This is a genomic window from Christensenella intestinihominis (assembly GCF_001678845.1).
Classification (GTDB): Bacteria; Bacillota; Clostridia; order Christensenellales; family Christensenellaceae; genus Christensenella; species Christensenella intestinihominis.
Genome location: NZ_MAIQ01000001.1, coordinates 426,846 through 484,516 on the forward strand (window position 1 = coordinate 426,846; position 57,671 = coordinate 484,516).

Consider the following 57,671-nt stretch of genomic DNA (forward strand, 5'->3'; position numbering starts at 1 on the left):
AGACGTCATTATCGATTTTTCGCGGCCCGACGCCCTGCACGGCCTGCTTGATTTCGCACAGGAAAAAAACAGCGCCGTCGTCCTTGCGACAACGGGCTATTCGGCAAACGATAAAATGATGATCGTGAAATATTCCGGGCATATTCCGGTATTTTTCTCCGCCAATATGTCCCTTGGCGTCAACCTGCAAATGGAGCTCTGCAAAACCGCTTCTGAATTTTTGGGCGATAAATTTGATATTGAAATTATTGAAAAGCACCATAACCAAAAGGTGGATGCCCCGAGCGGCACCGCCCTCGCAATTGCGGATAAAATCAACGAGGTGTTTTCAGGAGATAAGGAATATGTCTACGGCCGTACTCCCAAGGTGCGCGCAAAACGGCAGCAAAAGGAAATTGGTATTCATGCGGTGCGCGGCGGGACGGTCGTGGGCGACCATGACGTCCTCTTCCTCGGGAACGACGAAATCATAGAGGTGCATCACCGCGCCCTCTCCAGGCAGATTTTTGCCGAAGGCGCCGTACGTGCGGCCCAGTTCGTTGCGGGCCGTTCCGCAGGCCTCTATTCTATGGAGGATATTATTTCCGGCAAAAAGATCGTGAGCAGCATCTATGTGGAAGAGGAAAACAACGCGATTGTTACCCTCATCAATATGCCGCACGACCCCGTATATATTGCAGATGTGTTCGACCATATCGCAAAAAACAGCGTCAACATTGCGACGATCAGCCAGGCCTATCCCCAGGATGGCACGGTCGATATCACCTTCTCCGTCGCATCTTCCGACCTTGATACGGTCAGGGCGGCGCTTGACGGCGTGGAAAACCTCGTCTATAAGTGCGTTTCCAATATCACGAAACTCACAATCGAGGGCGAGGGAATGGCCCGGCAATACGGCGTGGTATCCAAACTGTTTTCCGCCCTGGCGGCAGACTGCATCAAAACATATATCGTTACAGATTCCGAAACAAAGATTTCTTTCTGCCTGAAAACCAAGGATGCGACGAAGGCCATCAAGGCTGTCACGCAGGCGTTCAGCCTGTAATTTTTTCTAATCGAGGTAACCATAAATTGAAAAAATATGATGTTGCAATCATCGGGGGCGGTATCAGCGGAATCATGTGCGCATACCGCCTGACCGAATCAAACTCTGCCCTTTCGGTCGCATTGATCGAAAAAGGCCACGCAATTACCGGCCGGATTTGCCCGATCATTAAAAAAACCGCGGATCACTGCGTAAAATGCTCTTCCTGCGCCATTATGGAAGGCATGGCGGGCGCGGGCGCTTTTTCCGATGGAAAGTACGTAATTTCCACGGAATATGGCGGCTGGCTGACAGATTTCCTGGAGCCGGGAACCGTCATTGATTATATCGAACAGGCCGACCGGCTGCTCGTTTCCTTCGGGGCGACCACCGAGCGTTTTATGCCCAACAACGATCTCAAGGCGGAATGCCTCAAATACGACCTGCATATGTCGCAGGCGCAGCTCAAGCATCTGGGTACGGATGAAAATTTCGATACGATGCGCAGGATGATCGAGCATATCTCGGAAAAATGCGATATCTATACGGATACCGACGTAACCGATGTGGATGCGGCGGCGCATACCATTTTTGCGCAGGCAAAATCCGGGAAGCTGGAATTCCAGGCAAAGGATATCATCTTTGCCGTGGGGCGCGCCGGCAGCCAGTTCTTTACGAAGTGGTGTAAAAAGAACGGCGTTGGCCTGACCAACAACCAGGTCGATATCGGCGTCCGCGTAGAGCTTCCTTCCAGTGTGTGGGAGCATTTTTCAAAACAGATTTACGAACCGAAAATCTGGTACCGCAGCAAAGCATACGGCGACACGACGCGGATGTTTTGTTTCAACGAAAGAGGAAATGTCGTAACGGAAAATACGAACGGAGTCCTGACGGTAAACGGCCATTCCTACCGCGACCAGTCCCGGAAGACGGAAAATTCAAATTTCGCCCTCCTTACGACGATCCGTTTTACGGAGCCGTTCAAGGAACCGATTGAATATGCGCGCCATGTGGCCAGCCTCGCAAACCTGATCAGCGGGGACAGCGTACTCGTCCAGCGGTTCGGCGACCTCCTGGCAGGACGGCGTACGGATGCGAAACGGCTTGCGCAATCCACAACCCGCCCCACCCTGCATGCGGTTCCCGGCGATCTGAGCCTCTGCCTGCCAAAGCGCCAGCTTGACAATATCATCGAGACTTTATACGCGTTGGATAAAATTGCGCCCGGTACGGCAAATTATGACACTTTGCTCTATGGAATCGAATGCAAATACTATTCCGCACGTCCCCTCGCGCATGATTTCGAGCTTAACGATTTCGAGCGCATCTATGCAACCGGGGATGGCGCCGGCTTTACCCGTTCCCTGTCCCAGGCGGCTGCCAACGGGCTGTATGTTGCGGATAAAATCCTGAAACAGGCTTAGTTTTCAAAACGGCATTAAAAAACGGCCGCATCCTGCGGCCGTTTTTTTGTCCGTCACTTTATTCCAATATCTTTCCTGTAGTGCGCGCCTTCAAACTTGATTTTTTCGACATTCCGGTAAGCAATTTCCCGCGCCTGCGGAATATCCCTGCCCACAGCCGTCACTCCCAGCACGCGGCCGCCGTTCGTATAGAGCCTCCCATTCTCGAGCTTTGTCCCCGCGTGGAACACCACAACTCCGCCTTCCACATCGTCGAGCCCTTCAATCGGTTTCCCGTTCTCGTATTTCTGCGGATAGCCGCCCGACGCCATCACCACGCACACCGCGTTGCCGTCCTTCCATTGGAAGGATACCTGATCGAGGGTGCCGTCAATCACCGCGTCGATTACCTCCATGAGGTCTGTCTCCAGCAGCATGAATACCGACTGCGCTTCGGGGTCCCCGAGGCGCGCGTTATATTCCAGCACCTTGAGCCCGTCCGGCGTAATCATCAGGCCGAAAAAGATCACGCCTTTGAATTCCCTGCCTTCCGCATTCAGCGCCGCTACCGTCTTTTCAAAAATTGCCTCCCGGGCGTACTCCTGTAATTCCGGCGTAAACTTCGGGGATGGGGCGAAGGTTCCCATGCCGCCCGTATTCAGCCCTTCGTCGCCGTCGTACGCTCTTTTGTGGTCCTGTGCGGATACCATTGGCAAAATCGTCTTTCCGTCGCAGAACGCAAGCACAGAGACCTCAGGGCCTGTCATGAATTCTTCTATCACGACCTGCGCTCCTGCCGCGCCGAACTTTTTATCCAGCATAATTTCCCGCACGGCCTGCTCCGCCTGCTCAAAGGTATCACAGATAAGCACGCCTTTCCCGAGCGCAAGTCCGTCCGCCTTTACAACAATCGGATATTTCGCCCCGGAAAGATACCGGAGCGCCTTGTCCGCATCGTCAAACACTTCAAAATCAGCGGTAGGAATCCCGTACTTTTTCATCAGCCATTTGGAATAAGATTTCGACCATTCAATTTCCGCCGCCGCCTTCGTGGGGCCAAAAGCCCGAATCCCGGCTTTTTGCAGCGCATCCACCATTCCCAATGCCAGCGGATCGTCCGGCGCCACAAATACAAGGTCCATTTCATTTTCCACGGACCATGCAACGATTCCTTCAACGTCGTCTGCCTTGACCGGCACGCAGGTTGCAAGCTGTGCAATTCCGCCGTTTCCCGGCGCGCAGAAAAGCTCCAGTTCTTCCTTTCCCTGTTTCAGCTTCCACAGGATTGCATGCTCCCGGCCGCCGCCGCCGACTACCAATACTTTCTTCATGCCCTACTCTCCCGTCTCTTAATGCCTGAAATGGCGAATCCCGGTAAACACCATCGCAATTCCGTTTTCATCGCATTTCTTGATCGAATCTTCATCGCGGATCGAACCGCCCGGCTGGATAATTGCGGTAATGCCCGCCTTGGCGGCAGCCTCCACGCAATCGTCAAACGGGAAGAACGCATCCGAAGCCATCACGGCCCCCCTTGCTTCCTCTCCGCTCCGCTCGAGCGCCATTTCCGCCGCCCAGATACGGTTTGTCTGCCCCGGTCCGATTCCAAGCGTACCCATATCCTTGGCGATCGCAATCCCGTTCGATTTGACATATTTCACAACCTTGAAAGCAAACTCGAGGTTTTCCATTTCCTCATCCGTCGGTTTGCGTTTTGTCACAACCTTGAATTCGCCGTCGAACATCCTGTCGTTAAGTCCCTGTACCAGCAGCCCGCCCAGTACCTTTTTGGTATCAAGACCGTCCTTCGGAAGCGGCGCCGATATTTCAGGCAGGCGCAGCACGCGCAGGTTCTTTTTCTGGCAGAGAATGTCGAGGGCTTCCTTTGTATAGGAAGGAGCGACCACGATTTCCAGGAATATTTTGCTCATCTGCGCCGCGGTTTTTTCGTCAATTTCGCGGTTGCACGCAACGATCCCGCCAAAAATCGAAACCGGGTCGCACTCATATGCTTTCATATAGGCATCATAAACCGTCTCCGCGCTTCCCACGCCGCACGGATTGGCATGCTTTACCCCCACGACTGTGGTTTCTTCAAATTCACGCAGGCAATCGAGCGCGCCCGCCGTATCGTTAATATTGTTAAAGGAAAGCTCCTTGCCGTTGAGCTGCTCCGCGTTTGCGAGGCTGCCCGGCACATAAAGCGGCTCCCGGTAGAACGCCGCTTTCTGGTGCGGATTTTCGCCATAGCGCATTCCCTGCTGCTTCTCATACGTGAGCGTCAGCTTTTCAGGGAGTTCTTCCGTTGCAAGCTGCTTGCGCAGGTATTGGCTGATGAGCGCGTCATACGCCGACGTCGTTTCAAACACCTTGGCGCACAGCCGGAATTTTGTTTCACGCGTTACTTCCCCATTTTCCTCCAGTTCTTTCAGCACCGTCACATAATCGGCGCTGTCCACAATCGACGCGACATCCTGCCAGTTCTTGGCAGCCGCGCGCAGCATGGTCGGCCCGCCGATGTCAATATTTTCGATTGCATCCTCGAGGGCCACATCCGGCTTCGATATTGTCTGCTTAAACGGATAGAGATTGACGGCAACAATGTCAATCGTATCCACCCCCAACTCCCGAAGCTGCTTCATATGCTCTTCATTTCCCCGCATCGCGAGGATTCCCGCATGGATTTTGGGATGCAGCGTTTTCACGCGCCCGTCGAGGCATTCCGGAAAGCCCGTAATATCCGAAACATTCGTAACCTTGACCCCGGCATTTTCCAGCTCGCGCTGCGTTCCCCCCGTAGAAAGAATCTCAAAGCCAAGTTTCTCAAGCCCTTTTGCGAAATCTACCACTCCGCTTTTGTCGAATACGCTCAAAAAAGCCCTTTTCGCCATATCATTGTCCTCCAACCTATTTTAAAATTTTTACAATCCGTCCTTCAACCCGGAGCCTGCCGTCCGCCATTAGCGCAACGGCCCGCGGCAAAAGCCGGTGTTCCGTTTCCAGCACCCGCGCCGCAAGCGTTTCCGGGGTATCGTCTTCCAGTACCGGAACCACTTCCTGCATAATAATCGGCCCCGCATCCGCTTCCTCATTTACAAAGTGAACCGTCGCGCCGGAATATTTCGCCCCGTACGCAATGACCGCTTCATGCACATGGCTGCCGTACATCCCCATCCCGCAAAAGCTTGGAATCAACGCCGGATGGATATTAATGATCTTATTTTCATAAGCGCCGATGGTCTGCGGTCCTACAATATTGAGATAGCCCGCGAGGACGACGAAATCCGCCGAATACTTTTTCAATGTGGCAAGGATTGCTTTATCAAATGTCTCCAGGCTGTCAAACTCCTTTTTCCGTACCACTTCGACGGGAATCCCCGCATTTTTTGCACGCTCGATTGCATAAATATCCGGTTTGCTCGCAACCAGGCAGCAAATTTCCGCACGGACCTGCCCGGTCTCCACCGCGTCGATCAATGACTGGAAATCCGTCCCGCCGCCCGACGCCATCACCGCAAATTTCAGCATAGCTCAATGCCTCCGTTGCCGGGAACAATCCCGCCAATCGTAAACGCCTTTTCGCCGGAAGCCGTAAGCGCCGCAAGCGCGGTTTGCTCCTCCTCCGGTTTTACCACGACAATCATGCCGATTCCCATGTTAAACGTATTATACGCATCCCTCTGCGAAAGCTGGGCGTCCCGCACCAGCATATCAAATACATAGGGCATTTCCCACGACCCGAGGTTAATTTTCGCATCCACCGTTTTTGGCAGAACGCGCGGGATATTTTCGTAAAAGCCGCCGCCCGTAATGTGAGCTATCCCTTTTACATCCACCTTTTCGATCAATCCGAGAATCGATTTCACGTAAATCCTGGTAGGCTCCAAAAGCAGTTCGCCCAGTGTCTTTCCCGCCTCTTCCACCATCCTGGTGTTCAGGGTTCCATCCATTGCATACAGCTTACGCACCAGCGAAAATCCATTGGAATGAATGCCCGTCGATCCAAGGCCGATGATTTTATCCCCGGGCTCGATTGCCGATCCGTTAATGATATCCTTTTTGTTGACAATCCCCACGCTGAACCCCGCAAGGTCATATTCCCCTTCCGGATAAAAGCCGGGCATTTCAGCCGTTTCCCCGCCAATCAGCGCACAGCCCGCCTGCACACATCCGTCTGCAATGCCGCTTACGATATCTGCCGCAACGCCGGGCACAAGCGCTCCTGTCGCAATATAATCCAGGAAAAACAGCGGCCGCGCGCCGTGGCACACAACGTCGTTCACACACATCGCCACGCAGTCGATTCCAACTGTGTCATTTTTTTCCATCGCGAACGCGGCCATGAGCTTCGTGCCCACTCCGTCCGTTCCCGATACAAGCACCTGCCCGTTCCCGATATCATACATCCCGCCGAACGTACCAAGGTCCGTAATCACATTCCCGTCAAAGGTTTTTTTGACGTGCTCCTTCATGAGCTTTACAGCTTCATATCCGCGCTCCACATCCACGCCGGCATCTTTATAAGTTACTGACATATTTTTTTACTCCCTGTTTTATTCAATCGTCGCAAGGTCGAGCGCTTCCGTCTCTTTCAGCGCTTTTTTTATATCGACGGGATAATTTCCGTTAAAGCATCCCGCGCAAAAATTGCAGCCCGCGCCTTCCACCGTTTTCAAAAGGTCCTCAATCGAAAGATAATTCAGCGTATCCGCGCCGATGATCCTGCGGATTTCTTCCACCGAATTTTTGGAACCGATCAACTGGTCATGCGATGGCGTATCGATTCCGAAAAAGCACGGGCAGATAACCGGCGGCGAACTAATCATCATATGTACCTCGCGCGCGCCCGCAAGCCGAAGCATTTCGACAATTTTTCGGCTCGTCGTCCCCCGTACGATGGAATCGTCAATCAGGATCAGGCGTTTCCCATGCACGTTGCGCTTCATTGCATTCAGTTTCAGTTTCACGCCCCGTTCCCGCAGCGCCTGTGACGGCTGGATGAAGGTGCGCCCCACATAACGGTTTTTGGCAAGCGCCTTCGCATAAGGAATCCCGCTTTCGGCGGCATATCCGGATGCGGCGGGCGTTGCCGAATCCGGCACGTCGCTCACAAGGTCTGCGTCAATCGGAAATGCCTGCGCAAGCCTCGTTCCCATGTTTTCACGCGAACGGTATACGCTGATCCCGTCGATATCGGAATCCGGCCGCGCAAAGTATACGTACTCAAACACACACAATGCCGTTTCCATAGAGGACTGCGCCTGATAAGACTTGAGCCCGTCCTTATTAATTACAATAATCTCTCCCGGACGTACATCGCGGACAAACTCCGCATCAATTGCGTCAAAGGCGCACGACTCGGAAGCAATCACATAGCTGTTATCGAGTTTTCCCAGCGCAAGGGGCCGTATTCCCAGGGGATCGCGCACGGCGATCAGTTCTTCCCCGGTCATCATCACGAGGGCATAAGAGCCGCGAACCACCTTCATCATCCCGGTAATCGCTTTCAGTATCCCTTGCTTTGACTGCCGCGCAATCAGGTTTGCCATAACCTCCGTATCAAGCGTCGTCTGGAAGACCGAGCCCTCGTCCTCCAGCTTTTCCCGCAAAATGCTGCTGTTAATCAGGTTCCCATTGTGGGCAAGGGCGAGCTTGCCGCCGCGATAAGACATTACCAGCGGCTGGGCATTGTCTGCCTTGCTGTCCCCCGTCGTGGAATACCTCACATGCCCGATTCCGATATGTCCGCCCAAAATTTTGCCAAGGCTGTCTTTAAACACTTCAGAGCACAGCCCCATTCCTTTATGGAACTTGGCCTCTTTCCCGTCCGTGACGGCAATCCCGGCACTTTCCTGACCCCTGTGCTGCAACGCATAGAGCCCCAAATAGGTTGCCTCCGCAGGATCATAGCGGTGATCGTCCATAAAAATGCCGAACACACCGCATTCCTCTGCCATCACATCATCTTTCGGCTTCCAACGTTCATAGTTATAATGTCGATCCGGCCGAATGAACATATAGCTTATTCTCCCATCAATCTTTTAAGAATTTCCTGGTATGCGTCCTCCACATTTCCAAGGTCCTGGCGGAAGCGGTCTTTGTCCAGCTTTTCACCTGTCTTGGAATCCCAGAAACGGCATGTATCCGGTGAAATTTCATCCGCGAGGATAATTTCCCCATTGCAACGGCCGTATTCCAATTTGAAGTCAATCAGCTCGATTCCGAACTGCTTCAGGTAGTCCGTCATTATTTCATTTACCTTGAAGGAATATTCCGCAATTTTCTTCATTTCCTCCGGCGTTGCAAGTCCCATTGCATAAACGTGATAATCATTAATCATCGGATCGCCGAGGTCGTCGTCCTTATAGCTGTATTCAAGAACCGTAGACTTGAGTTTGGTTCCTTCCGGAATTCCAAGGCGCTTGGAAAGGCTGCCCGCCGCAATATTCCGCACGATTACCTCGACCGGAACAATGGAAACGCTCTTCACGACCGTTTCACGATCGGAAAGCTCTTCAACATAGTGCGTCGGAATCCCATGCTTTTCCAGCATCTTGAACATATGGTTTGAAACTTTATTATTTACAACGCCCTTGCCTACAATCGTGCCTTTTTTCAGGCCGTTGAACGCGGTCGCATCGTCCTTGTAGTCAACGATCACATAATTTGGATCGTCGGTCTTGAATACTTTTTTTGCTTTTCCTTCATACAGTTGCTCTGTTTTTTTCATTTTGATAACTCCTCCCTGAGTTCAGCGTCCGCAGCCACCACTTTGAGCTGCATGTCCTCTTTAAACTTATATAATAAATCGCTTAACGTATCATATTTCAATGCGAGAATCTGCACTGCCAAAAGTGCGGCATTCTTGCCGCCGTTGATTGCCACCGTCGCAACCGGAATGCCCTCGGGCATTTGCACGGTGGAAAGCAGGGAATCCAGTCCGTCCATCGTCGAAGACTTGATCGGCAGGCCGATCACCGGCAGGATCGTATGCCCCGCGATCACACCGGCCAGATGGGCGGCTTTTCCAGCCGCTGCAATGATCACTTCCACACCCTTATCCTTTGCATTCTTTGCAAAGTCGGCCGCAAGCTCCGGCGTTCTGTGCGCCGACATAATATGTGCTTCCACTTCGATTCCAAAATCCTTCAGCGTATCAATTGCCGGTTTCAAAACCGGAAGGTCGCTTTTTGATCCCATAATCACTGCAACTTTCATTTTTTATCTCCTTTAAGTTTTAAAAGCCGGCCCGGCGTTTCCCGCCGGAGCCGGCTTTTATCAATTTGTCAGCCGATAACAATGGCCCTCATGATGTAGTAAATAATAAAGATGATGACGATACCCCACATGATCCCGCCAACCTCTTTTGCTTTCTTGGTAAAGATTTTGCAAATGGCATATGTGATAAAGCCAAACGCGATACCGTCTGTAATGGAACTCATGAAGCCCATGCACAGAACCGTCATGAATGCCGGAGCAGCTTCTGCGAAGTCGTCCCACTTGATCTTCATCAGCGGTCCCATCATCAGGATACCGACAACGATCAGCGCCGGGGCTGTCGCCGAACTCGGAATAATTCCCGCGATCGGTGCAAACAGGAGCGCGAGTACAAACAGGATTGCGACAACAACCGAGGTGAGGCCTGTACGGCCGCCTTCATTTACGCCGGAAACGCTTTCCACAAACGTTGTAACCGTAGACGTACCAAGCACGGCGCCTGTCGCCGTTGCGATTGCATCCGCCATCATTGCCTGGTTCGCTTTCGGAAGGTTTCCGTCTTTATCCAGATAACCCGCTTTCTCGGCAGTACCGATAATCGTTCCCATTGTATCGAACATATCGATCATCAGGAATGCAAGAATAACCGTTACAAAAGAAATGACCTGCACAAAGAGCGTTGGTCCCACAAACATCTTGCTGAAGTCCATCTTCATGAACGTCTGGTCAAGCGAAATAGAAGAATCGCCTGTTGCAAGGTTTGCAATCAGCAAAACTACGGTTGCAGCAAGGCATATCCCGGCAATGGTTCCCATGCCCTTTTTCTTCGTCACGCCCCAGATGATAACAAACAGCACCATAAGCGCAAACGCAATGAACCCGGCAAGTGCAAGCGGGCTTACTTCCACACCCGCAAGGGATGTAATCGTGCCGCCTTCGCCATTCGGCATGAAAAGCCCTACGATTGTCGTGAGCACGATGCCAATCAAAATAGCGCCTTTTACTTTAAGCACCATCAGGATGATCGTGAGCACAAGGCCAATGATCGTGAGCAGCATCATGGGATTTGCAAGGCTCCCAATAAAGAAACCGTCCGCAGACAGCGCAAGCATCGCGCCGTTTTTAAGGCCGAGGGATGCGATAAACAGGCCAATACCTGCGCCAATCGCATATTTAAGGCTTCTCGGAACCGCGTTCAGGATTTTGCCGCGCGCGCCGGACAGTGTGATAATAACAAAAATAATACCTGAAATGAACACTGCCGCAAGGGCGCCTTCCCACTCCCATGCCATCGCGCCGCATACCGTATAAACAAAAAATGCGTTAAGGCCCATACCAGGCGCCTGCGCGAACGGATAGTTGGACATCAGACCAATCAACAGCGTACCAATCGCTGCCGCCAGACACGTAGCAACCGTTACGCTGCCATGGTCCATTCCCGCGCCGGATAAAATGTTCGGGTTAACGAAGATGATGTAGGCCATCGTAAAAAACGTTACAAACCCGGCAATTACCTCAGTACGGAAATTGGTCTTGTTGTCCGTCAGCTTGAAAAACTTTTCCATATGATACCTCCTATAATATGATATGGTAAGCATGAAGCTTACGTAATTTATAATACTTGAAATGAGTGATTCCCGCAATATATTATCGAATTATAACTTTTTATTTATACATATAATTCGTATCATTGCGAACTATATTTCCACGTAACCGTAACATATATGATAACCGCGCACTTTTTTGTTTTTTTATGCTTATGACTCAAAACTCCTGATTTCTTGTTTTCCATATGGAAAGACACCTCCAAAAATAAAAAATAGGCGGTCATGATTGCCACCTATCTTTTGAATTTTGATGCGATTCCCACTCAAACGCCGTCTGGCTCAAACCCGTATGGTTAAGCCAAAAACCTTACTCCCACTCGATTGTGGCGGGCGGCTTGCTCGTGATGTCGTACACAATCCTGTTGATATGCCCCACCTCGTTGATAATGCGGTTACTAACGGTTCCCAGCACATCGTACGGGATGCGCGCCCAGTCCGCCGTCATCGCGTCCACGCTGGTCACGCCCCTGAGGGCGACCGTATAGTCGTAGGTCCGTTCGTCGCCCATCACACCCACGGAGCGCATATCCGTCAGCACCGCAAAATACTGCCAGATTTTCTCGTCCAGCCCCGCCTTTGCAATTTCGTCACGGAAGATGAAATCCACGTCGCGCAAAAGGTCGAGCTTCTCTTTCGTAATTTCACCAATCACGCGGATCGCAAGCCCCGGACCGGGGAACGGCTGCCGCCATACCATATGGCGCGGGAGGCCGAGTTCTTCTCCCAGTTCGCGCACCTCATCCTTGAACAGTTCGCGCAGCGGCTCGATAATCTCGTCAAAATCCACATGATCCGGCAAACCGCCTACATTATGATGGCTCTTGATCAGCGCCGCGTCTCCTACGCCGCTCTCCACAACATCCGGATAAATCGTTCCCTGGGCAAGAAAATGTACCTTTCCGATCTTCTTCGCCTCTTCCTCAAATACGCGGATAAATTCTTCGCCAATAATTTTTCGTTTCTTTTCAGGCTCCGTCACGCCTGCCAGCTTTTCAAGGAAACGTTTTTCCGCTTTCACATGGACAAGATTCATATCAAACTGCTTTTTGAAAACCTCTTCCACTTCTTCCGGCTCATATTTCCGCATCATCCCGGTGTCAACAAACACACATGTCAGGTTTTTCCCGATCGCCTTGTGCAGCAGCACCGCGCAAACGGAGCTGTCCACTCCGCCCGACAGCGCCAAAAGCACTTTTTTGTCCCCTACTTTTTCGCGAATTTCTTCAATTGACTGTTTTGCATAATCATTCATATCCCAATCCCCTTTTGCTCCGCATATATCGAACAAAAAATGCTCCAATACGCTTTGCCCTTTAACCGTATGCTGAACCTCCGGGTGAAATTGTACCCCGAAGATTTTTTTCTCACGGCTTCCAAACGCCGCCACCGGGCAGGAATTTGTTGTTGCCAGAATGTCAAACCCCTTCGGCGCCCGATCAATATAGTCCATATGGCTCATCCAGCATACCGATTCACGATCCATATCCTGCAGTAAAACGCTCGACGTGTCATATTGGATTTCCGTCTTTCCATACTCCCCCGCCGGCGCGGAAGCGACGTGCCCGCCAAGCTTCATACTGATAAGCTGGCTTCCATAACAAATACCGAGAATCGGAACTCCAAGCCCGAGTATCCTTTCATCACAGACCGGCGCTCCTTCCTCATATACGCTTTTGGGGCCTCCTGTGAATATAATTCCAATCGGATTTTTTTCCTGGATACGGCGGACGTCCGTGTTATACGGTACCAGCTCCGCATATACGTGGGCTTCCCGTACGCGGCGCGCAATCAGCTGATTATACTGCCCGCCAAAATCCACCACAATAATTGTTTCCCTCATGAATGTAATTTCTCTCCAATCTCCTCCGAAAAAGCAAACCTGATATCCTTTGCGCCGCCTTTCTGGAGCTCGGCGCAAATGCTTTCCCGATCCGGTTTCGATATATCTTTTTTAGTATATACTACAATATTCCAATTTGCAAAATGCACAAAACGTTCCTTGCCAGCAAACCTTCGCACCGTTTTCTCCGCCTGTTCGACAAAATCGAGTTTTTCTGCCGTCAACGGCTCGCCGGGCGCAAAGCGGTTCGCCAGGCAGGCGGCAGGTTCGTGGATATAATAGCCCCTGCCAATCGCCGATAGCATATCGCAAATATCCTCCCGCCCGAAGCCAAGCTCTGCAAAAGGGCTTTTGCACGCAAGTCCGGCAACGCCCTGCCTGCTATCCACACATCCGGGGGCGCCGCCGCACCGGCCGTCCAGCAGCACTTCTGCGCCCAGATTCTTGGCAGCCCTTGCCAGCCCTTCCGATAAAAGCCGTCGGCATGCCTCGCAACGGCCGGCCCCATTCCGTTCGATTTCCGCTTCCTGCAATATATAGACCGGAATCCGTGCATCGTTCAGCTTATAATCGTCCAATACCTCATGGACGCGGTAGAGCTCTTCCTGCGTAAAAAATGCGGCGTTTGCGGTAAGCGCCCAGACGTTTTTCCCATGCGCTTCCTGTGCCGCACAAAGCAGCAGTGACGAATTCGTTCCTCCCGAAAACGCCACCGCCACATCGTTGCATTCATAAATGAACCGGACCAGCCTGCTGAATTTCTCCTGTGCCGTCATCGGTTATTTTGCGCTGTAATTCGGCGCTTCCTTGGTAATATTGATATCATGCGGATGACTTTCCAAAAGACCGGCGCTTGTAATCTTAACAAATTCCGCATTCTCCTGGAGCTGTTCGATTGTCGCAGCGCCGCAATAACCCATACCGGATTTCAGGCCGCCCACCATTTGAAACGTCGTATCTGCAAGGGGCCCTTTATACGGGACGCGTCCTTCCACACCCTCGGGCACCAGCTTTTGCGTGCTTTCCTGGAAATACCGGTCCGCGCTGCCCTTTTGCATCGCCGGGATCGAACCCATTCCGCGGTATACCTTAAAGCTGCGGCCCTGGTAGATTTCCATGTCCCCGGGGCTCTCTTTCGTTCCCGCAAACAGGCTGCCGATCATAACGGCCGCCGCACCGCCCGCAAGAGCCTTGGTAATATCCCCGCTGTATTTAATCCCGCCGTCCGCAATTACTTTGACGCCAAATTTCGCCGCCTCTTCCGCGCAATCCATAACCGCGGTAAGCTGGGGCACGCCAATTCCGGCAACAACGCGCGTCGTACAAATGGAACCGGGCCCAATACCGACTTTCACACAGCTCGCCCCTGCGGAAATCAGGTCATGCGCCGCTTCTTTCGTGGCGCAGTTCCCGACAATAATGTCGAGATCAGGAAATTCGGAGCGAACCTTTTCCAGCACCTTAAGCACATAAACGGAATGCCCGTGCGCCGTATCGATTACGATTGCGTCCACCTTTGCCTGCACAAGCGCCGCCACCCGTTCAAGCGTCCCGTTGCCCGTGCCGACAGCAGCGCCGACAAGCAGCCGCCCGCCGCTGTCTTTTGCAGACATCGGATACTGGATGGATTTCTCGATATCCTTGATCGTAATAAGGCCCATCAGCTTGCCGTTTTTATCGACGAGCGGAAGTTTTTCAATTTTATACTTGCGTAAAATCTGCTGCGCTTCAGCCAGCGTCGTGCCAATCGGCGCGGTAATCAGGTGATCGCTTGTCATTACTTCGCTGACCTTACGCGAATAATCCGTCTCGAAACGCATATCGCGGTTCGTAATGATTCCGATCAGCTTGCCGTCTTTCTCCACAATCGGCACGCCAGAAATTTTATACCGGCCCATCAGCTGGTCCGCATCGCTCACCGTATGGTCGGGCGACAGGGAAAACGGATCGGTGATAACCCCGTGCTCGCTTCGTTTGACCTTATCCACATTGTCCGCCTGCTGCTCGATCGACATATTCTTGTGGATAATGCCCATGCCTCCCTCCCGCGCAATGGCGATTGCAAGCCCGCTTTCCGTAACCGTATCCATCGCGGCGCTCATAATCGGTATATTAAGCTTGATATTCGGCGTAATATGAGTAGAGACGTCAACTTCATTCGGCGTGACAAGGCTCCTGTGCGGCTTCAGCAGAACATCATCAAATGTAAGACCTTCCGTAATTTTCATGTACGTTTCTTCCTTTCCTATCATTCATAAAATTATTTTTGCACCATGCAGGGGCATGGTGTAACGTACGATTTTACCGGCAACAAAAAAACGCGCGCTGCCCTACGGCTGCGGCGTATTTTCCCCGTCTTCCGGTTGCTCCTTCTTTTCTTCTTCCTCGAGCGCATGCTGGTGCTCCCTTTTGAGAACCATCCAATTAATCGATCCGACAACAAAAGCCAATACCAGCACAAGGATCGCGCCCGTAAATTCACGCTCCGCAAAAAGAACGGCCGAAATTGCAAGGAGCGCGGATATCGCATACAAAAGGGTAACGGACTGTTTCTGGTTAAGCCCCATGTCAACCAGCCTGTGATGCAGGTGCTTCCTGTCCGCATGGAACGGATGCTGCCCCTTCAAAAGGCGGCGCAGGATGGCAAACGCCGTATCCACAATCGGCAGGCCAAGCACAAGGAACGGAATGCCAAAGGATACGACGGCATTGACCTTGAAGAAACCTTGAATTGAAATGGCCGACAGCACAAAGCCGAGGAACATCGCGCCCGCATCCCCCATAAAGATTTTAGCGGGGTTCAGGTTGTACGGCAAAAAACCAAGGCACGCGCCCGCGAGTACGGCCGCCACAATCGTAACCGTCGGATTCCCGGCAGACAGCAGGGATACCGCAAGCAAGGCAAAAGATGAAATCGCGACGATACCGCAGGCAAGGCCATCCAGTCCGTCGATCAGGTTGATCGTATTGGTAATTGCAACAATCCACAGCACCGTAATCGGGATTGCCCAATTCCCGAAATAAATAATCTGGTCAAATAATGTCACGCGGGTAATCAGCACGCCGGAAAAACACACCACCAGCGCCGCGCAAACCTGCCCCAAAAGCTTAATATACGGCTTCAGGTCATAGATATCGTCCAGTATCCCGAGGATAATAATCATCAGCGCGCCGATAAGGAGCCCTATGAAGGAAGAATCCATATCCACAAACGCAAGCATTCCAAAAGCAAAAGCGACAAATATAGCAAGCCCCCCCATGGTTGGAATCGGCTTGCTATGCATACGTCTTTCATCTTTGGGGACATCAACCGCCCCCACCTTAATCGCAAGTTTACGGACAAGCGGCGTCGTCGTATACGTCACGAAAAACGTAAACAACAATGCGATAACAATCAAAATGCCCGAACGTACATCCATAATAGAACGTTTCCTCTTTTCGACCCGTAAACTATGAGCAAATATCACAAGAGCGGCAAATTATCTTTGCCGCACTTGCGCTTTGCTACATTATATCAATTTTCCTTTTTAAATGCAACATCTCCGTTTTCTACAAACATTTTGACTTTATCGCCAATGTTGATCTTTCCTGCGAGTATTTCCTCGGAAAGCTTGTCTTCCACGGTCTGCTGGATCATCCTGCGCAGCGGACGCGCGCCATACTGGTCGCTCATGCCGTCCTTTGCCATCAGTCTCGCCGCATCCTTGGTGTACGTAAGGTCGATTTCCCTGTCATGCAGCCTCCTGATAACGCTGTTCAGCATCAATTCGGCAATCTGCTGCGTATCTTTTTCCGTCAGCTTGTGGAACACGATAATGTCGTCGATCCTGTTGATGAACTCGGGACGGAAGGTGTTTTTCAGAGCTTCCATCATACGTTCCTTCATCTCATCGTATTCTTTGAGCTGTTCCATATCGCCTTCGTTTTCCTTGCCGAAGCCGATTTTGTTCGCCGCGATTTCATGCGCGCCCACGTTGGACGTCATAATAATAATCGTGTTTTTGAAGTCCACCGTGCGGCCCTTGGAATCCGTAAGGCGTCCGTCCTCCAGAACCTGGAGCAGGATATTGAACACATCCGGATGCGCCTTCTCGATTTCGTCGAACAGAATGACCGAGTACGGCTTGGTACGGACGGCCTGCGTCAGCTGGCCGCCTTCGTCATAGCCAACATATCCCGGAGGTGAACCAACCAGCTTCGATACGGAGTGTTTCTCCATATATTCCGACATATCGAGGCGGATCATCGCGTTTTCGTCGCCGAACATTGCGGCGGCAAGCGCCTTGGTCAGCTCGGTTTTGCCTACGCCCGTGGGTCCGAGGAAGATGAACGAGCCAATCGGCCTCGCCGGGTCCTTCAGCCCTGCCCTTGCGCGGCGGATTGCCTTTGCAACGGCGGATACCGCTTCATCCTGGCCAATCACACGCTCGTGCAGCATATCTTCCAGCGCCAAGAGTTTTTTACTCTCGTCCTCCGTCAGCTTGCTGACCGGAACATGCGTCCAGCTTGAAATAATTTGCGCAATATCTTCCTCCGTTACAACGCCTTTTTCCTTCGCGACAGCCTTGCGCCATTCCTCCGAGCAATGCTCGATATCGCGTTTGATATCCGCTTCCTGGTCTCTCAGCTTCGCAGCTTTTTCAAAGTCTTCATGCGCGATTGCGCTCTCCTTCTCCTTGCCGATTCCTTCCAGCTTCTCTTCCAGCTCCCGCAGGTCCGGCGGAGAGGTAAACATCGAAATCCTTACCTTGGAAGCCGCCTCGTCAATCAGGTCGATTGCCTTATCCGGCAGGAACCTGTCCATAATATACCTCGTGGAAAGGTCGACAGCCGCTTTAAGCGCTTCGTCTGTAATCGTCACCTTGTGATGCGCTTCATACCTGTCACGCAGCCCCTCCAGAATCTGCAATGCTTCCTCCGGGGTCGGTTCGCCGACATTCACCGGCTGGAACCGCCGCTCAAGGGCCGCATCCTTTTCAATATGCTTCCGGTATTCGTCAATTGTGGTTGCGCCGATCACCTGGATTTCGCCGCGTGCAAGCATCGGCTTCAGGATGTTCGCCGCATCCATCGCGCCTTCCGCCGCGCCGGCGCCAATCAGCGTGTGGAGCTCGTCGATGAACAGGATAACGTCCCCCGCCTTCTTAAGCTCGTCAAGCGCATCCTTCAGGCGTTCTTCAAATTCGCCGCGGAACTTGGAACCCGCCAGCATTCCCGCAAGGTCAAGCATCACAACACGCTTGTTTTTCAGCATATCAGGAATGTTGCCTTCCACAATCTTCTCGGCCAGGCCTTCCGCAATGGCAGATTTGCCAACGCCCGGCTCGCCGATCAAAACAGGATTGTTTTTCGTACGGCGGCTTAATATCTGGATAATCCGTTCGATTTCTTCCGAGCGTCCGATCACGGGATCAAGCTCCCCGTTCTTAGCCGCAAGCGTAAGGTCGCGGCCAAATTTATCGAGCTTCGGCGTGGATGATTTCGGGTTTTCGTCGCCGCTCACCGGCGCGCCCTGGGCAACGGCAAGGATTTCCTGCTGCATTGCCGCCATATCCGCTCCGAGGTCATGCAGCATACGGAATCCCATGCTCTCGCGTTCGTTGATAATTGCGAGCAGCATATGCTCCGTCCCGATAAAATTCTGTCCGAGCTGCCGTGAAAATGCTACGCTCATCTCAATTATTTTTTTGGTCCTCGGCGTGTAACCGATTACCTGCGGATTCCCGTATCCTCCATCGGTTGAAACAGAGCGGATGTATTCAGCCGCCTTGTCCGCGTTAATGTCCTGCTTTCCCAAAATTTCCGAAGCGGTTCCACCCTCCAGAATCAGGCCGAGAAGCAGGTGTTCCGTTCCCACATAATTTTCACCCATGCTGGCGGCAAACTGCGCCGCCTGGTTGACGGCCTCCTGCGCACCCGCAGTAAATCTTGACATATTGTCCATATTGTCCTCCCTTTAACCTTCACATATAAGCCTGTAAAGGCTGCCGCTGTTCCGGCGAGCGGCGCGCCCATTCTTTCTTTTACTAACGGCTTCTCTTGGCTATAATGTAACCGTGATTTTCTTTGCTAAAACAACTTAAGCCGTTTCATTGCCTTTCTCTTTTTCCTTTTTTATCAAGTCGCGTATTTCCGCGGCTTTTTCATAATTTTCATCTTTGATTGCCTGGTTAAGCTGCGCTTTCAGGTCTCCTTTTTCCTCCGCCTTTTCCCGCGGCTCCTGTTTTTGTGGGGCCACATTGATTTTCGGAAGTTCGATCCCGCTTTCAAACGGTTGGTCAACGCCCATAAATTCTGCGCTATAGCGGTCATTTCCGGTATTCGGAAGCTGCGGGGCCACATCAAACATATTTCCTATCCGCCTCGAACCACGCTTAAGCAGGCTGGTCGCAAACAGGTCATTGAAAAAATTATCCATGGAGAAGGCGTTCATCAAGCCTTCCTCTTCCCGTGCGCAGGCCTCGCATAAATTCCTTTCCGTGGTTACGCCATTAATACTCTGTTTGATATGAACATTTGCTTCCCTCTGTTTACATTTATCACATAACATATTATTCGTCCTCCTTTAATAGAACAGAAGTCAAAATCTCTCTTAAGATCGAACTCCTCAGTTCATCCCTTTGTTCCGGCGCGGCAAGAAGCGCCCTGTCTGAAATCGCCGCAAGCAGCACATTTTTCATTCCGTTTCCAATGAAACCGGTCTGTACAAGTCCTTCAATCAACTCTGCCGCCTGCCGCATATTGATTCCATGCTTCAGGTTTTGCTCGATCACCTGTGAAACATAATCACATTTATCAATGTTCAAACGTATCACCCGGATATATCCGCCCCCGCCCCTTCGGGATTGGGTGATATATCCCCGGTTTGGGGAAAACCTTGTCGTCAGCACATAATTGATTTGCGATGGCGCACAATTGAATTTCTGGGCCAGTTCATTTCGCTGAAGCTCCGCCATGCCGTCCGCTTCCGTCATCATGTCCTTGATGAAATCTTCAATATGGTCGCTTAAAATCGACATCCCTCGGCCTCCTATCTTTGACTTTCTTTGACCTTCATTTTAATTATAACCGAAAACAAATTGAAGTAAACAGTTTTTTCAAATAATTTTTGATAATTCTTCGGGAATTTGACCTTTGATTTTCGTTTGGTCATAATCTTTTCGCAGGGCTGCAAAAAATGCTTCCTGCACGGTCGCCGTTAAATATTTTTTCGCATATTCAATCAAGGCGACAAACTGATTTTTCGCGCTTAACGGGCGCGATGCATAGTCTTCCTGCTCGCAAAAAGCGTACAGGCGTTCGTAAAGCTCAAACGGTTCCAAAATTTGATTTTTTGTCAGGTAATCGAGGCCATGCCTTGCCCTGCCCGTATTGTAATATCGGTTCAGGAGGCCTTCGACACCCTTTAAAAACAGCAATTCTTCCGCCGAAATATCATTCGTGCGAATGACTTCGTAGGGTGCATAACTCCTGTAAATAATCCCGTATTTTTCCGCCTTCCGCCGCAGGCCGGTTCCCGGAAGCAGCTTTAAAAAGCCAAGCTGCAGCGCATCCGGATAAAGTTCATATATATCGTTGAATGAAGTCCTGAAACTGTTTAGGCCTTCATAAGGCAGCCCCGCAATCAAATCAAGATGAAGATGGATATTTCCCTGCTCCAGAATCGCGCGTGCATTCCTTTTTAGTTTTTCCAGGTCCATCCGGCGCATAACCGCCTCAAGCGTACGTGTATTTGTTGTCTGTACTCCTGCCTCAAGCTGGATTTTTCCTTCCGGCGCACAGCGCAGCAGGGAAAGCATCTCTTCATCCATCAGGTCCAGGGCGACTTCAAAATGGAAACATGTATTTCCCGTTTTCTTCAGGACAAACCGTACGATCTCCCTGGCCCGCGCCCGGTTTGCGTTAAAGGTACGGTCCGTGAACTTAACAAGCTTTACATCCCGCTCCACAAACTCGTTGATTTCACGTTTAACCTGGTCAAGCGGTTTTTCGCGCACGGTCCCTCCCAGGCTTCCGGACATACAATAGGCGCAGGAAAACGGGCAGCCCCGGGACGACTCGTAATAATAAATTTTGTTCCCGTCATACCGGTCCCCCGCCGAAAACGGGCCGGGCAGCAACTGCATATTATTTACAAGCCGGTATTCCCCATTTCCGGCAAGCTGGCCGGCCTCCCGATACAGCACTCCCCGTATATTGCCGGCGTTCCCCCGTTCGATCCCGCCGAGCAGTTCTTTCAGGCTTTCCTCCGCTTCACCGCACACCACGTAGTCTGCATACCGGCTTTCCAGCATATCTTCCGCGCAAAAGGAAGCTTCCGGCCCTCCCATGATCACAATCACTCCGGGGCGGGACTTTTTAAGGTCTTCCGCAATACGGAGCACATGCCCTATATTCCAAATGTAGCAGGAAAAGGCGACAATCTCCGCTTGATATGAAAGGATGCTGCGTAAAATGTCGTGGCTGTCCTGGTTGATATTAAATTCCATAAAGGGCACGGCGCTTGCCGCCGAAAGGGATCGAACTGCCGGATTGGTATGCACATAACTCGAATTTACGGCGACCAGGAGCGCTCTCATCTTTTTCCTCCAATTTATTTCCATATCCTGTTTAACCGGCATAATAAAAAAAGCCGCCCGTTATGCCCTTCCCTGCGGGAGAAACAAAATTTCGCGGCTTTTCCATTTACTTTTCGGTCTGGACATAGGTCACATAAAAGCTGTCTTCATTCTGGCTATAGTAATTGATGATATAAATCTCTCCCGCATTCAGGCCCGGCATAATCCGCTCTGTCTTCGAATATTCAAGCAAGGACAGCTCGGCGGTTGAAATCGTATATTTCAAAATCGCAACCTGGTATTCCGGCGTCGCGCCCTCATAGGAATACATCGTAAAATAGAGGATATCACTGCCGGCGTCGAAGCCAAGACTGGGGCTTTCGCCTTCCCCGATTCCCTGAATCACCTCTGTCTGTTCTTTGGTGGAAAGGTTTGTGATTACGATATTAAACGTTACGTCTTCGCTGCCTTCCCCTTCTTCCACAACCGGAACGACCGCCGCAATATTGTTTCCGTCAGGCGCCACCGCAAAATCGATGCCCTGCGCCACCACTTCCCGGCTTTCCGTAGCGATATCTACCGAATATATTTCCTGCGTGCCTTTATCCACAAAATAAATTTTCCCGCCGACCAGCGTAATCTTGCTGTCCGCGCCGGGCATTTCCCCGCCGATCGCGTCTACGCGGCTGCCCGCTTCTTTTGAAAAATCATATTTCACAAGCTGGAGCGCATTTGCCCCCTGCGACGTTCCCAGCCCGGACATCGCATAAACAACGGGTTTTTCCGCATCCCATGCGAAGGAGGTTGTAATCGTACCCAGTCCTTCCTCGCCAAGGTTATGCAAAATATTATCCTGCATGTCATAAACATACAGTACTTTGTTTTCAATTCCGGAATCCAGGATGCCAATATACCTGCCGTCAGCCGACACCGCCGCTTTTTCTACGCTGTAAAAATCCGGGAGCTCAAGCTGTGTCTTTTTGCCGTTGGTTTCGATCATCCACAGCTTTTCTTTCAGCACCTGTTCCACGTCCTCCCCGCTGTTCGGGACATAGGAACGCGCGTAGATAATATTTCCCTGGCCGGTTGTGCAAAGATAACGTCCGTTCTCAACCAGGACCGGCAGCGCGCTTGGCGTTCCATCCTTCATCACAACGGGTTCTTCCTTGACAGACTCCGTATCCGCATCCTTGTTATAGGGCGGCAGGGCATTTGTGTCCATTGTAAACGAATACGCCTTTTTGGCCGGCACCGCATTGGCAATTTTAAGGCCGATTTCCTCCGCAAGCTTTTTCGCGGAAGCTTCATCCTTAAGCGGTGCGGAAATCAGCATAATATCGGCAAGGCCGTCGCACATTGTGGGGGTAAGGCCCGTATCTTCCGGGATCAGATTCTGTTCATAGGCTTCATAAGCGTTCAGCCCTACGAAATAAGCCTCCTGACCCGTCCGCGGCTCGGGCGCAAGGGTAATAACAAGCTTGTCGCTGTCTTCCTTCACTGTCGCTTCTACATTCTCGTTCAACTGGAAAAACACGGAAATTTTGCCCTGGCTTCCCGAATGGATCGTGCTGAACACCCCATACAATACGCTGTTATTATAGGTTTCATTATTTTCGGCATAATCCCAATAACTCACGGAAAGGTCGACCTGCATCCGAAACGGCGCGGAAAGCATTTGCACGCTGTACTCCGGAACCGCAGATATTTTGGATTCGCTTTCGCCCGCAACACGCGAACCGTTCAGGAAATACATTGTGATAACCGTATTTTCTCCCTGCTGTTCCACATTAATATCTTTCAAATTTACGGCGTCTCCAAGCGAGGCGTCTCCGCCCGTAACAATCCCTTTCACCTGCTTTTCTTCCTCATCCGGTATGGAAGGGACCCCCTCCTGCGCACAGGAAACCAGCAGCAGGACCGCCGCCAGGACTAAAACCAGGATAACGCTGAATTTTTTCCGCATAATTTGTACCTTTAAATCTTTTTCATTATTTCTGCGTATTCCGCGAGCCTTGCCCTTACTTCTCCAAGGTCCGCGAATGCAAATTTCCCGTTTTCATAGATAATATCCCCGCCGACCATGGTCATGCACACATCCGCGTCGCTGCCCGCATATACAATCAGGGAAATATCGTCATAATCCGGCGCATACCGGATTCCCTCCGTATTTACCATGATAATATCGGCATCTTTTCCAGCTTCAACTATCCCGCCGCCGAGCCCCAGCGCTTCCGCGCCATAGCGCGTCGCAAGCTTCAGTGTTTGGGCGGCGGGCATGGCCTTCGGATCATAGGTTGTACCTTTTTGCAGGAAGGAAGCATAGGTCATTTCCTCCCACATGGAAAGCTTGTTGTTGGAAGCGGCGCCATCGGTTCCAAGCGTCACCCGAACGCCTTTCCGCGCCATTTTTTCCAGCGGCGCTATCCCGCTCGCCAGCTTCAGGTTGCTTTTCGGGCATGAAAGCACGGTCACGCCGTGTTCCGCCATCAATTCCATATCATGCTCGCTCACCCATACGCAATGCGCGGCATAAAACGGCACGTCGAGCAAGCCCACTTTTTTGCAAAGCTCAACCGGCGTCATGCCCTGTTCTTTGATGCAGGTTTCATGTTCGCCGCGCGTTTCGGACACATGCATATGCACGCCGGTGCCAAGTTCCGCCGCCGCCTGCGCAATTTCCCCAAGCATTTCGGTATTGACCGTATATTGGGCGTGAGGCGATAGGAATACCTTCAGCCGTCCCCTGCCGTTATATTTTTCAAACAGCTCCCTGCTTTCTGCAAGCATCCGTTCCCCGACGCCGGGCGCCGGCGTTACCACCGCGCGGGAAAGAATTCCGTGCAGCCCGCTTTCCTGCGCGGCCTTTGCAATGGAATCGATAAAGAAATACATCTCGTTGAAAGCAACCGTCCCTGCGGCGGCAAGTTCGCACATCGCGGCCATACTGGCCCAATAAGCGCTTTCCTCCGTAAGCTTGTCCTCGGCGGGAAAAATCCGCGTGTTCAGCCAGGACATAAGGTCAAGGTCATCCGCATAGGAACGGAAGAGGTTCATCGGAACGTGGGTATGCATATTGACAAAACCCGGCATTACGATATTCCCGTGCGCGTCGATTACGCGCTCCGCGGAAAATGCGGGCGCAGTCTTTCCCGGCCCGGCATAGGCAATTTTTCCGTCCTTAATCTGTATTGTCGCATCCCGGATCACTTCATCCCGGTCATTATTGGTAATCAGCGCCGCATGGCGTATTTCTATCATAATTTCAGTCTCCATACAAATATTTGTGCTGCTCCGGTGTTAGTACGTCTACCGCGCCGCCCATCGCTTCCAGCTTCCTTACGGCTACGCTGTAATCAATATCACGGGGCAGGTTCATCAGTCCCGGCTTCATGGAAGCGTGGTTCTCCCGGATATATTTCTGTGCGAGAAATTGCAGCGCAAAGCTCATATCCATAATCTCCGCCGGATGCCCGTCGCCGGACGCCAGGTTCACCAGGCGGCCTCCCGCAATCACATTCAGCACCCTTCCGTCTTTTTGCACGTAGCCTTCCACGTTATTCCTCATCTCAACAACTTTTTCACTCATTTCCGCAAGTTCGGAAACCTTTACCTCGCAGTCGAAATGCCCGGCATTCGCGAGAAGCACGCCATCCTTCATCTTGTCAAAGTGGCGGCCTGTAATAACATCCTCACAGCCTGTTACGGTAATAAAAATGTCTCCAAGCGCCGCCGCATCGTTCATACTCATCACATCAAACCCGTCCATCAGGGCTTCCGTCGCTTTGATATGGTCTACCTCCGTTACGATTACCCGCGCCCCCAACGCAGCCGCACGTTTTGCGACGCCTTTTCCGCACCAGCCATATCCCGCGACCACCACGCGTTTCCCGGCGACAATCAGATTCGTCGTGCGCATGATCCCATCCCATACGGACTGGCCCGTTCCATAGCGGTTGTCAAACATATACTTGCATTGCGCGTCATTGACGGGAATCACGGGAATTTTCAACTCCCCTGCTTTTTCCATCGCCTTGAGGCGCAGCACGCCCGTCGTCGTCTCCTCGCTCGCGCCGATTACATTTTCCAGAAGTCCGGGGAATTCCTTATGCAGCATGGTAATCACGTCGCCGCCGTCGTCCACGATCAGGTTCGGTTTTGTTTTAAGCGCGCTCCTGATATGCGATTCATACTGTTCCATCGTCTCTCCATGAATCGCATACACGTCCGCGCCCCCTTCGGCAAGGGCCGCAACCACATCGTCCTGTGTAGAAAGCGGATTGGACGCACACGCCGCTACCTGCGCGCCGCATGCCTGGATCACCTGGATCAGGTACGCCGTTTTGGCTTCAAGATGGCAGCATACGCACATCCGATAGCCGTCAAAAGGCTTTTGCGGCGCAAATTCCTCTTCAAAGCTTTTTAAAACGGGCATATACCGCTTAACCCATTCGATTTTTTGCCTGCCCGAAGGAGCAAGCCTGATATCCCTGATATCGCTCATTTTATTTCTCCTGCCAATTGTTTCAAATAGCGTGCAAAATCTTCCCTGAGGTCGTCCCTGTCGAGTGCAAACTCGCAGGTCGCCTTCAGGAACCCAAGCTTATCGCCCACATCATAGCGTTTCCCTTCAAACTCATAGGCATAAACCGCTTCCGTTTCCTGTAATCTCCTGATTGCATCCGTAAGCTGGATTTCGCCTCCTTTTCCGGGCGGCGTATTTTCAATCGCCTCAAAAATTCCCGGGGTAAGCACATAACGTCCCAGGATTGCAATGTCGGACGGCGCATTTTCCGGGCCCGGTTTTTCAACAAGGTCGGAAACCTTGTGCAGCCTCCCGTCCGGCTCGTCCGTGGCAATCACGCCGTATTTATCGGTATCTTTGATGTCGACCCGCTGGACGCCGAGCACAGTGGAGCCGCACTTTCCATAAGCATCCATCAGCTGCCCAAGCGCAGGTTTATCGCCCTTCACCACATCGTCCCCTAAAATGACCCCAAAGGGTTCGTTCCCAATAAAATCTTTCGCGGTAAGGATTGCATGTCCAAGCCCAAGCGGCTCCTTCTGGCGCACATACATCACATTTACCATGCTGGCAATATCTTCCACAAGCTGCAGGAGCTCGCACTTATTCTTTTTTGTCAATTCAAGTTCAAGCTCGATGGATTTATCGAAATGGTCCTCGATCGCCCGTTTACTCCTGCCCGTGATGATTACAACACTCTCAATCCCGCTTGCGACCGCTTCTTCGACAATATATTGAATGGTCGGCTTATCTACAATCGGAAGCATTTCCTTTGGCTGGGCCTTTGTCGCCGGCAAAAAACGCGTCCCGAGCCCTGCCGCGGGAATAACCACTTTCCTGATTTTCATTTTTCGAGTCCTCCGTAATATTCATCCAGCATTTCCTGCATTTTTTCTTTTACATACCGGCACATCAGAACCGTCTGTTTTGGTTGCTTGAGGCCCTCCGCGCCCGGGACGTCTTTTAAATACACCGGTTTTCCCACAATCAATTTCACCTTTTTGGGTTTGGGAAAAACAAACACCATCGGAAGCACCGGAACATTATTTTTTACCGCAAAATGGAACGCGCCGTTCTTAAACTTCCGCAATTCCCTTGAATACGGCGCAATCTCCCCTTCCGGATACATATGCACCTTGCGTGTCGTATGCTGGAGCACGTCATTCATCTGTTCGGAAAAATGTTCGAAATTTTTCAAATCAGAAGGCAGCGGAACCCCGCGCAGCACGCGTACAAGCCCACCGATAATGAACGCTTCAAAATTATGCTTCAACGCCACAAAATAAGGCGCACTCGGATAAAACACATAGGTAAGCATCGGCGAATCCATATTATGCACATGGTTTGCCACCGTAATTGCCGCTGTCTTTTTAACGAGCTTGGCGTTCTTTTTGTTAATTACGCCAAAACCCCAGCGAATCTTAAAAAACAGGTACCCGAAGGGCATCCCCACGAACATTGCAAAATAATATAAAAAACGCAATCCCCAGTTTTTCGTCACATACTGGTAATCTTCGTCAAGGTGCAGCTTGATCGGCGCCCACATGCGTTCCGCCGGACCTTTCCTGCGCGCTTTATCCCTTTCCCGCAGCTTTTCCAGTTCGGGTTTTTGTTCGCCATCCTCCGGCTTTTGAAGCTCTTCTTCCGTTGGTTTCAAGAGGTCATTCTCCTATTATCTTAATAAGCACGCGCTTTTTGCGCTTTCCGTCAAATTCCCCGTAAAAAATTTGTTCCCATGTGCCGAAATCAAGGCGCCCGCCTGTGACCGCCACAACAACCTCGCGCCCCATCACTGTGCGCTTCATATGGGCGTCCGCGTTGTCTTCATAACCGTTATGGGCATATTGGCTGTATGGTTTTTCCGGCGCAAGGCGTTCCAGCCATTTTTCAAAATCGGCATGCAGGCCGCTTTCATCGTCATTAATAAAAACGCTTGCCGTTATATTCATGGCATTCACAAGGCATAATCCCTCCTGTATGCCGCTCATCCCGAGCGCTTTTTCCACCTGGGGTGTAATATTCAGGAACTGCCTGCGCTGGGGAACTTCAAATTCCAGCACTTCACGATAACTTTTCATTTGCTTTCCCTCCTGCCTCTACAGATATTATATTATACCATAGCGCGCCTGTATTTCCAAGTCAAGACCACCAGCTTAGCTGGTGGCTTGCACTGACCCTATAAGGGTCTTTTGCTAGCCGCGCCTGATGGCGCATTGAATATTCTGCCTTATGCTTAACTGCACTGCCGCCGTTGAAACGGCAAAGCCGTTCCCCTATGGCTTTAGTGTTCTTTCTCTCTTTCCTTATTAACACGACAGGCAAAGGTCTTACAGCTAAAGCAAAGGACACTCTCACCCCCGGCATAGCCGGGGGATTTATCTCGCTAAAGCAACAGAAAAAACGCCCATGGGCCTGCCCACGGGCGTCTGTTGCATATACCGCTGTTTATACTTATTTTCCCTCGGTATCTTCCTCAATAACAACCTCGGTTTCCACAATTACCGTCTCTGCGGCTTCCGGCGTTTTCTCCGCCTCTCCTGCCGCTTCCTGAACCTGTCCGTTGGTTTTTTCGTCGATTTGCTTTTCCGCTTCGATGATCGCTTCCCCTTCCGTGGCCAATTCTTCCACTTCGTCCGCAATTTCATCTACGCGTGCTTCAATGCGCTCTACGATTTCCGCCTCTTCATCCGTCATGCCGATCATGTGGCAGTCAAACTTCCTGCGGCTGAGCGTCACGTAGAAATAGAATGCGCACATAAGCGTGCACACGAGCGCGGTCGCAATCATAAAGATATACTGGTAAACATATACCGTCTGCATCGTGCCCAGCATATCCAGCATCGATTTCATCTGTGCCATGACATTCGAGATCAGCAGGATCGTCATCACGATAGAAACCAGCGTGCATACCAGCGAGATTTTGTTCACTTTTTTACGGGTGCTGTCGTCCCACTGTACAATCAGGGCAACCGAAGCCACTACAAGCGCCACATACGGCACATAGGTGGCAAAATATGCAATTCCCTGGTCCGCGGACGTAAAGCTCGAAAGCTGCGCCAGGTTTCCAAAAAATCCGGCGCTCCCGAGCATGGCAAGAAGCAGCGTGCCCCATGCAAACAGTTTCGCAAAAAACTCCCGCTTGTTCTTCAGGGCCATGACCACAATCATCAGTACGGCAATGCAGGCAACCATCATGCCGCCGTACAGGTACAGATAGTAAAGTACCATCTGGAAATTCAGAGACAACCCGGAGGCTGCCGCCGCATCGTTGAGATAGCCGCCAAAGCCTACAAAATAGGCCGCGCATATTACGAGTATAATAATTGCTAAAATGATAAATGGTGCTTTTTTTGTTTGATTTGTTTTCGCTTCCATTTCTTTTCCCTTTCCTGAAATACCTTATTTCTTTTTCTGATCCTTTTCACGAAGCTCCACCCTGCGGATTTTCCCGCTGATGGTCTTCGGCAGTCCCTTTACAAATTCAATTTCACGCGGATATTTATACGGCGCCGTCGTCTTTTTCACATGATCCTGCAGCTCTTTTTTCAGCTCGTCCGTGGGTTCATAGCCGTCTGCGAGAACGATCGTGGCCTTTACAATCTGCCCGCGTTCCGGGTGCGGAACACCCGTAATTGCCGTTTCAAGGACAGCCGGATGCTCCATCAGGGCGCTTTCCACTTCAAACGGCCCGATGCGGTATCCCGAAGATTTAATCACATCGTCCGCCCGTCCAACATACCAGAAATAGCCGTCCTCATCCTTCCACGCGACGTCCCCCGTATGATATACGCCGTAATTCCATACGCTTTGCGTACGCTCGTCGTCACGGTAATATCCCATGAACATCCCCGTAGGAACTTCCTTGTCCGTATAAACCACAATTTCCCCGGTCTCCCCCGGCGCACAGGAATCGCCGTTCTCATCCACGATATCAAGGTCATACATGGCGTTCGGCTTTCCCATGGAGCCCGGCCGCGGCTCCATCCAGATAAAGTTGCCGATCGTTACGGTGAGCTCCGTCTGGCCGTAAATCTCCATCAGTTTCAGCCCCGTCGCTTCCAAAAATTGATAATAAACCTCCGGATTCAGCGGTTCCCCCGCAATTGTTGCATATTTCAGTGAAGAAAGATCGTACTTGCTGAGGTCTTCCTTGATAAAATAGCGGTAAATCGTCGGAGGCGCGCAGAAGGTCGTCACCTTGTACTTTTCAATCTTTTTCAAAAGCTTATCCGGGACAAATTTATCCATGTCATAGACAAAAATGCACGTTTCCGCCAGCCACTGGCCATAGAGCTTACCCCATGCGCTCTTCGCCCAGCCCGTATCCGCCACCGTGAGGTGCAGCCCTTCGGGATCGGCATTGTGCCAATACACAGCCGTTACAATATGCCCCAGCGGATACACAAAATTATGCGCCACCATCTTGGGCATTCCAGTGGTTCCCGAGGTGAAATACAGCAGCATTATGTCGTCATTATGCGTCGCTTCCTCTCCCTGCGGGCGCGGAAAATCCGGTCCGTACTTTTCCATTTCCGTCCAGAACTCAAGCCAGCCTTCCCTTTTTTCCCCTACAATAACTTTCGTTTCAAGCGTGGGTGATTCCGCTTCCGAATCTTCCACATGCTCCTTTAATTCCCCGTCCTTGGTGCAGACGATCATCTTGACGTCCGCGGCATTATTGCGGTAAACAATATCCTTTTTCGTCAGGAGATGGGTCGCTGGAATGGCAATCGCCCCCAGCTTATGCAGGCCGATAACAGCAATCCAGAATTCATAGTGGCGTTTCAGGATCAGCATGACCTTATCGCCCTTTTTAATCCCGGCGCCTTTAAAAAAGTTTGCCGCCTGGCCCGACAGTTTGCTGATGTCGTCAAAGGTAAGCGTTTTTTCCTCGTCCGCATCGTTGGTCCACAGCAGCGCACGCTTTTCCGGCTTTTCCTTCGCCAGCTCGTCTACTACGTCAAACCCGAAATTGAAATTTTCCGGTACAAATGTTTTAAAATTTTCCGCAAAATCCTCATAGCTTGTAAAGCCTGTCGTGCTGAATTTCTCGTATATCCTCATGTCCGTCCTCACTTTGAAATAATCGCCAAAAATTTGCAGGGCTTTCCGTCTTCCGCACGCATCGCATGAGGCGTTGACGCATCAAAATATACGGTATCCCCTTCATTTAAGCGTATCTCTGCGTCATGAATAAAAATCGTCATACTTCCTTCCACGACATAGTTGAGCTCCTGGCCTTCATGCGCATTCTTTTTGACGGCATCCGTATCCTTCGGCTCCACCGTTACGAGGAACGGTTCCATGGCCCGGTTCTTGAAGATCGGCGCGAGATGCTGGTATTTATAGGCTTTGCGGCGCTCCATCTTAAGCCCCTCGCCCTTCCTTACCAGGGTGAAGGTTTTCAGCTTGGCATTATCGCCCGTCAGAAGCTCCGTAATATCAACCCCGAAACGGTTCGCCAGCGTATATAAAAAACTGAAAGAAAAATCCTTCCCGCCGGCTTCATATTCCTTATATTCCTCTACGGTTTTTCCGGTAAGCTGCGCCATTTCTTCAATGCCGATCTCTTCGATCTCACGCAAAACGCTGATTCTCTGCGCTATTTCTTTAATTTCATTCATTGTTTCCAGCTCCTATCCCCACAAGGAAAGCAACGCCCGCCTCTCATGAATCGCAGGCGTCATCCCAGCCGCCGTGCAGCCCGTTATTTTATCTTTACCGCTTCGCTTTGGAATACGACAATAATTCCGTTTTTGTCCCAAATCAGGTCGTCCCCCACGAGGTTCTGGAATTTTTTCCCGTACGCCTGCTTCACTTCGTCCGGCTGGCCGTCGGATTTGGAAGTATCAAACATTATGAACCCATAAACCGTTTCCGGCCAATCCTCCGTCACGGTAAATTCCGCCTTCAGGTTGTCCCCTTCCTTGGTTATCTTCTGTTGTTCAATCCGCGTGCCGTCGGAATTCAGAACACTGATGATGCCGTTCATGCCGTCCATCAGGTTGGTTTCCCCGGAAACGACCAGCTTTCCGTCGGAAAGCTCCGCCGTACAGGACCCCGTCACCGTGAAGGTCGTTCCATCCGACTCCGGCCGCTTGATCTCCTGTGCGCCGCCGCATCCTGCCAAAACAGCCACCGCCGCAATCACGATGGCAAGTAATACGATCAATTTCCTCTTCATGCCCTTTGAAATGCCCCTTTCGCCAATCACGTCTTATGTCAGGCCATAAGTCCGTATTTTATAAGTATATTAAAAACCTACCCGGATGTAAAGTGCTTTCCTGCTTACTTCCGCCCAAAGCCCCAACATTCGCGGCTACTTCAGGCACCTCTTCGCAACCCGCAGCATTCCGCCCCGCCAAAACTTCCCGGTATCCCACGCCGCGGCGAAATCAAACGAGCACTTCCTTCCCCATGTCGCAAAGGTGGTTTCCATTTTCCTGCCGCACGTTTTATAGCCCGTCAGGTTGAACCAATGCCATTCATATTCGTCGAACGCAATATCGGCATGCTTCAGCATCAGGTACATCACGGGAACTCCGTCCCCGATTGCACGCCTGACAAATTCTTCCGCCTGTAACGCCCCGGCATGCCCGTCAAGCTTTTCAAACGCAAGTTCCACTCCCGCATACTGCGCATACCGCAGGAACATCCGTTCAAATTTGTCAATGCTGGTGAGGCCGCCGATCCCCGGGTAAATATAGCGGAACATCAGCTCAAAAAACTTCAGGAAATCTTCTTTCGTCACGTGAAGCGGATCGTACGGGTACAGCTTGGCCAGCGACGGGAATGACCGCGCCAGTACAATGCATTGTTCGCACGCACATACGGCCGAGCAGCCGCCAAGCTTCATCATGTGGTGAGTGTGCCAGTTTTGGTCTCCCCCATAATAGGTATCGTCAATTTTAAAAAATTCCAGTTCCTGTTCCATGCCTATTATTATAACACACATTGACAAACATATGCAGATGAACGAAAATAGAAGCAATAGCCAAATTATCACAGGGGTGACATCTATGAATAATGATTTGAAAATCGCGAACTCCGTAACGGCCGAACCCATTACGAAGATTGCAGAAAAGCTTTCTATTCCCGGCGATGTGCTGATTCCTTATGGAAAAGATATTGCAAAGGTGCAGCTTTCCTACCTGAAACAGCTGGAAAAGGCCGGTAAGCCCGGCCGGTTGATTCTCGTGACCGCCATCAATCCAACTCCGGCGGGCGAAGGAAAAACCACCGTTTCCATCGGCCTTGCCGACGCGCTTTCCCGCAGGGGGCGGAAAACCTGTCTTGCCCTGCGCGAGCCTTCCCTCGGCCCGGTATTCGGCATCAAGGGCGGGGCAACGGGCGGCGGATATGCACAGGCAATTCCAATGGAAGACATTAACCTGCATTTTACCGGCGATATTTATGCCGTAACAACGGCCAATAATTTGCTGTGCGCAATGATCGACAACCATATTTACCACGGAAACGAACTGCGCATCGATGTGAAAAACATCACCTTTAAGCGCTGTATGGATATGAACGACCGCGCCCTTCGCAATATTATCTGCGGCCTTGGCGAACGGACGGACGGCGTTCCCCGCCAGGATGGCTTCGATATTTCGGCCGCTTCCGAGATCATGGCGGTGCTGTGCCTTGCTTCTGATCCGGATGATCTCAGGAGACGGCTCGACCGGATCACCATCGGCTATAATCTGGACGGAGAACCGGTGCTCGCAAAAGACCTCGGCGCGGGCGGCGCAATGTCCGTGATCCTCAAGGAGGCGCTCAAGCCGAACCTTGTCCAGACCCTGGAGCATACTCCGGTCCTCATGCACGGCGGGCCTTTCGCCAATATCGCGCATGGATGCAACAGCATCATCGCCACCAGGATGGCAAATCACCTTGCTGATTATACTGTGACAGAGGCTGGTTTCGGGGCCGACCTTGGCGCGGAAAAATTCCTTGACATCAAATGCCGCGCGGCAGACCTGTGGCCGGATGCGGTTGTCCTTGTCGCCACCGTCCGGGCATTGAAATACCACGGCGGTGTTCCAAAAGACCAGTTGGAAACAGAAAATGTAGCCGCCGTGCAGAAAGGGATCGTTAATCTCCAGCGCCATCTCCACACGCTGAAAAATATTTACGGCCTGCCCGTTGTCGTTGCCATCAACCATTTTGCAACCGATACACAGGCGGAGCTTGACGAGGTGCGCAAGCAGGTGGAAGCGCTGGGAACAAAGGCTGCCCTGTGCGACGTCTGGGCCAAGGGCGGCGAAGGCGCGCTTGAACTTGCGGACGCTGTTACGGATTCCATATTGAATCATTCCTCCCCCAGCCACCCCTACGATTACGCCGCGCCAATTATGCAGAAAATAAACGATATTGCTACCCGGGTCTATGGCGCGGCGCGTGTCGATTTCTCCAAGACGGCAAAGCAGAAAATCAGGATGTACGAGGACCAGGGGTATTCAAACATTCCTGTCTGTATTGCCAAAACGCAATATTCCTTTTCGGATGATCCGAAAAAGCTGGGAGCGCCGGAGGATTTTACGATGGATGTCCGCGACGTATCGCTAAGTTCGGGCGCAGGTTTTATCGTCGTATTGTGCGGAACGATCATGCGTATGCCCGGCCTTCCCAAAAAGCCGGCCGCAATGAACATTACGCTGGATGAAAACGGAGAGACCGCCGGTTTATTTTAGGTTTTTGTCTTCAAATAAAAACGGAGCAGGCTGCTGCTCCGTTTTTGCTTGAAGATAAATCATTTTCGTTCCGTAATCCGTTTATACATCAGGGTTTCTATCACCGCGATCATTCCGCACCGGGATGTAATATCTATTCCATCGATTGAAATATCATCCGCAAACATATAAAAATTCAAATCGCTCATATTTTGTATAATATTGTTGTCCGCCCGCGTAATCGATATGATGGTTGGCGTCGCCACCGTAACAATTTGCTCGATATACCGCGCAAGTTTCTGGTTATTCCCGGAATAAGAGAGCACCATCAGAACGTCTTCCCGTTTGATCCGCTTCAGCACGGAATTGATCTCGTACTCTTCCACCGGCGTTTCCGCATGATAACCGAGCACCGTAAGAATCCGCCGCAGATATTGCGCGACATCGGCGCTGAGCCCCAGGCCAAGGATATACACCACCGGATACCGGTCCATAATCCTGTTAAAAAGTTCAATCTTGTCGTTGCTGATTACCTTTACCGCCTCGATAACATTTTTCAGGTAATCCTCCTGGTAATCCTTCTTGCTGATTACATTCGGGATCGCAATATTTTTGGAGGTCCGCTCCGTCAGCCGGATCATTGCCGTAAACTCGGAGTAACCCGAAAAGCCCAGCTTTTTAACAAAACGAAATAATGTGGTCGTGGAGACAAAGCAGGCGGCCGCCAAATCGCGAATGCTCATATCCTTCACAACATGCATGTTCCTGACCACAAAATTAAAAATCTGTTTTTCCGTACTGGAAAGACCGCTTATTTTTGTACTTGTAAAGTCATAGAAATCTTCCGCCATTGCTCCACCCTCTTCACTGACAGTTGATAGTCCTATTTTATATTAGAATCGCAGAGAATACTACTTTTTTTTCGAATTTACAAAAAAACACCGCCACAGGCGGTGTTTCAGGCTTTTAGAGCAGCTTTTCAATCGCGGGAGCTATTTTTTCCGGAGTGGTGGTCGGCTCGAACCGTTCTATGACGGCGCCGTCCCTGTCAATCAGGAATTTGGTAAAGTTCCACTTGATATCGCTGTTTTGTGCGTAGTTCTCATCCTCGCCGCGAAGGATTTCGTCGAGTTTCGGACCAATCGGATGCTCCATATCAAAGCCTTCGAATCCTTTTTGTGACTCCAGATACCTGTAAAGCGGATCGGCATCCTTCCCATTGACGTCGATTTTCGCCATCATCGGAAATGTCACTCCATAATTAAGGGAACAAAATTCCTTGATTTCCTCATTCGTGCCCGGGTCCTGTCCGGCAAACTGATTACACGGGAACCCAAGGATCACGAGTCCTTTTTCCTTATATGCCTGGTATAGTTTTTCGAGTCCTTCAAATTGGGGGGTGAATCCGCATTTGCTTGCCGTGTTAACGATAAGCAAAACCTTTCCCTCGTAGTCCCGCAGCGCCTGCGTTTCCCCGTTCATCTTTTTTACACTGAAATCATAAACATTCATGAGCTTACTCCCATTTTTCATTTTACTTATTTATAACGGCGGAGTAAGCCGCCGAAACAAGTATTTCGGGTCAGCCGAAGATCGAAACGCCCGCGCTCCCCATCATCGCCATATAGAAGATGCAGGCAATGAGGGAAAGCACGATCCCGATCACAGAAAAAAGATGCAGGGTCTTTAACGTAGCAGAGCCGACTATAACTCCGGCGATTGCCAGGACCAGGCCGGCCCAGAAGAAGCCCGGAACAAATATCAGGAAGGAAAGCGCCCCGAATAGGATGACCAATACCGACAAAATTTTATTACGCACGCCGTTCTCCTTTGGGTTCAAATTGTTCAAATACCAGGGAATCGACATAGGATTGTACGGAAGCTTGCTCTTCTTCCGACCGCACCGTCCATGCGAATACGGGTATTCCCCTTTTACGAAGCCGCTTCACGACAGGCTGCCGCACCCCGTTCATTTCATAATTAATAAAATTGGGGCGGCACATCACATTGGTGATTAAATGCCGCAAGCCCCATCGCTGCCATGCGGGAATTGCTTCCGCCCCCTCTTCAAAGGTCGCGGACAACTGCCCGCGCAGGATTTCCGGCGCATTTTTATAATACCAGCGAACGGAATATGGTGAAAACGACTGTATTGCGAAGCGGCCGCCGTAAGTCCTCAGCCGCTCGTAAAGACTGATCTCCAGTTTCCCGGCGCGGCCCGTATTTTTCAGTTCGATCAGTAAGGGCGTTTCCCCGTTGACAACCGCCAGCACCTCGTCAAAGGTCGGGATGCCTTCTTCTGTTCCGGCAAGGCGGAGCGCTTTCAGTTCGTCCAGCGTCATATCCTCGATCCTGCCCCGGACTCCCGTCATGCGGGCGAGGTCGTCGTCGTGGAACACCATCAGCACGCCGTCCCTGGAACGGTGCACATCCAGTTCGATTGCATATCCCTCCCGGACAGCGCGCTCAAACGCGGGAATGGAATTTTCCGGAGCCGTCGCCGAATGCAGCCCCCTGTGCGCATAGTTGAAATCCTTCAGCCATGAAGGCACGGGCGAGCCCGCCGTTGCAAAAAAATAAAGAAAAAGGATACCCGCGCAAACGAGTATCAAAATTACCCCAATCATAAATGTACTCCTTTGTGATATATTGTACCATACTTTTGATTTTTAGTTTGTAAAAAGTTATAATACAAAACTGAGGTGAATTTTTATGGCAAAAGCAGGCTTAATACTTGAAGGGGGCGGAATGCGCGGGTCTTACACGGCGGGCGTCCTGGATGCGTTCCTGGACCTGGGCATCCATATGGAAGATATTGTAGGCGTTTCCGCGGGCGCCGCCAACGCTATCTCCTATGTTTCCGGGCAAAAGGGCCGGAACCTTACCATTTATAATACCTGTATCAACCGAAAATACCTGAGCGCCTGGAACTTTTTTACAACAGGTTCGTTTTTTGGAATGAAATACGTATTTTATGAAGTAACGCGAAACATCATTCCTTTTGATTATAACGGATTTAAAAATTCCGGAAAAAAGCTTACAATCGTCGCTACGGATGTGGAGACGGGAAAACCTTTTTACAAGCAGCTTTCCGACCTGGATAATGATGCGGACATGAAATATCTTTGTGCGACGGCTGCGATCCCGATGGCGTCCACCATTGTTAAGGTGGACGGGCACAAGCTGATGGACGGCGGTGCGAGCGATTCCATTCCCATCGAATATTCCCTTGCAAAGGGCAACGCCAAAAATATAATTGTACTGACCCGGTGCGCCGGTTTCCAGCACAAAAAGAGCAGGATGAGCTGGTTTCCCTATGTGCGTTATCCCGCCCACCGAGAATTTGCACATACGATTGCCAACCGGTATCGGTATTACAATAAGAGCATCGAAATTACTAAGCAACAGGAACGCGATGGAAACGCGCTCATTATCCGTCCTTCAAAGCCTATCATTGCGGGGAGAATGGAGAAAGACCCGGGGAAATTATCCGCACAATACCAGGTCGGCTACGACGACGCCATCGCCATGAAGGACCGCCTCCTTCCTTTTCTGCGAGGGCTTGAAAATGTCGAATTGAAATAATAATGAAAAAACACGGCCGTGCGCGGCCGTGTTTTTGATTATGATATTTTTTTCTTTTCCTTGTCTGCCTGCTGCGCCTTCAGGTTCTCGAATGCGCTGTAGATCATCAGCTTGATCCGGTTAAGCTGGTTCACTTCCGAGGCGCCCGGATCGTAATCCACGGCCACGATGTTCGCCTGGGGATATTTGTTCCGAATCCCGCGGATCATTCCCTTGCCCACCACATGGTTCGGCAGGCACGCAAACGGCTGGACACAGATGATATTCGGGGTTCCTTCCTCTATCAGGCTCAGCATTTCGGCTGTCAGGAACCATCCCTCGCCCGTGCAGTTCCCGCAGGAGATCATCTCCTCCGCGTGCTCGGCCAAATGGCGGATATCCGGATAGGGCTCGTAATATTTGCTCTTCCGAAGCGCCCGCTGGATCGGGTTGCGGAACCAGTTGACCAGCCAGATGCCAAACATAGCCGCCTTATAAACGCCCTTGGATTTTCCCATTTCTTCATGCTTAAATTTACAGCTGTATAAACTGTATGTGAAAAACTCCATCAATGCGGGCATCACCGCTTCGCCGCCCTCGTTTTCAATAACGTCGATGGCATGGTTGTTGGCGTCCGGGTGATATTTCACGAGAATTTCCCCCACAATCCCCACCTTGGGCTTCACCTCTCCGGTGCGCTCGATCGCCTCAAAATCCCTGACCATCTGCTTTGCAGCCTTACGATAGCCAAAATAACGGGTATGCTCCACAATATCCTGTATTTTTTTGACCCACTTATCAAACAGTTTGTTCGTTTCGCCCTTGTTTTTTTCATACGGGCGCGTCCCAAGCAACAGCTTCTGCAGCAAATCACCCAACGGAATCGCAAGCAGCAGCCGCATCGCAAGGCCGCCCGTAAAGCGGAACCCGGGGTTTTTCTCGAGGCCTGAGAAATTGATCGACACCACCACCACCTGCGGGAAACCCGCCTCTTTCAGCGCTTTCCTCAGAAACGCCAGATAGTTGGACGCACGGCAGCCGCCGCCTGTCTGCGTCAGCATAATGACCGTATTGTCCGGGTCGAGCTTTCCCGTTAAGAATGCATTGACCAACTGTCCCACAACGATAATCGTCGGATAGCATGCGTCATTGTTTACATACTTAAGGCCTACGTCGATATCTTCCTTGGTTACCTCGGTCAATACCGTAAAATTATACCCCGTAGGATCAAACGCCTGCTTCAAAAACTGGAACTGGAGCGGCGCCATCTGCGGACAAACGATGGTGCCCTTCTCACGCATTTCCTTTGTGAAAATACGCCGGTGCCATACGGCGTCCTTACGTTCCTGCTTCGGCTTCCCGGCCTGTTCTTCCTTCTGTTCCTTCAATGCGGCAATCAGGGAACGGATACGAATTTTTGCCGCCCCGAGGTTGCTGATTTCATCAATTTTAAGCAGCGTATAAATCTTTCCCGCCGCCGTAATAATTTCCTGCACCTCGTCCGATGTAATGGCGTCCAGCCCGCAGCCGAATGAATTGAGCTGCACCAGCTGTAGGCAGTCATAACGGCCCACCGCCGCCGCCGCTTCATACAGCCGCGTATGGAACGCCCATTGGTCCATCACCCGGATCGGGCGCTCAAGGTGTCCCAGATGGGCCACGCTGTCCTCCGTCAATACGGCGAGGCCGTAGCTCGTGATAAGCGACGGGATTCCGTGGTTGATTTCCGCGTCCACATGGTATGGCCGCCCTGCAAGCACAATACCCGTATTTCCGGTCTCCTCGAGCCATTTGATCGTTTTCTCGCCCTGCTCCCGCATATCCTGTTTAAAAGCGTCAAGAGCGGCGTACGCAGCTTCTGCGGCCTCCTTGGCCTGCTGCTCCGTAATTCCGTATTTACCAAATTCCTTCATGATCTTTTGGGGCATGAACTCCGGTTCATCAAGCGCCACGAAGAAATTAATAAACTCAATCCCCTTTTCATGGAGAACGTCCATATTGTTTTTGATAACCTCCGGATACGAGGTCACGATCGGGCAATTATAGTGGTTGTTCGTATTGTCGAATTCCTTGCGCTCGAAAGGAACGCACGGATAAAATATCCGTTTTACACCTTTTTCGGCCAGGTTCTCGATATGCCCGTGAATCAGCTTTGCCGGATAGCAAACAGTGTCTGACGAAATCGTTTCCATCCCCTTTTGGAACATGGAATGGCTGGACGGATCGGACAGCACAACCCGGAAGCCCAGCTTGGTAAACATCGTATGCCAAAACGGATAATTCTCGTAAATATTAAGCGCGCGCGGAATTCCCACCGTTCCGTTGGGCGCTTCCGCCTCGCTGAGGGATTCGTAATCGAAAACACGCTTCAGCTTATAATCAAACAGATTCGGCATGTCGTTTTTGCGCGCAATGCCGCTTCCCTTTTCGCAGCGGTTCCCCGAAACAAATTTCCGGCCGTCCTCAAAGGTCGTAATCGTAAGCATGCACCTGTTCTCGCACTTTCCGCACCGCGCGAAGCTTCCCTTATAGGTAAAACGCCCGAGCTCCTCACTGGATATAATCCCGGACCGCTTGCCTTTCATTTCCTTTTTTGCAAGCAACGCCGCGCCGAACGCGCCCATAAGCTCCGCAATATCCGGCCGGACGACTTCCCGCCCGAGCTCCAGTTCAAAGGAGCGCAAAATCGCGTCGTTCTTAAAGGTCCCTCCCTGCACGACGATATTTTTGCCAAGGTCCTGGGGGTCCTTGACCTTGATTACCTTATACAGCGCGTTCTTTACAACCGAATAGGAAAGCCCGGCAGAGATATCCCCCACCGTCGCTCCTTCCTTCTGCGCCTGCTTTACGCGGCTGTTCATGAATACGGTACAGCGTGTTCCGAGATCGACAGGATTCCGCGCCTTAAGCGCCTCCTGCGCAAATTCCTGAATCGGTATGCCGAGAGAAAACGCAAAGGTCTGCAGGAAACTCCCGCATCCCGAGGAACACGCTTCATTCAGCATGATTCCATCTACAACGCCATTCTTAATCCGCAGGCATTTCATGTCCTGCCCGCCGATATCGATGATAAGGTCAACATCCTTGTTAAAAAATTCCGCCGCCTTATAATGCGCCATTGTCTCAATCTCTCCAAGATCGAGTTTCAGCGCTTCTTTTATGATTGCTTCTCCGTAGCCTGTAACGCACGCGCCTGCGATATAGGCATTTTGAGGAATTTTAGCGTAAATATCACGTACAATTTCTACCGCGGAATCAAGCGGATTCCCCTCGTTTGAATGGTAGTGGGAATACAGAAGCCTGCTTTGATCGTCAATCAGGACCGCTTTGATCGTCGTACTTCCAGCGTCCATACCCAGATAGCACGCGCCCTCCGCCTCCTTCAGTTCCGCACGCACCGCATTCTTTTGTGCATGCCGTTTTTGGAATTCGTCGTATTCCTCCGGGTTTTCAAACAAAGCGCGCAGCCGCCGTGTTTCATGCTCCCCTTCGCCCGCATTCTCGAGCATCCCGGGAAGCTCGCTGATTTGGAACTCCTTGCCTTCCGCCATCAGCGCCGCGCCGAGCGCAACAAAAAGATGCGAATTTTCCGGATGGATAATCGCCTCGTCTTTCAAATTCAACGTCTCGATAAACCGGTTGCGCAGCTCCGTTAAATAATGGAGCGGGCCGCCCAGGAACGCAACGTTTCCACGAATCGGCCTGCCGCAGGCAAGACCGGATATGGTTTGGTTTACAACCGACTGGAAGATGGAGGCGGCAATATCTTCCTTGGCCGCTCCTTCATTAATCAGCGGCTGTACGTCTGTTTTCGCAAACACGCCGCAGCGTGCGGCAATCGGGTAAATCGTATCATAGGTCTTTGCAAACTCATTCAGGCCCATCGGGTCTGTGTTGAGCAGGGTTGCCATCTGGTCGATAAAAGCCCCCGTGCCGCCTGCACAGGTTCCGTTCATCCTCTGTTCGAGCGACGGCTTCATATAAGTAATTTTTGCGTCTTCTCCCCCAAGCTCCAGAACAACGTCCGCCTGCGGAATATATTTTTGTGTCGCACGTGCGCCCGCAACCACTTCCTGTATAAAGGGAAGCCCTAAAACCTTGGCAACCGAAAGCCCTCCGGAGCCTGTGATGGCCGAGGTTACCGTATATGAACCGCATTCCTGCGCAATTTCCCTGAACAGATTTAAAAGCTCGCCCCTGACGTCCGAAAAATGACGCCGATATCTTTCAAACAAGATATTGTCTTTCTCATCGATCAATACGATTTTGATCGTGGTAGAGCCAATATCAAGCCCCAATTTGTATTCTGCCATAACTACCTCCCGCTGAGAAGATATTATAGCAAATATATGTGAACTATACAAGAACGCAAAAAAAGAACGGACGCTTTTGCATCCGTTCTTATCATTGTTCCTGGAACTCTTACAGCGGTCTCTTTCCGCAAATAAAGCGGCTCTGGAACCACGAACCCATATTTCTCACAACAATCGCATCCTGTCCGGAGGAAGCGTCGACCACCTGGCCGTCGCCAAGGTAAATCGCCACATGTCCTGAAACACACACGATATCGCCGCGCTGCAGGTCATCCCAGCCCACCGTCGTATAACCGGAACTCGCCCAACCGCCGGACGTCATATAACCAATCCCGTTGCCGCTCTGCTTAAGGGCATAATATACGAACCCGGAGCAGTCAAATTCGTCGGGGCCTTTCGCACCAAGCGTATAACCTTTTCCGACCTGCGCCAGCGCCACATCGATAAAGGCTTCTACAGAACCCGGGTTAGCCGTATAGGATGAACCGCCACCGCCGCCTGACGAACCGCCGGAGGAGCTTTCGCCTGACGAACCGCCGCCCTTGTTTCCGCCGCCGGAAGAACCGCCGTTTCCTTTATTGCCGGAGGAACTGCTTCCGCTTTCCTTTTTCGGCGCTTCATATTCAAGGGCTTTTTCAGCTTCGCCCGAATAAATCAACTCTTCCGTCATATGGCCGACGCTGCCGTCGTCCGTAAGACCGTTCATTCTCTGGAAATACTTCACCGCTTTTTCGGTTTCTTCGCCGAAATAGCCGCTTGTGGTTGAAATCGGATAGCCCAGCGCCATCAGGCGTTCCTGCATCCGCTCTACATCATAACCCTCCGCGCCCAGCGCCATCGAATATTCCTTTGCCTGGTCAGAGAACAGCAATGCCTGCGTTTCCGGCCCTGCCGCCCCATCGACTGCAAGTCCATGTTTTCTCTGGAAATATTTGATTGCCTGTGCCGTCTGTGGTCCGTAATAATCCGTCGTTTCATCGGCGCCCATATAATAGAGGTCCATCAACCTCTGCTGCAGCGCCGGTACGGAAGCATCGTTCATTCCTTCCGTCAGCATAACATATTGGGGAGTCGGCTCCGGGGTCGGTTCCGGGCTTGGGGTCGGTTCTTCCGCCGTCCCTGCCACTGCCGCGTCCTCTTCGCCCGCCGCCACCGTTGTCTCTTCAACAGCCGCCTGCGTCGTATCTGTTAATACCGGCTCAGCTTCCGGAGCAGCTACCTCTGCCGGTGCGTTTACATTATATTCTGCAACCTGCACCATTTCCGGTGCCTCGGGCTCCACCTGTGCGGTGTCTCCGTTTGCGGCCATAACCATAACCGGAACCATAATTGCCACAACCGCAATTGCCACAACCGCCGTAAACCGTTTCTGGTTCACCCGCCGCGCCGTATACCGCCGCGTCTGGTGCCGTGCCGGCCGCTGCATGGTAATCTTTGCCCGCGTGCTTCCCGCAGACGGGATTGCAGCCTTTCTTGATTTTCCGTTACTTACATGGATATTGGAAACCGAACTTTTCACCTGAGAAAGCTTGCTTTTCGCCGCACTGAATGCTTTGGAAAAGCCCTCTTTAACATTAGATATAATATGATTCATATTAATCTCCTCTGTTTTTTTAGGAAGTTATAAAGCACCATTTCACCTTATAACTTTGATTATTATACAATGTTCGGGTCGTTTTGTAAATAGTTTCGTAATAAGTTATTCATATTTTTTTCAAAATTATGCAGTGGAAAACGGGCTACGTCCGCCCGATTGGACAGGCCGCCATGCAGATTCCGCATACGGCTCCCCTGCCGATTCCTTGGTATGTTTTTTTCATATAGGCACTGCACAGCCTTACGTCTATCATTGCTTCAACGGAATCCGCAGCTTCCCATTTCTTTCCAAAAAGGGCCCCGCTCGGGCACGCCCGCACACACACCCCGCACCCGTTACAGGGATTTTCAACGGCTTCGGCCTGCACAACAGGCATGTTCGTCATCACCGTCCCGAGACGGACTCCCGCCCCATAACGCCGGGTAACCAGCAAATCGTTCATTCCAATTCCGCCCAGCCCGCAGAGCACCGCCGCCGCTTTGTGCGGAAAAAGGCCGTGGTAGCCGTCCTCGCTTACGGATTGGGAAGCCGGAATATAGAGCGCGTCATATCCTTCCGCTTTGATCGCCAGCACAAGCGTATAGGAGATATGGTCAATATACGCGTTGCAGGTACGGTAATGATGGAAATAAGTTTTCGTCGGGCCCTTTTCCGCCACCTCCTGCACAATTGCCTGCGGCAAAGGCAGGGCAAACGAAATTACATTAGGCAGCGATTCATACACCCGCAAGCCACGGGGCAATACGCTGCTTCCATATAATGTAACATTCTTTTCCCGAAAAATTCCCGCGCAGTCCAAACCTATTGCTTCTTCCTTTTCGTCACTTTATTTACAATAATAACGGCCACGCAGATCGCGGCAATTACCACAAAGATCGAAACCATCCCCTGCCACATAAGCTGGAGGGAACCTGAGATTGCATCCATAATTTCTTCCTTTCTGCTATATCAGCGCCGGAACCAGCCCGAGGATTACGCCGCCGGCAATCACCGAAGCGATCTGCCCGGAAACATTCGCCCCTACCGCAAACATCAGCAGGTGGTTCTGGTTGTTCGCTTCAAGGCCCATCTTCTGGACGACCCGCGCGGACATCGGGAACGCCGATATTCCTGCCGCACCGATCATGGGATTGATCTTTTTCCTGCTGAACAGGTTAATGAGCTTTGCAAACAAAACCCCCGCAATCGTATCGAAGAAGAACGCCACGAGTCCAAGGCACATAATAAAAATCGTCTGCAGGGTAACAAAATTTTCCGCCTTCATCGTGGACGCGATTGTGATGCCGAGAAGCAGGGTAATAAGGTTCACCAGCACCTTTTGCGCCGTGTCCGAAAGAGAGTCCAGCACCCCGCATTCCCGCAGCAGGTTGCCAAACATCAGGAACCCGACAAGCGCAATGGAGGCCGGGGCGACAAGCCCCGCAATCAGCGTCACCACAATCGGGAACAAAATCTTGGCGATCCGCGGGATGTCCTCGCCGTGATACTCCATTTTGATCGCGCGTTCCTTTTTGCTCGTCACGAGCTTGATCGCAAGCGGCTGTATAATGGGCACAAGGGCCATATACGAATACGCCGCAACCGTAATCGCGCCGACGTATTGGCTGCCCAGCACCTGCGATACGAGAATCGAGGTGGGGCCGTCCGCGGCGCCGATAATGCCGATAGAGGCCGCATCCGTAAGGGAAAAGCCCATTCCCGAGGCGGCAAAGATCGTCGCGAAGATACCAAACTGGGCCGCCGCTCCGAAAAATAACAGCTTGGGGTTCTTAAGCAGGGGGCCGAAGTCGATCATTGCACCGATTCCAATAAAAAGCAAAAGCGGCATCGCTTCCGATGCTGAAATCCCTACGCTGAACAGCCAATCAATGATTCCGTTTACCGGCCCGATTCCCGACATAACCTGGTCGACCGCGCCCGAGAACGGGATATTCACCAGGATGGCGCCAAAGCCCATCGGCAAAAGAAGCGCAGGCTCCAGCTTTTTAGAAATCGCAAGGAAAATAAGTACGCCCCCCACGGCAAACATAACGATTTGCTGCCATGTGAGCGCGGCAAAACCTTCTACCAAAAATTCCATCGGTTTCTCCTTTATCGTAGTTGTAATTTACTGCATCAATATCCAGAAACAGTATAGCATTGTCCTTTCTTAAAAAGAACATATTTTAGAAAAATTTTAGACCTTCCGCACCATCCCGGGAAGCATATTTCTGTTTTCCGGTTCTCCGTTTGTGTTATACTGGTGGAAAACAACCGGAGGTGAATCTGAGAATGAAAGTAATCGCTTTTAACGGAAGCCCGCACAAGCGCGGCAATACCTATCACAGCCTGTCGCTCGCCTGTGGCGAACTGAACGCCCGCGGTATCGAAACGGAAATCGTGCAGGTCGGCGGCAAACCGCTCCGCGGCTGCATCGACTGCGGCCATTGCAAAAACATTCCGGACCGCCGGTGCTCCATCGCCACCGACGAAATGAACGATTTTATTACAAAGGCGATTGAAGCCGACGGCATCCTCATCGGTTCCCCGGTCTATTTTGCAAACATGACGCCCGAAACGAAATGCCTGATCGACCGTCTCGGCCGCGTAACCCGCAACAACGGGTTCCTGCTCAAGAACAAACCGGGTGCCGCCGTCGTTGCAGCCCGCCGTTCCGGCGAAACCTTTACCTTTGCTTCCATCAACTACCTGTTCCAGGCAAGCCAGATGCCCATCGTAACCTCTTCCCACTGGAACTTTATGATGGCAAACGGCCAGGACGACTGGGAACAGGACGCGGAGGGCCTTGAAACCATGAAACTTCTCGGTGAAAACATGGCGTGGATGCTTAAAAGGCTTGCCGACTGAATTTTGGAATCGGCCAATAAAAAAGCGCTTCTGCGCTTTTTTCATTTTTCCGCTATTGCGCACAGCCATCCGTTTTCTTCATCGGTGTCTACGGTTACTTTCGCAAATCCCGCTCCCAGGAGCATATTTTCCAGTTCCCCCGGGGTATTGTTGTGCATTTCCAGCGTTTTTACGATGTACTTGTCTTCCTCGCTCTGGTTCTTATGGTTATACATTTCCGCAATGATCGCAAAAACGCCTCCATCCTTCATCACCCGGCGCACTTCCCGGAAATCATGGGCCAGGTCCGGCCAGAAATAATAGCTTTCAACCGTCGTGACGATGTCGAACATACCGTCCCGAAACGGTAAATCGGAAACGCTTCCGTGGATAATTTCCATTTTTCCGCCCGCGATATCCGCCTCGTTCTCACGCCTGGCCACACCGACGGACGTTTCGGAATAATCAACGCCGAACAGCCTTCCGTTTTTTGCACGCCCGGAAAGGCGTTTAAGCGCTTTTCCCCCTCCGCAGCCAACGTCAAGGATAACCGCATCATCCCCCACGTCGATATGCGAAAGCCCCCATGCGGTCAACTCCGCGTGGCTTTCATTCATGCGAAGGATCGTTTGTTCCCCCAAAACTCCTTCCGGCCTTTTGCAATTGCGTAAAACTTCATCGGGCGTTTTCATTTTTTGTTCGCTTTCATCCTCAGCTGATGATCGAGAATCCTTTTTCGGATGCGCAGGCTTTCGGGAGTCACCTCCAAAAGCTCGTCGTCGCCCAAAAATTCCAGCATCTCTTCCATACTCATGTTTTTCGGCGGGATCAGCCGCAGCGCATCGTCGCTTCCCGAGGCGCGCACATTGGATGCATGCTTCTTCTTGCAAACATTCACCACAAGGTCCTCGTTCTTCGGCGACGAGCCGACCACCATTCCCATATAGACGGGCGTGCCCGCTCCGATAAACAGGGTTCCGCGCTCCTGGGCGTTATACAGGCCGTAGGTTACGGCGTCTCCCGTTTCAAAGGCGATCAACGAGCCCACGGAACGTTTCTCAATATCGCCCTTATAGGGTTCATAGCCGTCAAACACCGTATTGAGGATGCCCTCGCCGCGCGTATCCGTCAGGAATTCCCCACGGTAACCAAATAAACCGCGCGCGGGAATTTTAAACTCGATCCGCATGCGTTCACCCTGCGGGGTCATATGGACCATTTCCGATTTACGCGAGCCAAGCTTTTCAATCACACTGCCTACGCTTTCCGCCGGAACATCGACAAGCAGGCGCTCGATCGGCTCGCACATATGTCCGTCGATGGTTTTATACAGCACCTTCGGCGCGCCCACCATAAATTCATAGCCTTCACGGCGCATCGTCTCGATCAGAATCGAAAGATGCATCTCGCCGCGTCCGAGGACCCTAAAGGTTTCCGGGCTTTCCGTTTCATGCACCCCCAGGGAAACGTCCTTGCGCAGCTCCGCCATCAGGCGGTCGCGCAGGTGGCGCGAGGTAACATACTTGCCTTCCCTGCCGGCAAACGGCCCGTTATTCACGGAAAAGGTCATTTCCACCGTCGGCTCCGATATTTTAACGAATGGAATCGGCTCGAATTCATAAGGCGCACACACGGTGTTTCCAATGTTTACGTTTTCAAGGCCCGAGAACGCCACAATGTCGCCGGCTTTTGCTTCCTCCACCGCCACACGCTTCAAGCCGTCGTATTGATAGATCGCCGTAACCCGGCCGTTGGTGCACAGGTCTTCCACATGGTAATCGCACAGGGAAACCTCCTGCCCCGTCTTGATTGTCCCGCGCTCAATCCTGCCAACCGCAATCCTGCCCACATAATCATTATAATCAATGGAGGACACCAGCATCTGGAGCGCGCCGTCCGGGTCGCCCTCCGGGGCGGGGATATAGTCCAGTATCGTATCGAAAAGGGGCTTCAAATCCGTTCCCTTCCGGTTGGGGTCCATGGTTGCGGTCCCTTCACGCCCGGAGCAATAAATAATCGGGCTGTCAAGCTGCTCGTCCGTCGCATCGAGCTCGAGGAGCAGTTCCAGCACTTCTTCCCCCACATCGTTCAGCCGCGCATCCGGCCGGTCCATTTTATTCACTACGATAATTACGCGATGATTCAGTTCAAGCGCTTTCTGGAGCACAAACCGCGTCTGCGGCATCGGGCCCTCAAACGAATCCACAAGCAGCAGCACGCCGTTTACCATCTTCAGCACGCGTTCCACCTCGCCGCCAAAATCCGCATGTCCCGGAGTGTCTACAATGTTTATTTTTACATCATTATAATAAGTCGCGGTGTTTTTCGCGAGAATCGTAATCCCCCGTTCACGCTCCAAATCTCCCGAGTCCATTACGCGTTCCGCCACAACCTGGTTGTCCCGGAAGGAGCCGCCTTGCTTCAGCATTTCATCCACAAGCGTCGTCTTGCCGTGATCGACGTGCGCAATGATTGCAATATTTCTCAAATCTTTTCTTACCACTTTATTTCTCCCTTTCTTAAAAACACTTTATTATATACCAAAAAGCACATCTGCGCAAGGGATTCCCCCACGCGCGTATATGTTATAATAGGTAGGAAACAGAAAGGAGGGGCTTATGGAGCTCTTATCACCTGCCGGCGGGTGGGACAGTTTAAAGGCCGCCGTGGAAAACGGCGCAGACGCAGTCTATATCGGCGCCCGAAATTTCAGCGCGCGCAACCTCGCGGATAATTTTGACGACCTTGCCGCGGCGGCGTCCTTTGCGCATGCCGCGGGCGTAAGGCTCTATCTCGCGCTCAATACGCTGGTGCGGGACCGCGAAATTCCCGCGTGGCTTGACACGGCAAGAACCGCCGTGCAGGCGGGAATTGATGCGTTTATCGTGCAGGACCTCGGCTGTGCAATGCTTCTGAGAGAGCTTTGTCCTTCCTTCCCGTTGCACGCAAGCACACAGATGACTGCGCATAATATGTCCAATGTGCGCGCCCTCCAAAAGCTTGGATTCCGCCGTATTGTCCTCGCCCGCGAGCTTTCTTTTTCGGAAATTTGCGCCATCCGGGAAAATACGGAAACGGAGCTCGAGGTGTTTGTGCATGGCGCGCTGTGCGCCTGCTATTCCGGGCAATGCCTGATGAGCAGTCTTTTTGGCGGGAGGAGCGCGAACCGCGGCTTGTGTGCGCAGCCCTGCCGCCTCGGCTATTCCGCGAATGGGAAGCAGGGCCGTTTGCTTTCTCCGCGGGACCTCTGCCTGATCGACTACATCCCCCGGCTCGCGCAGGCCGGGATCGCAAGCGCAAAAATCGAAGGTCGCATGAAACCCGCGCAATACGTAGGGACGGTCACGCGTATTTACCGCAAGGCGCTCGATGGGAGACCCGTTACGGAAAAGGATAAAAGCGATCTTTTGAAGGTGTTCAGCCGCCGGGGATTTACCGACCGCCCCTTTGCAAAAAGCATTCCTTCCGTTTTTCCGAAAAGCGAGGCGAAAGAACGGCCCGCCCTTCCCGCAGGCCACCCTTTCGGCACTTATGTTCCTTTAAAAAAGGGAAAGCGTAAAAAGCCCCGTAAGCTGGCCGCACAGGTGCTGACAGCGGAGCAGGCAAAAGCCGTCCTGCCGCTGGCGGATATCCTGTATGTCCCATATTCCGCAAGCTGGGCAAATGACCTGCCCCGGGACCATGCGCAGGTTATCGGCGCACATCCGCTTATCTCGCATGACGGGGAACAAAGTAATTCCCGTTTCAATTTTGACGGCGAGCTGCTTACCACGCTTACGGATACGGAAGCAGCATGCAAAATATCGGATGCCTCCCTGCATGCAATGAACGGCCAGACCTTAAAAGCACTGCGCTCGCTTGGTTATAAACGCGCAACCGTAAGCGTCGAGCTTAACGCGGCGCAAATCGCCGACCTGCCCGATCTTTTGCCGACGGAAGCAATCGTCTATGGCAGGCTTACCCTGATGACCACTTCGCATTGCCCTATGCGCTGCAACGACAAAAAGCACTGTCCTACCATGGCGGGAAAAGCCCTTCTTACGGACCGCATGGGGAAAAGCTTTCCCATTCTGCGGGTCGGCCCCGGCTGTCGGGTCGCAATCCTCAATTCCGCGCCCCTTTATATGGCGGATAAGCTCGATTCTGTCAGCGCAAATGTGCTCCGGCTTATTTTCACAACGGAATCCCCGAAGCAATGCGCCGGGTTGGTCCGGGAATACCGCCAGGCCATGCAGGGAAAGCCGCATACGCCCCCCGGTGAATTTACGCGCGGTCATTTTACCCGCGGGGTCAAATAGCAGGGATTAAAAAAAACGCCTTCCGGCGTTTTTTTTAATCCAGTTCCTGATTTCTCCATTTTTCAAATTTTTCGTTGATAACGGGTTCCAACCTGTCGTAATTTTCCCATGTGTCCTCATGGAGATAAACGGCAAATTCCGAATCAACTCCTTCGTTTGCAAGCGCATCTACAAAATCATCGATATAGGACGAATCATAATATTCCCCTGTGAATTCCAGCGCTTCTTCCACCATCAGGTCTTCCATCAGGGTTTCGTCAAAGCATTCCATCAAAAGGTCGCGGCCCGTCATTTCCCGGCTGCGCACGCGGTCAAACGCGTCTGCGAATTCCTCCAGCCAGTCTTCCTGAATCAGGTCGTTATTTACCAGCCACGCAAGGTACATTCCGATATGGGTTCCCGCATTTTCATAGGGAATGCTGTCCGGGAATGTCACTGCGTGCCAATCCATTTTATCGAAAGCCATATGCGTCCTCCTCCATATTTATACACATGATACTCCAAGGCTTTTTCTATTTCAAGGAGACGTCCCGAAAATTAACAATTTATTATCAAATCGCTTCCCGCGCGGTCTTTCCGCACTTCGATGGTTGTTTCAATGTTTTCTTTCAGCATCTGGACATGTGAAATAATCCCAACCAGCTTGGAACCACCCCTCACGCACGCCAGAACGTCAAGCGCATTTTCAATGGAAGCCGGATCAAGCGAACCGAATCCTTCGTCAATAAACAGCGCGTCAATATGAATCCCCCCGCTTTGGGCCTGCACGACGGTCGACAGTCCAAGCGACAGTGTCAACGCGACCAGGAATTTTTCGCCGCCCGAAAGGCTTTTAACGCTTCGGCGCTCCCCGGAATAGGAGTCAAACACTTCAAGCCCCAGTCCAACCTTGCGCGCGCGCCCTGCTCCTTCCACCGACCGGTAAAGCTGATACCTTCCGTCATGCACTTTTTTGAGCAGGACATTTGCTTCCTGGGTGATCGCCATCAGCATAACGCCGAGCACATAGCGCTGCAAGCTGATTCCGTTCGAGCCCCTCAATATTTTGGAGAACTGATCCAACTCCACGAATTTTGCAGTCGCCTTTTCAAGCTCTTTTTCATACGCTTCAACCGCACCGGCCGCTTTCTCCAGCAACGCCAAGCCCGCCCGTATTTCCGCAAGCGCTGCCTCCGATGCTTTCTTTTCTTTTTCCCACCGGCCGAACACTTCCCGAAGGGGCGCAAGCTCAACCGGCTTAACGCCCTGCAATTTTTCCGCAAGGATTCGCGCGCTTTCTTCCGCAAGCTTTTTCGTTACATAATAATCCTGTATCTTCTGCCGGGCTTCCGCAAGCTCCCGCTCCGGCAAATATGCCGCACGGAATTCCTCGTCTGTTTGAAACCCTTTCTCTTCACAGGCTTCTTTAAAACGGCTGACCGCTTCGTCGAAAACAGCCTTCGCCCGCGCGCCTTCCTCCCGGTAAAGCCGCAGGGAATCCTGCGCTGTTTTATATTCCAGCAGCAGCCTTTCCGCATCTTCAAGGAGTTCTTTCAGGTCGGGAAGCTTTTCGGATAAATCCTGTATTCCGCCTTTTTCAAGGCCAAGCTTTCTCATACCCTTTTTGCATTCTTCCGCTTCCCGTTCGATAAAAAACAGTTCTTTTTCTTTTTCTGCAAGCTGTTTCCTCAACGCCTGGATATGGCTTTCCGACTGCCGCACGTCCTGCTCCGTTATTTTTTCCCCCGGCTTCGCCGCCGGAGACGGATGATGGGTATTCCCGCAAACCGGGCACGCCGCTCCTTCCTCCAGGGTTTCGGCAAGCATATATGCCGCATCTCCCATATAGGCGGAAAAAATCCGCTGATATTCCTCCTCCGCCTGTCTCAGTTCTTTTTCAAGCGCCTCTTTTTCCCCTGCTTTCTTTGCCTTGTCATGCTGTGAGCGTTCCGCGTACCCGCCGATCAGTGCCGCGCAACGATCCAACTGTTGTTTGAGGCGTTCTGCCTGCGTCCCGGCTTCGCCGGACTTCTTCTCATATTCCTTCCATTGCTGCTGGAAGGCCGTAACCTCGCGGCGCTCCGGCATCAACTGCGCCGCGTTTTCCGCCTGCGCGCACCGCACTTCAAGTCCGCGCATCGCGGCTTCCTGCGCGCCCGCCTCGTCCTCCTTTTTCCGGGCCTGTTCCCATTCCTCAAACAACGCCTGGATTGCCTGCGCGTTTTTCAGTGCTTTTTCGGCAGCCTCAAGTTGCATAGAAGCGTTCGTACAGTTTTTCTCCTGCTCCGCAAGCAATTCCTTCTGCGACAGCAAAAGCTTCCCAAGCTCCCCTTCCGTTTCACAGTCATATTGACGCAGAACCGTCTGCAGGCTTTGCTCTACCCCATCGCGGATATGCTTCAATTCAAGCGCCTGCGCACAAAGCCAATCCGTAATTTTCTGCCACCGCTCCGCCTTGAAAAGCGTTACCAGTATCTTTTCTTTTTCTGCGGAATCCGCAACCAACAGCTGCTCAAACTTCCCTTGCGGAAGGAGCACAACCTGGCGGAACTGTTCATAGGTTAGTCCCAGAATCTCCTCTGCCTTTTGGCGCACATTTTTTATCCCCGGGTTTTCAAAAAACGGTTCAAATTCCCCCGCGTCATTTTTGAAAAAAGCATTTTGTGCGGATTGAAGCTCTTTTTCACCATTGCGCTTGGTACGAACCCGTACTTCGCGCGTAAACCGGTATTGCCTTCCGTTGGTGCAAAAGATAAAATCCACCTTCGTATCCCGGTCATCCGCCGCAAAATCGCTTCGCATCGCGGCGATATCTCCGCGCCCGCCGCCGCTGCTTTCCCCAAACAAGGCATAGGTCATTGCATCCAGCACGGTTGTTTTTCCGGCTCCCGTTTTCCCATGGATTAAAAACAGCCCTGCTTTTTCAAACGCATGAAAATCGATTTCCTGTTTATTTACGTAAGGCCCGAAGGCTTCAAAGCTCAGCAGTTCCGGCATCATTGCGCGTCACCGCCTTTTTGTTCGGCTTCAATTGCTTTCCGGAACCATTTCATCTGGTTTTCATTTGGCTCCTCGCCCGTATATTCCCGGTAAAACATCATCATAATATCTTCGGGATGAAGGCTTGCCGCTTTTTCTATGGAAAGCGATGTTTCCGTGTTATGTAATTGTTTCCCGACAAGCGAAAGCAGGTTTGGATAATAGTTCCTCAGCGTATTGAGTATTTCGACATGGGCATATTCGTCCAGAAGTTCAATTTTCAGATAGTCTTCCCGACGCGCATCCGTTTCCGCCGCATCTAAAATTTCGCTGTAATTTCCTTTAACGACCCGCAGATCATGCTCCATAAAAAGCACGGCCTCCTGCCGCGAAAAATCGCTGGTATCGATAACCGTCACGCTCTTTTCTGTATTTGCTTCGGCAAAAGAAAACTTAACGGGCGATCCGCTGTAACGGACATTCCCGCCGATTTCCTGCGCCCGGTGCAGATGCCCCAGCGCAACATAATCAAAGCCCTCAAACGCATCCGCCCCCACCATGTTCGCGCCGCCCACCATTGCGGAACGGTCGCTTTCCGAAGGCTGCGCCCCGGTTACAAAGCAATGGGCAATCAAAACGTTATTTCTTTTCCGGTCCTTCCCGATGTGTCTTATCACCGCGCGCATCGCCGCATCATAACTCTTGATTTCATCTTCCGGATACAGGTAGCGCACCTCGTCAATTGAGAAATACGGGAGCAGGTGGAATACCGTGTCCTCCGTTTCAACCCGTTTTACTCCATCGCGCACACTTCCCGCCACATAAAGCCCGGCACGTTCCAGAAGCGCGCCGCACGAGGAAAGGCGCGCCGCTCCATCATGGTTTCCGGCACAAATAAGCACCTTCTTTTTCCGTTCGACGCAAAGCGCCGTCATTGCCTCATTATATAAAGAAATCGCGTCCGCATTCGACACTGCATGGTCGAAAACATCCCCGGCGATCATAACCAGGTCGATTTTTTCCACATCCACAATCTCATAAAGCTTTTCAAGGAAAAGCCGCTGCTCTTCAAGCAGGGACACATTATTTAGTGTAACGCCCAGATGCCAGTCTGAGGTATGTAAAATCCGCATTGTTTTCCCTCCGTAAACATCATACCATATTTCATCCGGGCGGCCCAGCGCAAGGATACAAAAAAGCTCCCGGAAATTCCGGGAGCTTTTTTTCGCTTAATAAGCCAATTCGAGTACATTACGGATATCCGCCTCGTTGAGCACCGCGAAATGCCCAACCGACCCGTCGTTGTTTTCCGCACAACGGTGCGCAAGCTCGTCGAGTACCGATTTATCATTGATACCCATATCCCTCAGGGAGGTAGGCATGCTGATCGTCTTTAAAAAGCTTAGGAACCGTTTGATCCCCTGCGAAACCGTCCAATCCGGATCATTTACATCATATTCCACATCAAAGACGCGCATCGCAAACTGGATAAACCGTTTCGGGGATTTCCTGTAAACATATTTCATCCACGCCGGGAAAACAACCGCAAGGCCCGCGCCGTGCGATACGTCATATTTTGCCGAGAGTTCATGCTCAATCTGGTGCGAACCCCAATCTTCCTCGCGGCCCATTCCGAGAGTCCCGTCGTGGGCAATTTTGCACGCCCACATAATCTCCGCACGCGCGTCGTAATTCTCCGGGTCTGTGACCGCCTTCTTTGCGCTCCGCATCAAGCCGCGCATCACAGCTTCGCTCATCCGGTCCACCACGTCCGTATGCTCCGTCCTGGTGAAATACCGTTCCATTACATGTGCAATTGCATCCGTAATACCCGCGGCGGTATGATACGCCGGAACCGTAAAGGTAAGCTCCGGATTGAGGATGGAAAACACAGGCCGACTGCGGTCGTCCCCATAAGAGAGCTTTGCCATCGTCTTTTCGTTTGTAATAACCATCCCGTCGGAGGATTCGCTCCCGGCGCCCGGAATGGTCAGGATCACGCCCACCGGCAGCAATGCCTGTGCCGTTTTCTTTCCAAGGAAATAGTCCCACACGTCATCGCTGTTCGGCGTACCGCACGCAATCGCTTTCGAGGAATCGATTACGCTGCCGCCGCCCACCGCAAGAATGAAACCGATGCCGTTTGAACGGCAAATATTAATTCCTTCATAAACCAGGTCAAGCCGTGGATTTGCTTTCACTCCCCCAAGCTCGTAAACCGTAATGTTTGCGGCCCGCAGGGATGCGCGCACCCGGTTCAGGAGCCCTGACCGTTCAGCGCTGCCGCTTCCATAATGGAGGAGAACCTTGTCGCTGTATTTTGCAACTTCCTCCCCACACAGAAGCTCGGTTCCCTTCCCAAATATCACCTTTGTCGGGTTGTAAAAAACATCATTATCCATACGGATGTCCTCCTATTATTTTTTATACTTCAATGTTTTAATTTTAGTATGATATGTATACAATGTCAATTGAGCGCTCCCCGCACCCGGGCCTTTTTTCCGGATTATTGCTTTTGACAGGCAAAAAAGACCCGCCTACGTGGCATTTAAGCACAGGCCGTTCGATAAGACTGGGCAGTGTGGTAACAATATGGGTACGCTTCGCTTCTATTTGCCGGGGATCAGAAAAAACGCCCCTCTTTATCCTCCTTTGTCAGTATAAAAAACAGTACATCCGCCACCTCTTGCAGGAAGCCTATTGTTTCCTCATGTCCTGCCACCGGAACCGGCTGCCGAAAACATTTTGCTTTCCTCACTTCGTCAATTTTAATTTTTGTCATCTGATACAACAGCCATGCCTGATCGAATATATTCTTATCCATAACATCCCCTCCATCTATTAGATGTGAGAGGTTTTGCTATGTTTTGTTTCAGCCCCGGAAACCGTGGTTATCTATTCCCTACCAATAACAGGAGGAAACATGTATGTTCTTGATTATTATACCCATCGTATTAATTATTGCCTTTGTATGGCTCCTCATCAAGCTTAAGGTGCTGTGGTGGCTTTTCCTGATCGGCATCGGCCTTATGCTGTGGTGGTTTTTCGCTATACTGCTATAAGCCGCGTTCTTCGGCAAATTTCCCCTGATCTGAACTATTTACAAATTGTTCATCTTTTCTTTGATTAGGGTTCATATTTACCGTTTAATTTATAAGTAACGCTACGGCGATTATATAGAAGGCTTGGAGGTTCAAGCCAATGGGTAATTTTTAGGAATCCCTGATGCATTTCATTGTATCGGGGATTTCGCTTTTTCACTTCCGCGCCC

Annotated in this window: 50 protein-coding genes and 1 pseudogene (1 of these 51 only partly in view); 8 read left to right on the forward strand and 43 right to left on the reverse strand. The window is 51.5% G+C overall.

All coding sequences use genetic code 11. From position 1 onward, the window contains the following. The 3 genes and pseudogenes from dapB to BBD38_RS02060 all read left to right on the forward strand — a co-directional run. Positions 1-586 (forward strand): annotated as a pseudogene (gene dapB / locus BBD38_RS15155) (4-hydroxy-tetrahydrodipicolinate reductase) (its annotated part extends 170 nt beyond the left edge of the window); the annotation flags it as partial. 66 nt (positions 587-652) lie between these two features. Further along, positions 653-1,045: an ACT domain-containing protein gene (locus tag BBD38_RS15160; protein WP_407919649.1), complete on the forward strand. Its 393-nt coding sequence runs from the start codon at positions 653-655 to the stop codon at positions 1,043-1,045. Between the two features lie 26 nt (positions 1,046-1,071). Next, positions 1,072-2,448, forward strand: a complete 1,377-nt coding sequence (locus BBD38_RS02060; protein WP_082989418.1) for an NAD(P)/FAD-dependent oxidoreductase — start codon at positions 1,072-1,074, stop codon at positions 2,446-2,448. 53 nt (positions 2,449-2,501) lie between these two features. Here the strand turns inward: BBD38_RS02060 and purD are convergent, their stop codons facing one another. From purD to BBD38_RS02195, 27 genes are all read right to left on the reverse strand, one after another. After that, positions 2,502-3,758, reverse strand: a complete 1,257-nt coding sequence (gene purD, locus BBD38_RS02065) for a phosphoribosylamine--glycine ligase (protein ID WP_066683935.1) — start codon at positions 3,756-3,758, stop codon at positions 2,502-2,504. Positions 3,759-3,776: 18 nt separating this feature from the next. After that, positions 3,777-5,318, reverse strand: a complete 1,542-nt coding sequence (gene purH, locus BBD38_RS02070) for a bifunctional phosphoribosylaminoimidazolecarboxamide formyltransferase/IMP cyclohydrolase (protein WP_066683936.1) — start codon at positions 5,316-5,318, stop codon at positions 3,777-3,779. A gap of 16 nt (positions 5,319-5,334) precedes the next feature. Further along, positions 5,335-5,952: a phosphoribosylglycinamide formyltransferase gene (gene purN, locus BBD38_RS02075; protein WP_147568051.1), complete on the reverse strand. Its 618-nt coding sequence runs from the start codon at positions 5,950-5,952 to the stop codon at positions 5,335-5,337. Then, positions 5,949-6,962 (reverse strand): phosphoribosylformylglycinamidine cyclo-ligase, encoded by a 1,014-nt coding sequence (gene purM, locus BBD38_RS02080; protein WP_066683943.1) that lies wholly within the window; start codon positions 6,960-6,962, stop codon positions 5,949-5,951. The genes purN and purM overlap by 4 nt, the downstream gene beginning before the upstream one ends. An 18-nt stretch (positions 6,963-6,980) precedes the next feature. Further along, positions 6,981-8,384, reverse strand: coding sequence for an amidophosphoribosyltransferase (gene purF, locus BBD38_RS02085; protein ID WP_268873167.1), 1,404 nt, complete (start codon positions 8,382-8,384; stop codon positions 6,981-6,983). 65 nt (positions 8,385-8,449) lie between these two features. Beyond that, the gene (purC, locus tag BBD38_RS02090; RefSeq protein WP_066683948.1) at positions 8,450-9,157 is read right to left on the reverse strand and encodes a phosphoribosylaminoimidazolesuccinocarboxamide synthase; all 708 of its coding nucleotides are present in this window, start codon (positions 9,155-9,157) and stop codon (positions 8,450-8,452) included. Beyond that, entirely contained in the window at positions 9,154-9,645 is a 492-nt protein-coding gene (gene purE, locus BBD38_RS02095) for a 5-(carboxyamino)imidazole ribonucleotide mutase (RefSeq protein ID WP_066683949.1), read from the reverse strand. Before purE ends, purC begins: the two co-directional genes overlap by 4 nt. A gap of 68 nt (positions 9,646-9,713) precedes the next feature. Further along, on the reverse strand, positions 9,714-11,210 hold the full coding sequence (locus BBD38_RS02100) for an NCS2 family permease (RefSeq protein ID WP_082989419.1): 1,497 nt from the start codon (positions 11,208-11,210) through the stop codon (positions 9,714-9,716). A gap of 349 nt (positions 11,211-11,559) precedes the next feature. Then, entirely contained in the window at positions 11,560-13,092 is a 1,533-nt protein-coding gene (gene guaA / locus BBD38_RS02105; RefSeq protein ID WP_066683951.1) for a glutamine-hydrolyzing GMP synthase, read from the reverse strand. After that, positions 13,089-13,868: an adenine nucleotide alpha-hydrolase family protein gene (locus BBD38_RS02110; RefSeq protein WP_066683953.1), complete on the reverse strand. Its 780-nt coding sequence runs from the start codon at positions 13,866-13,868 to the stop codon at positions 13,089-13,091. The genes guaA and BBD38_RS02110 overlap by 4 nt, the downstream gene beginning before the upstream one ends. A gap of 3 nt (positions 13,869-13,871) precedes the next feature. Beyond that, positions 13,872-15,320, reverse strand: a complete 1,449-nt coding sequence (gene guaB / locus BBD38_RS02115) for an IMP dehydrogenase (RefSeq protein ID WP_207644618.1) — start codon at positions 15,318-15,320, stop codon at positions 13,872-13,874. Between the two features lie 102 nt (positions 15,321-15,422). Beyond that, positions 15,423-16,511, reverse strand: coding sequence for an MraY family glycosyltransferase (locus BBD38_RS02120; protein WP_066683957.1), 1,089 nt, complete (start codon positions 16,509-16,511; stop codon positions 15,423-15,425). 95 nt (positions 16,512-16,606) lie between these two features. Then, entirely contained in the window at positions 16,607-19,036 is a 2,430-nt protein-coding gene (locus tag BBD38_RS02125) for an ATP-dependent Clp protease ATP-binding subunit (RefSeq protein ID WP_082989420.1), read from the reverse strand. A 135-nt stretch (positions 19,037-19,171) separates the two neighbouring features. Beyond that, the gene (locus BBD38_RS02130) at positions 19,172-19,642 is read right to left on the reverse strand and encodes a UvrB/UvrC motif-containing protein (RefSeq protein WP_066683959.1); all 471 of its coding nucleotides are present in this window, start codon (positions 19,640-19,642) and stop codon (positions 19,172-19,174) included. 1 nt (position 19,643) lies between these two features. Further along, the gene (locus tag BBD38_RS02135; protein ID WP_066683963.1) at positions 19,644-20,111 is read right to left on the reverse strand and encodes a CtsR family transcriptional regulator; all 468 of its coding nucleotides are present in this window, start codon (positions 20,109-20,111) and stop codon (positions 19,644-19,646) included. A gap of 78 nt (positions 20,112-20,189) precedes the next feature. Next, positions 20,190-21,713, reverse strand: coding sequence for a B12-binding domain-containing radical SAM protein (locus BBD38_RS02140; protein ID WP_066683966.1), 1,524 nt, complete (start codon positions 21,711-21,713; stop codon positions 20,190-20,192). 64 nt (positions 21,714-21,777) lie between these two features. After that, positions 21,778-23,613, reverse strand: coding sequence for a hypothetical protein (locus BBD38_RS02145; protein WP_066683968.1), 1,836 nt, complete (start codon positions 23,611-23,613; stop codon positions 21,778-21,780). An 11-nt stretch (positions 23,614-23,624) separates the two neighbouring features. After that, positions 23,625-24,908, reverse strand: a complete 1,284-nt coding sequence (locus tag BBD38_RS02150; RefSeq protein ID WP_066683970.1) for an amidohydrolase — start codon at positions 24,906-24,908, stop codon at positions 23,625-23,627. A gap of 4 nt (positions 24,909-24,912) precedes the next feature. Next, entirely contained in the window at positions 24,913-26,151 is a 1,239-nt protein-coding gene (locus BBD38_RS02155; RefSeq protein ID WP_066683972.1) for an adenosylhomocysteinase, read from the reverse strand. Continuing rightward, positions 26,148-27,020: a UTP--glucose-1-phosphate uridylyltransferase GalU gene (gene galU / locus BBD38_RS02160; protein WP_066683974.1), complete on the reverse strand. Its 873-nt coding sequence runs from the start codon at positions 27,018-27,020 to the stop codon at positions 26,148-26,150. Before galU ends, BBD38_RS02155 begins: the two co-directional genes overlap by 4 nt. Continuing rightward, positions 27,017-27,829 carry a lysophospholipid acyltransferase family protein gene (locus BBD38_RS02165; protein ID WP_066683975.1) on the reverse strand — a complete coding sequence of 271 codons (813 nt, stop codon included), beginning with the start codon at positions 27,827-27,829 and terminating at the stop codon, positions 27,017-27,019. The genes galU and BBD38_RS02165 overlap by 4 nt, the downstream gene beginning before the upstream one ends. 4 nt (positions 27,830-27,833) lie before the next feature. Further along, on the reverse strand, positions 27,834-28,250 hold the full coding sequence (locus BBD38_RS02170; RefSeq protein ID WP_066683977.1) for a secondary thiamine-phosphate synthase enzyme YjbQ: 417 nt from the start codon (positions 28,248-28,250) through the stop codon (positions 27,834-27,836). A gap of 373 nt (positions 28,251-28,623) precedes the next feature. Then, the gene (locus BBD38_RS02175) at positions 28,624-29,547 is read right to left on the reverse strand and encodes a hypothetical protein (protein WP_066683980.1); all 924 of its coding nucleotides are present in this window, start codon (positions 29,545-29,547) and stop codon (positions 28,624-28,626) included. 24 nt (positions 29,548-29,571) lie between these two features. Next, positions 29,572-31,230: an AMP-binding protein gene (locus BBD38_RS02180; protein WP_066684240.1), complete on the reverse strand. Its 1,659-nt coding sequence runs from the start codon at positions 31,228-31,230 to the stop codon at positions 29,572-29,574. A gap of 14 nt (positions 31,231-31,244) precedes the next feature. After that, positions 31,245-31,796 carry a helix-turn-helix domain-containing protein gene (locus BBD38_RS02185; protein WP_066683982.1) on the reverse strand — a complete coding sequence of 184 codons (552 nt, stop codon included), beginning with the start codon at positions 31,794-31,796 and terminating at the stop codon, positions 31,245-31,247. An 83-nt stretch (positions 31,797-31,879) separates the two neighbouring features. Further along, positions 31,880-32,356 carry a hypothetical protein gene (locus BBD38_RS02190; protein ID WP_066683983.1) on the reverse strand — a complete coding sequence of 159 codons (477 nt, stop codon included), beginning with the start codon at positions 32,354-32,356 and terminating at the stop codon, positions 31,880-31,882. 135 nt (positions 32,357-32,491) lie between these two features. Continuing rightward, positions 32,492-33,106, reverse strand: a complete 615-nt coding sequence (locus BBD38_RS02195; protein WP_147568044.1) for a cysteine peptidase family C39 domain-containing protein — start codon at positions 33,104-33,106, stop codon at positions 32,492-32,494. A gap of 85 nt (positions 33,107-33,191) precedes the next feature. Between BBD38_RS02195 and BBD38_RS02200 the strand changes: the two genes are divergently transcribed. Next, a complete protein-coding gene (locus BBD38_RS02200; RefSeq protein WP_066683987.1) occupies positions 33,192-34,865 on the forward strand; it encodes a formate--tetrahydrofolate ligase in 1,674 nt (557 codons plus the stop codon). 59 nt (positions 34,866-34,924) lie between these two features. Here the strand turns inward: BBD38_RS02200 and BBD38_RS02205 are convergent, their stop codons facing one another. The 4 genes from BBD38_RS02205 to BBD38_RS02220 all read right to left on the reverse strand — a co-directional run bounded on the left by BBD38_RS02205 (position 34,925) and on the right by BBD38_RS02220 (position 37,471). Beyond that, positions 34,925-35,695, reverse strand: a complete 771-nt coding sequence (locus BBD38_RS02205; RefSeq protein WP_066683989.1) for a MurR/RpiR family transcriptional regulator — start codon at positions 35,693-35,695, stop codon at positions 34,925-34,927. A 115-nt stretch (positions 35,696-35,810) separates the two neighbouring features. Next, positions 35,811-36,377, reverse strand: a complete 567-nt coding sequence (locus BBD38_RS02210; protein ID WP_407919648.1) for a glutathione peroxidase — start codon at positions 36,375-36,377, stop codon at positions 35,811-35,813. A gap of 49 nt (positions 36,378-36,426) precedes the next feature. Beyond that, positions 36,427-36,663, reverse strand: a complete 237-nt coding sequence (locus BBD38_RS02215) for a hypothetical protein (RefSeq protein ID WP_066683993.1) — start codon at positions 36,661-36,663, stop codon at positions 36,427-36,429. Continuing rightward, entirely contained in the window at positions 36,656-37,471 is an 816-nt protein-coding gene (locus tag BBD38_RS02220) for a glycerophosphodiester phosphodiesterase (RefSeq protein ID WP_066683995.1), read from the reverse strand. The genes BBD38_RS02215 and BBD38_RS02220 overlap by 8 nt, the downstream gene beginning before the upstream one ends. 85 nt (positions 37,472-37,556) lie before the next feature. Here BBD38_RS02220 and BBD38_RS02225 point away from each other — a divergent pair, with 85 nt between their 5' ends. Continuing rightward, entirely contained in the window at positions 37,557-38,429 is an 873-nt protein-coding gene (locus BBD38_RS02225) for a patatin-like phospholipase family protein (protein WP_066683997.1), read from the forward strand. A 38-nt stretch (positions 38,430-38,467) separates the two neighbouring features. Here the strand turns inward: BBD38_RS02225 and BBD38_RS02230 are convergent, their stop codons facing one another. The 5 genes from BBD38_RS02230 to BBD38_RS02245 all read right to left on the reverse strand — a co-directional run bounded on the left by BBD38_RS02230 (position 38,468) and on the right by BBD38_RS02245 (position 46,398). Further along, positions 38,468-42,721 carry a 2-hydroxyacyl-CoA dehydratase gene (locus tag BBD38_RS02230; protein ID WP_066683999.1) on the reverse strand — a complete coding sequence of 1,418 codons (4,254 nt, stop codon included), beginning with the start codon at positions 42,719-42,721 and terminating at the stop codon, positions 38,468-38,470. A gap of 109 nt (positions 42,722-42,830) precedes the next feature. After that, positions 42,831-44,315 carry a C40 family peptidase gene (locus BBD38_RS02235; RefSeq protein ID WP_066684002.1) on the reverse strand — a complete coding sequence of 495 codons (1,485 nt, stop codon included), beginning with the start codon at positions 44,313-44,315 and terminating at the stop codon, positions 42,831-42,833. A 145-nt stretch (positions 44,316-44,460) separates the two neighbouring features. Further along, positions 44,461-45,060, reverse strand: coding sequence for a 4Fe-4S double cluster binding domain-containing protein (locus BBD38_RS02240; protein WP_147568045.1), 600 nt, complete (start codon positions 45,058-45,060; stop codon positions 44,461-44,463). Between the two features lie 59 nt (positions 45,061-45,119). Next, complete coding sequence (locus tag BBD38_RS15015) at positions 45,120-45,245, reverse strand: hypothetical protein (RefSeq protein WP_268873168.1); 126 nt, start codon at positions 45,243-45,245, stop codon at positions 45,120-45,122. 16 nt (positions 45,246-45,261) lie between these two features. Then, entirely contained in the window at positions 45,262-46,398 is a 1,137-nt protein-coding gene (locus BBD38_RS02245) for a sodium ion-translocating decarboxylase subunit beta (protein ID WP_066684006.1), read from the reverse strand. Positions 46,399-46,589: 191 nt separating this feature from the next. Between BBD38_RS02245 and BBD38_RS02250 the strand changes: the two genes are divergently transcribed. Continuing rightward, positions 46,590-47,165, forward strand: coding sequence for a flavodoxin family protein (locus BBD38_RS02250; RefSeq protein WP_066684008.1), 576 nt, complete (start codon positions 46,590-46,592; stop codon positions 47,163-47,165). Between the two features lie 41 nt (positions 47,166-47,206). Here the strand turns inward: BBD38_RS02250 and BBD38_RS02255 are convergent, their stop codons facing one another. Together BBD38_RS02255 and typA are read right to left on the reverse strand one after the other, a co-directional pair. Further along, positions 47,207-47,761, reverse strand: a complete 555-nt coding sequence (locus tag BBD38_RS02255) for a class I SAM-dependent methyltransferase (RefSeq protein ID WP_207644619.1) — start codon at positions 47,759-47,761, stop codon at positions 47,207-47,209. 71 nt (positions 47,762-47,832) lie between these two features. Beyond that, positions 47,833-49,647, reverse strand: a complete 1,815-nt coding sequence (typA, locus tag BBD38_RS02260) for a translational GTPase TypA (RefSeq protein WP_066684010.1) — start codon at positions 49,645-49,647, stop codon at positions 47,833-47,835. Positions 49,648-49,762: 115 nt separating this feature from the next. Here typA and BBD38_RS02265 point away from each other — a divergent pair, with 115 nt between their 5' ends. Continuing rightward, the gene (locus tag BBD38_RS02265) at positions 49,763-51,442 is read left to right on the forward strand and encodes a peptidase U32 family protein (RefSeq protein ID WP_066684011.1); all 1,680 of its coding nucleotides are present in this window, start codon (positions 49,763-49,765) and stop codon (positions 51,440-51,442) included. A 34-nt stretch (positions 51,443-51,476) separates the two neighbouring features. Here the strand turns inward: BBD38_RS02265 and BBD38_RS02270 are convergent, their stop codons facing one another. The 5 genes from BBD38_RS02270 to BBD38_RS02290 all read right to left on the reverse strand — a co-directional run bounded on the left by BBD38_RS02270 (position 51,477) and on the right by BBD38_RS02290 (position 57,224). Beyond that, the gene (locus tag BBD38_RS02270) at positions 51,477-51,908 is read right to left on the reverse strand and encodes a DUF7832 domain-containing protein (RefSeq protein ID WP_066684013.1); all 432 of its coding nucleotides are present in this window, start codon (positions 51,906-51,908) and stop codon (positions 51,477-51,479) included. Positions 51,909-51,979: 71 nt separating this feature from the next. Beyond that, positions 51,980-54,421, reverse strand: coding sequence for an AAA family ATPase (locus BBD38_RS02275; protein ID WP_066684015.1), 2,442 nt, complete (start codon positions 54,419-54,421; stop codon positions 51,980-51,982). Beyond that, on the reverse strand, positions 54,418-55,533 hold the full coding sequence (locus BBD38_RS02280; protein ID WP_066684017.1) for an exonuclease SbcCD subunit D: 1,116 nt from the start codon (positions 55,531-55,533) through the stop codon (positions 54,418-54,420). The genes BBD38_RS02275 and BBD38_RS02280 overlap by 4 nt, the downstream gene beginning before the upstream one ends. Positions 55,534-55,629: 96 nt before the next feature. Further along, positions 55,630-56,802 carry an iron-containing alcohol dehydrogenase gene (locus BBD38_RS02285; RefSeq protein ID WP_066684018.1) on the reverse strand — a complete coding sequence of 391 codons (1,173 nt, stop codon included), beginning with the start codon at positions 56,800-56,802 and terminating at the stop codon, positions 55,630-55,632. A 221-nt stretch (positions 56,803-57,023) separates the two neighbouring features. After that, positions 57,024-57,224 carry a hypothetical protein gene (locus tag BBD38_RS02290; RefSeq protein WP_066684019.1) on the reverse strand — a complete coding sequence of 67 codons (201 nt, stop codon included), beginning with the start codon at positions 57,222-57,224 and terminating at the stop codon, positions 57,024-57,026. A 103-nt stretch (positions 57,225-57,327) separates the two neighbouring features. On the opposite strand from BBD38_RS02290, the gene BBD38_RS15020 reads away from it, so the two are divergent. Continuing rightward, positions 57,328-57,462 (forward strand): hypothetical protein, encoded by a 135-nt coding sequence (locus tag BBD38_RS15020; RefSeq protein ID WP_268873169.1) that lies wholly within the window; start codon positions 57,328-57,330, stop codon positions 57,460-57,462. Positions 57,463-57,671 lie beyond the last annotated feature (209 nt).

What these genes read in the sequence shown, in the direction of transcription:
- BBD38_RS02170 (WP_066683977.1), bottom strand. Translation starts at nt 28,250, where the DNA reads ATGAAAAGTTATCGTGAAGTGCTGGAATTTGAAGTTCCCCAGCGCAGG.
- BBD38_RS02140 (WP_066683966.1), bottom strand. Translation starts at nt 21,713, where the DNA reads ATGCCGGTTAAACAGGATATGGAAATAAATTGGAGGAAAAAGATGAGA.
- BBD38_RS15020 (WP_268873169.1), top strand. Translation starts at nt 57,328, where the DNA reads ATGTTCTTGATTATTATACCCATCGTATTAATTATTGCCTTTGTATGG.
- guaA (WP_066683951.1), bottom strand. Translation starts at nt 13,092, where the DNA reads ATGAGGGAAACAATTATTGTGGTGGATTTTGGCGGGCAGTATAATCAG.
- BBD38_RS02205 (WP_066683989.1), bottom strand. Translation starts at nt 35,695, where the DNA reads ATGGCGGAAGATTTCTATGACTTTACAAGTACAAAAATAAGCGGTCTT.
- BBD38_RS15015 (WP_268873168.1), bottom strand. Translation starts at nt 45,245, where the DNA reads ATGGATGCAATCTCAGGTTCCCTCCAGCTTATGTGGCAGGGGATGGTT.
- BBD38_RS02270 (WP_066684013.1), bottom strand. Translation starts at nt 51,908, where the DNA reads ATGGCTTTCGATAAAATGGATTGGCACGCAGTGACATTCCCGGACAGC.
- purM (WP_066683943.1), bottom strand. Translation starts at nt 6,962, where the DNA reads ATGTCAGTAACTTATAAAGATGCCGGCGTGGATGTGGAGCGCGGATAT.
- BBD38_RS02200 (WP_066683987.1), top strand. Translation starts at nt 33,192, where the DNA reads ATGAATAATGATTTGAAAATCGCGAACTCCGTAACGGCCGAACCCATT.
- purE (WP_066683949.1), bottom strand. Translation starts at nt 9,645, where the DNA reads ATGAAAGTTGCAGTGATTATGGGATCAAAAAGCGACCTTCCGGTTTTG.
- purH (WP_066683936.1), bottom strand. Translation starts at nt 5,318, where the DNA reads ATGGCGAAAAGGGCTTTTTTGAGCGTATTCGACAAAAGCGGAGTGGTA.
- BBD38_RS02245 (WP_066684006.1), bottom strand. Translation starts at nt 46,398, where the DNA reads ATGGAATTTTTGGTAGAAGGTTTTGCCGCGCTCACATGGCAGCAAATC.
- BBD38_RS02265 (WP_066684011.1), top strand. Translation starts at nt 49,763, where the DNA reads ATGGAGCTCTTATCACCTGCCGGCGGGTGGGACAGTTTAAAGGCCGCC.
- galU (WP_066683974.1), bottom strand. Translation starts at nt 27,020, where the DNA reads ATGAAAATCAGGAAAGTGGTTATTCCCGCGGCAGGGCTCGGGACGCGT.
- BBD38_RS02210 (WP_407919648.1), bottom strand. Translation starts at nt 36,377, where the DNA reads ATGAAAAATGGGAGTAAGCTCATGAATGTTTATGATTTCAGTGTAAAA.
- BBD38_RS02185 (WP_066683982.1), bottom strand. Translation starts at nt 31,796, where the DNA reads ATGAATGAAATTAAAGAAATAGCGCAGAGAATCAGCGTTTTGCGTGAG.
- purC (WP_066683948.1), bottom strand. Translation starts at nt 9,157, where the DNA reads ATGAAAAAAACAGAGCAACTGTATGAAGGAAAAGCAAAAAAAGTATTC.
- BBD38_RS02230 (WP_066683999.1), bottom strand. Translation starts at nt 42,721, where the DNA reads ATGGCAGAATACAAATTGGGGCTTGATATTGGCTCTACCACGATCAAA.
- BBD38_RS02220 (WP_066683995.1), bottom strand. Translation starts at nt 37,471, where the DNA reads ATGATTGGGGTAATTTTGATACTCGTTTGCGCGGGTATCCTTTTTCTT.
- BBD38_RS02225 (WP_066683997.1), top strand. Translation starts at nt 37,557, where the DNA reads ATGGCAAAAGCAGGCTTAATACTTGAAGGGGGCGGAATGCGCGGGTCT.
- BBD38_RS15160 (WP_407919649.1), top strand. Translation starts at nt 653, where the DNA reads ATGCCGCACGACCCCGTATATATTGCAGATGTGTTCGACCATATCGCA.
- BBD38_RS02175 (WP_066683980.1), bottom strand. Translation starts at nt 29,547, where the DNA reads ATGGAAGCGAAAACAAATCAAACAAAAAAAGCACCATTTATCATTTTA.
- guaB (WP_207644618.1), bottom strand. Translation starts at nt 15,320, where the DNA reads ATGAAAATTACGGAAGGTCTTACATTTGATGATGTTCTGCTGAAGCCG.
- BBD38_RS02235 (WP_066684002.1), bottom strand. Translation starts at nt 44,315, where the DNA reads ATGAATCATATTATATCTAATGTTAAAGAGGGCTTTTCCAAAGCATTC.
- BBD38_RS02285 (WP_066684018.1), bottom strand. Translation starts at nt 56,802, where the DNA reads ATGGATAATGATGTTTTTTACAACCCGACAAAGGTGATATTTGGGAAG.
- BBD38_RS02195 (WP_147568044.1), bottom strand. Translation starts at nt 33,106, where the DNA reads ATGGAACAGGAACTGGAATTTTTTAAAATTGACGATACCTATTATGGG.
- BBD38_RS02145 (WP_066683968.1), bottom strand. Translation starts at nt 23,613, where the DNA reads ATGCGGAAAAAATTCAGCGTTATCCTGGTTTTAGTCCTGGCGGCGGTC.
- BBD38_RS02110 (WP_066683953.1), bottom strand. Translation starts at nt 13,868, where the DNA reads ATGACGGCACAGGAGAAATTCAGCAGGCTGGTCCGGTTCATTTATGAA.
- BBD38_RS02255 (WP_207644619.1), bottom strand. Translation starts at nt 47,761, where the DNA reads ATGAATGAAAGCCACGCGGAGTTGACCGCATGGGGGCTTTCGCATATC.
- BBD38_RS02190 (WP_066683983.1), bottom strand. Translation starts at nt 32,356, where the DNA reads ATGAAGAGGAAATTGATCGTATTACTTGCCATCGTGATTGCGGCGGTG.
- BBD38_RS02125 (WP_082989420.1), bottom strand. Translation starts at nt 19,036, where the DNA reads ATGGACAATATGTCAAGATTTACTGCGGGTGCGCAGGAGGCCGTCAAC.
- purD (WP_066683935.1), bottom strand. Translation starts at nt 3,758, where the DNA reads ATGAAGAAAGTATTGGTAGTCGGCGGCGGCGGCCGGGAGCATGCAATC.
- BBD38_RS02280 (WP_066684017.1), bottom strand. Translation starts at nt 55,533, where the DNA reads ATGCGGATTTTACATACCTCAGACTGGCATCTGGGCGTTACACTAAAT.
- BBD38_RS02135 (WP_066683963.1), bottom strand. Translation starts at nt 20,111, where the DNA reads ATGTCGATTTTAAGCGACCATATTGAAGATTTCATCAAGGACATGATG.
- BBD38_RS02250 (WP_066684008.1), top strand. Translation starts at nt 46,590, where the DNA reads ATGAAAGTAATCGCTTTTAACGGAAGCCCGCACAAGCGCGGCAATACC.
- BBD38_RS02290 (WP_066684019.1), bottom strand. Translation starts at nt 57,224, where the DNA reads ATGGATAAGAATATATTCGATCAGGCATGGCTGTTGTATCAGATGACA.
- BBD38_RS02155 (WP_066683972.1), bottom strand. Translation starts at nt 26,151, where the DNA reads ATGAGCGATATCAGGGATATCAGGCTTGCTCCTTCGGGCAGGCAAAAA.
- BBD38_RS02130 (WP_066683959.1), bottom strand. Translation starts at nt 19,642, where the DNA reads ATGTTATGTGATAAATGTAAACAGAGGGAAGCAAATGTTCATATCAAA.
- BBD38_RS02100 (WP_082989419.1), bottom strand. Translation starts at nt 11,210, where the DNA reads ATGGAAAAGTTTTTCAAGCTGACGGACAACAAGACCAATTTCCGTACT.
- BBD38_RS02120 (WP_066683957.1), bottom strand. Translation starts at nt 16,511, where the DNA reads ATGGATGTACGTTCGGGCATTTTGATTGTTATCGCATTGTTGTTTACG.
- purF (WP_268873167.1), bottom strand. Translation starts at nt 8,384, where the DNA reads ATGGCAGAGGAATGCGGTGTGTTCGGCATTTTTATGGACGATCACCGC.
- BBD38_RS02150 (WP_066683970.1), bottom strand. Translation starts at nt 24,908, where the DNA reads ATGATAGAAATACGCCATGCGGCGCTGATTACCAATAATGACCGGGAT.
- BBD38_RS02275 (WP_066684015.1), bottom strand. Translation starts at nt 54,421, where the DNA reads ATGATGCCGGAACTGCTGAGCTTTGAAGCCTTCGGGCCTTACGTAAAT.